This is a genomic window from Streptomyces sp. NPDC006430 (assembly GCF_040612395.1).
Taxonomy (GTDB): Bacteria; Actinomycetota; Actinomycetes; order Streptomycetales; family Streptomycetaceae; genus Streptomyces.
Genome location: NZ_JBEXQA010000012.1, coordinates 92,530 through 150,008 on the forward strand (window position 1 = coordinate 92,530; position 57,479 = coordinate 150,008).

Below are 57,479 nucleotides of genomic sequence, written 5' to 3' on the forward strand. Positions count from 1 at the left end.
CCCCCCAGATGCACCGTTCGGATGCGAGACCCGGGAGCGTCCAACGGGGGGCGGGAGGCGTCAAGGGGGTGTGCGAGGTCGCGCGGTCGCACAACGGGGGTCGTACGCGGCACACCGGTCCGCCCCCGGTGTCGGAAGGACACCGGGGGCGGACGGAGGCTAGGCGCGGACCTTCGCCCGGCCTACTCGACCGGCGCCGCGGGCGCCGGAACCGCCGGTGCCGGTGCCGCCGCCGGCATGCCGGGCAGGCCGAGACCGGTGAACAGGGCGACCATCGTGGCACCCATGTCGTTCACGACGTCGGTGGCCTTGGCCTTGGCGTCGATCGTGCAGTTGCAGGGTCCGGCGGCCTTGGTGACCACGTCGACGGACACCTTGAGGCGGTCGACGGCGGCGGAGACGAGATCCAGGGGGGACCCGGCCTCGGCCTTCACGGCGGCGGCGACCGGGGCCGCGAGCGGAGCGGCGGCCGGGAGGGTGACCGGCTTGGCCACCGCGGCGGGCGGCTTGGCGACCTCGGCCGGCGGCTTGGCCTCGTGCACCGGCGGCTTCACCACGTGCACCGGCGGCTTCGCTTCGTGCACCGGCGGCTTGGCGACCTCAGCCGGCGGCTTGGCCTCGTGCACCGGCGGCTTCACCACGTGCACCGGCGGCTTCGCCTCGTGCACCGGCGGCTTGGCGACCTCAGCCGGCGGCTTGGCGACCTCAGCCGGCGGCTTCGCCGGGGCTTCGGGCGTGGTGGGGGCGGCGGGGGCTGCCGCGGCGAAGGTCTCCTTCACGTCGGCGAGCGCCGCGTTGATCTTCTGCTTGTGCGCGGCCAGCTCCGCGTCCGGGAGCTTCCCGTCCGGCGACTTCAGGACCGCCGCGAGGAGGTCGGAAACGGGCGTGAGGAGCTGGCCCGCGGACCCGAGCGACTGCACCTGCGAGAGCAGGGCCTCGGTGCCGGGAACGGACTTCTTGGCCACGGGCGCCGCCGGCTTGGCCGGGGCGTTGGCCGCCCCTGCCAGGCCGGGGGACGCGGTCAACAGCGTCACGCAGAGGGCGGCGGGGATGGAGTAGCGGGTGATGCGGTGCAAGGGTTCGCTCCTGTTCAGAGACACGGTGATGACGTGGGACGTGGGACATGCCGTGGGACACGGACCTGCCCCCCGTCCACTCACCGCCACCCCGTCACATTCGGCAACCGGAACCCGGTGCACGCCCGGCGGCAAAACCCCCCACATCTGGCGCAATCACGGCTTTCACCTGCGCGAATCGCGTCACCCTCGCGCCGTGCTGCACCCTCGTGACTCCATCACCCTCGGTGAACGACTCTCGGGTGCCGTGACCTCCACCCCGGCCTGCCCCCCTTGGTCAGGCCGGAGTGGAGGAGTGCTCGGCCTGCCGGTCGGCGCGGCTCGGGGCGGACGGGCGGGTCCGAGCGGTCGATCCGACCGGTCCGACCGGCCCCACCGCTCCGGCCGGACGGCTACTGCCGCGCGGGGCGAGCCCGTACACGGCCAGGCCGATGGCCAACAGGAACACCACGCAGGCCGCCTCGAAGGCGAACGCGTACCCGCCGGTCGCAGCCGCCGGGTCCCCGGCGGCCAGCAGCGAGGCCGTCCGGGCGTCGGCGGCGGAGGTGATCAGGGCGAGGCTGATGGTCGGCCCGGCCAGGATGGCCGTGTTGACCACGGCTCCGGCCAGGGCGGACTGCGCTTCCGGGACGCCTGCGACGGCCCCCACCACCGCGGCGGACATCAGGGTGCCGATGCCGGCCGACAGGATGACCAGGCCCACCAGAACGCACGGCGTCGAGCCCGTACGCAATCCCACGCTGCCGATCAGGAAGAGGCCGGCGGCGATGACTGCCAGACCCCCCACCGCCACCGTGCGAGTGCCGTGGCGGGCGACGATCCGGCCCGCCACGAAGCCGACCCCGAGCAGCATCGCGCTGTACGGGATGAAGGCCAACGCGTTCTGGAGCGCCGAATAGCCGCGCACCTGCTGGAAGTAGAGGGCCAGTAGGAAGGCGGTGCTCGCGCCGATCGCCGGGCCGAGCAACGCGCACACCAAGGCGGTCGCACGCTGGCGCGAGGCGAGGAAACCGAGCGGCAGCAGCGGGGCACGGACCCGCCGCTGGGCGGCGACGAAGACGGCGAGCAGGATCGCGCCGAGCGCCAGCGGGGCGAGGACCTGCGGGGCGGCCCAGCCGTGCGGGCCGACCATGACGAAGCCGTAGCCGAGGGTGGAGAGCGCGAAGGTGCCGAGCACCGCGCCCAGGAGGTCCACGGGCACCCGTACGGGCGCGGGCCCGGCCGGCAGTGACCGCGGGGCGAGGGCCAGTACGGCCGTGGCCGCGGCGGCGAGCAGCCCGAAGCTCCACCGCCAGGACGACCAGGCGACGAGCGCCCCGCTGAGCACGATGCCGACGGCGGCACCGAGGCTGGCCAGCAGACCCCAGCGGGCGAGGGCGGCGGCCCTGGCCCTGCCCTCGGGGAAGACGACCCGCAGCAGGGCCATCGCAGCGGGTGCGGCGAGGGCGGCCCCGCAGCCCTGGAGGAAGCGGGCGGCGAGGACGGTGTGGGAGGTGGGGGCCAGCGCCGCGGCGAGGGAGGCCGCGGCGAACAGGGCCGTGCCCCGGGTGAACAGTCGGCGCTGCCCGACCCGGTCGGTGAGCCGTCCGCCCAGCAGCAGCAGCCCGCTGAAGGCCAGGCCGTACGCGGCGCTGTCGAGGATGAGGTCGATCCGGCTCAGGCCGAGTTCCCGCTGCATGGCCGGACCGGCGGCGAAGGTCACCGACACGGAGGCGTTGAGGATGAGCTGCACCGCGCCGAGGATCGCGAACCGCACCCAGGTGTTCCGCGGGGCGGCCAAAGTGGCCTGGGCCTCTGGGAAATCGTCCATGCCGCGAGTCTGGCAGCAGCTGATATCGGCCGGACCTGGCAGACCGTCAGTCCGTCAGGTTGCCGGCCCGACGGTCCGGTGGGCCGGCGGGGCGACGGGCCGGCGCCGCCCGGACTTGCCCGGACCCGCTCAGGACTCCTTCGGCTGTAGCACCACGCGGCTACCGTGCAGTTCGCCATCTTCTATGCGCCGGTGCGTACGGGCCGCCTCCGACAGCGGGGCGCGCTCGATGGAGCGGGCGCGCAGCCTCCCGTTGGCGAGCAGACGGCTGATCGCCCCGGCGGCTTCGGCGAGTTCGGCCGTGGTGGCGTGCGAGATGACGAAGCCGAGGACGGCGCCGTCCTTCATGTAGAGCGGTCCGGCCGGCAGGACGGGCTGGGAGCGGGCGCCGGCGAGGAGCACGATCCGGCCGCGGGGCGCGAGTACCTCGACGGCCGTGGCCAGGTCGTTCGTACCGGAGGTGTCCACGTGCACGTCGATGCCCCGCGGGTCGAACTCGCGGATGCGGGACACCAGGTCGGGGTCCTTGTAGTCGAGGACCGTCTCCGCGCCGAGCGACCGGCAGTACGCGGCGTCGCGCGCGGAGGCGGTGGCGACGACACGGGCGCCGGCCTCCACGGCCATCACGATGAGGGCGCTGCCCACGTTCCCGGCGGCGCCCGCGACGAGCACCGTCTCACCGGGGCGCACCCGGCCGTGGGTGAACAGGGCGAGGTAGGCGGTGGCCGCGGGGTGCACCACGGCGACGGCCTCGACCGGGTCCACTTCAGCGGGCAGCGGGTAGAGGCGGTCGACCGGGACCACGGCCTGCTCGGCGGCGGCGCCCTGGCGGCCCCCGTGGCCGAGGCTGTTGCACCAGACGCGGTCCCCGACGGCGAAGCCGGCAGCGCCCGGGCCCGCCGCCACGACGGTGCCCACGAGGTCCCGGCCGATCACGAACGGGAAGTCGACCGGGGTGCGGAACAGCCCGGACCGCACGAAGGTGTCCACCGGGTTGACGGACACCGCCTCGACCGCGACCAGGACGTCCGTCGGGCCGGGGGTCGGCGGGGCGATCTCCCCGTAGCGGATGTTCTCGGCGGGGCCCAGTTCTTCGATGAAAGCTGCACGCATGAGCCGATCCTCGCAAGGGCACGCGGAGTTCGCGCACCGGGACCCGAAGGCTTCGTCAACTCCCCGCCGGCAGGGGTCCGGACAGGCCAAAGGGCCGCTACGGGGGTGTGAGCGGCCCTTTGGAGAGGGGGGATCGAGCAGGAGCTGGCGACTCCGGCCAATGGGGTGAACCTGTTGTGCGGCAGAGCAGCAGAGCAGTGGAGCAGTAGATCGGCAGCGGGTTCAGAGGGTGCCGTCGGCGATCGCGCGGGTCTCGCGGATCTTCGTACCGAGCGCGGAGAGCAGCTGCTGGAGGATGTCGATGGTGGTCTCGTCGGTCAGGTTTCCGGCCTCGTCGAACCGCTCGTTGGCGCGGAAGATCTGGAGCTCGGGCTTGCCGACGACCCTGGAGTCGGTCCACAGGAACATCTGGCGCAGGGCGAGCTGAGCGCGGACCGTGCCGAAGTTGGTCGGCGCGGCGCCGGCGATCGCGATCGGCTTGCCCGTCAGCGAGGAGTTGAGGGCCGGGCGGCTCGCCCAGTCCAGGGCGTTCTTCAGGACACCGGGGATCCCGTAGTTGTACTCGGGGGTGGCGATGAAGATGCCGTCCGCCTCGGAGATGCGGCGACGGAGGTCGGCCACGGCCGCCGGCGCCGGGTCGATGTCCTGGTCGGTGTCGTAGGGCGGGATGTCGCGCAGGCCCTCGTAGATCTCGATGGCCAGGTCGCCGGGCGTGAACTTCTGGGCGGCGCGCACCAGAGCGCTGTTGTACGAGGCCTCGCGCAGGCTGCCGGAGATGGCCAGGATCTTGAGCTCGGGCATGAACTGTCCTTCCGCAAAGGTGACATGCGCAGCGAATGCCGTGTCCGGCATGCCCCTGCGAGGTGAGCGTCGGTATGGCAGGAGTCTGTCCGCGGGCCACGGGCACCGACAACGGTGGGTGGCCGTATCTGTCAGCTGTCCGTCGGCGGGTTGGGGTGCAGGGCTTGATCCCGGACGGACCCTCCCGTATAACTGAACTGAACAGTACGGTTCATTAATCTTAGAGCGCCCACCCGAAACGACGAGAGAAGGCACCATGACCACCACGATGGGTTCCGCGACCCCGACCACCGCCACGGCCACCGCCACGACCACCGCCACGGCCGTCGCCACCGCGATCCGCTCGGTGGCCGACGTACTCCAGCCGGTCCACACCCTGGAGGGCGAAGGCTTCCCCGTCCGCCGTCCCTTCCCCACGCCGCAGATCCCGCAGCTGGACCCCTTCCTGATGGTCGACCAGGTCGGGCCGGTGGACCTCGGCCCGGGCGAGCCCAAGGGCGCCCCCGACCATCCGCACCGCGGCTTCGAGACCATCGCCTACGTCCTGGAGGGCGACATCGAGTACGCGGACTCCACCGGCAACCGCGGGATCGTACCGCCGGGGGCCGTGCAGTGGCTGACCGCAGGCGCGGGGGTGGTGCACTCCGCGCAGCCCACCGACGCCTTCCGCACGGCCGGGGGCCTCCAGCACAACCTGCAGATCTGGGTGAACCTGCCCGCCTCCCTCAAGGGCCTGCGCCCGCGCACCCAGAACCACGGCGCCTCCGACATCCCGGTGGTCCGCACCCTCGAAGGCTCCTGGTTCAAGGTCATCGCGGGTTCGGCGTTCGGCGTGACCGGCCCCTTCGACACCCAGGTCCCGGTGACCGTCGTCCACGCCTCCATCGCCCCGGGCGCGAGCGCGGACCTTCCCGCGCCGGCCGACCGCAACGCGGCGGTCTACGTCCTGTCGGGCAGCGCCGTGGTGGCCTCGAACGACCTGGCCGACGGCGAGCTGGCCGTGCTCGCGAACGACGGCGCAACGGTCCGCGTCGAGGGCGGCCCGGTCGGCGCCGACCTCCTGTTCCTGGCGGGCGAGCCGATCGGCGAACCGGTCTTCCGCAGCGGCCCGTTCGTGATGAACACCCCGGAGGAGATCGACCGGGCCTTCGACGACTACGCCGAGGGCAGCCTGGGCCGTTACGAGGACTGATCCGGCCCGCCGCAGCCCACGGGCGCTCCCACCCGGGGAGCGCCCGGGCCCAGTTCACGGCGTGCTCCGGTGCCGTGACCGGAACGTTCACCGGGTTGCTGGTCGCGGTGGCCGCTTCGGCAGGTCGTGCGGCGGGGCGATACCAGCACGGTGCGCTACCCGGCGAACGATGATGCTGCCGGCCTCGGCCGGCAGGAACGGCGCCCCCGTCCCCAGCCCGCAGCGCGACGCGAGGCGGACTGCGACACACTGGCGTCGTGATCGATAACGCCTTCGTGGTCGTCTCTGGCCTGCCCGCCAGCGGCAAAAGCACCCTGGCCCGCCGTCTCGCGGCAGAACTGGGCTGGTCGGTCATCGACAAGGACGCGATCCTGGAGTCGCTCTACGACTCACTCGGCGTCGGCGATCAGACCTGGCGCCACCGGTTGAGCCGGGCCAGCGACGACATCCTGTTCACCCTCGCCGCCCGGGCTCGACACGCAGTGCTCGACAACTGGTGGCATCACGACACCGCCCCGGGCCGACTCCACCGGCTCGACGCCCAGATCGTCGAAGTCCACTGCGCCTGCGATCCAGCCCTGGTCGCCGAGCGGTTCAAGACACGCACCCGCCACCCCGGACACCTCGATCAAGACCTCACCGGCGAGGAGATCACCGAACGCGTCGCCACATGGGCGGCCTTGCCAGGCCCGCTCCGGCTGGGCGGACCCCTCCTGACCATCGACACCGGTCAGCCCGTCGACATCACCGCTCTCGCCAAGGAGATCGACGCGCTGCTTCTCGGATAGGAGGCCCGTACCCCGCCTCGGCGAAGGGGCGACACGGGTCCGCTGCACGCGTGGGGCATGCACAAGCTCCTTCCCGGCGGGTCGGTCAGCCGCCGAAGAACGCCGTGAGCGACGCCAGGATGGCCAGGGCCGGCTGGGCGATGTCGGCGCCCGTGGAGAGCAGGGTGCGCAGGCGGTCGATGCGGGTCAGGGCGGCCGGGGCGTCCGGCTCCTCGGCGGCGGCCTCGCGGGCCAGGGCGTGGATGGCGACCGCCGCCTCCTCGCGGTCGGGGTCGGGGACCTCGCGGCTGGTGAGGACGAGCTGGAGCAGACGGGTGAGCTCGTCGCCGCCCGGCGCCGCGGAGTAGGTGTTCTGGAAGTCCCGTATGACGGTGTCCTGCGGGCGGTTGACGAAGGTGGTCTTCTCACCGTGGAAGTAGAAGTTCTCCGACACTCCGGCTCCTGACATGACGACGACGCGGCTGTTGTGGACGGCGAGCCCGGGCTGCACGGGGACGGTCGGACGCAGGGCGGCCCTGATCGCGTCCTGGGCCCGCCGGACGGCGGCGAAGGCTGCGGCGTCACTGGCACGCGCGGGCAGGCCCTCCTCGACTTCGACGGATTCCAGGACCCGGCCGATACCGGCGAACAGCGACCGGAAGTACGCCGTCGAGGTGTGCTCGATCGGAAAGACGATCTTCTCTCCCTCGTGCACGGGACCGTTCAGTGCGTGGAAGAAGACCAGGCAGGGGAGATGCTCGGGCCCGAGGCCGAGTTCGGCGGCGACCTCGTACGCGCCCTGGGCGTCGTACGGCGTCCACCGCAGCCAGCGCACCGCGCCCATGACCCGGTACAGCTCGGGCTCCAGGTGGCGCCGCCAGTACTTCCTGGCCGCTGACCGCCCGGCGGGACGCTCGATGGCGAACACCCGGGTGGCGGGGCCGGACAGGACGTTCAGGTCGTCGAAGTGGGTCCGTACGTACGTGGCCAGCTCGACGTCGGCGTCGGTGTACAGCAGGACGCCCCACAGGCGGGGCCGGCCCGCGGGCGACGTCGCCCGCTCCGCCAGCGGGAGCCAGCGCAGCAGCTCGTCCGCGTTGGAGGGAGCGGCCAGTGCGTAGCTTCCCTTGGCCGGGTGCTCGATGGAGAGCACGACCAGGTCCCCGTCGGTCAGCTCCGTCTGCCCGAGCGGAAGGTGGTCCCCCAGTCGCTCGTCCGTGGCCGCGTCGGTGAGCCATACGTCCATCACGCGGTCCTGGATGTGGAACGCGGCGGACTCCGGCGCCGGGGTGGGCTCCGGGGCCGCGATCCCCAGACGGCGGGCCTCGGTCAGGCAGCGGACCTTCAGGGTGCGGACGTTGATGGCATCGGCGTCGGGGACGGAGAGGACGAAGGTCTCCCCGTGGATCCGCCGGTCGAGGTCGCGCCACCGGTCGGTGCCGGCCCCGGCCGTGAAGTCGCCCCGCTCCAGGCGCCACTCCAGGAGCCAGGCCGAGTTCCCGCTGTACGTTCCGTACCGGACCGAGGCCCAGTCCCCCTCGCGGACAGACACGTACAGCCGCATCGGCCCACGCTCCCTCTCAGGCGCCAACTTCCCCTGTAAAGGCTACTCGTTGACGCCGTACTGGTTCAGGAACATGTCCACCCCGCCCTGGACGAGGCGCTCCGCGAGGTCTGCGCTCAGGGCCGTGCCGTACACCCCGTAGACCAGGTGCGGGGAGAGCACCAGGCCGGAGAGTTGGAGGACCGCCAGCTCCATGTCCGGGATGCGGAGCAGGCCGCGTTCGTCGAGGCGGCCCAGGGCCGCGGCCAGGGCCGCGTGCTGGCGCCCCGGGCCCTCCTCCTGCCAGGTGGCGCCGAGCTCGGGGAAGCGGTGGCGTTCGCCCGCGATGACGTTGCGCAGCGCCAGCACCTCGGGACTGGTCAGGCCGGCGACCCAGGTGCGGCAGGCCTCCAGGAGGTCGGTGCGGACGTCGTCCGACTCGGCGAGCTTGGCCTGGATGACCGACTGGGCCACCTCCAGCGCCTCGTCGAGCGTCTGCCCGATCACGGCGTTGAAGAGGTTCTCCTTGCTGCCGAAGTGGTTGTAGATGGTGACCTTCGAGACGCCGGCCTCGGTGGCGAGCAGGTCGACCCCCGCTCCGAAGCCCTCGCGTAGGAACACCGTGCGCGCCGCCTCCAGGATGGCCTGCCGCTTGCGCGCGGCGCGCGCTCCGGTGGGGACGGGCTGCTGGGCCGCGGCCGTGGTGCTTGCGTTCATGTCGTTCCCTGCTTCCTCGCGGTGCGGTGGCCAGTCTAGAGCCCAACTGAACTGTACCGTTGCGTTCAGTTGAACTGAACTGTATGGTTCATTCACGAGGCCACCGGAACGGCCTCCACCGACAAGGCAGTTGAACCGTCCCCCAGGAGGTCATTTCCATGAGCGGCACCCAGACTCCCCTCTTCCGGTCGCGGGCCCAGATCCAGGTCTCCGCCACCCCGGCCGAGGTCTACGCGGTCGTCAGCGACCTGGCCCGCAGCGGCGAGTGGAGCCCCGAGTGCCTCGGCGGGGAATGGACCACCGGCGCTCCCGGCGCCGTCGGCTCGGTGTTCCGCGGCGAGAACGAGCGCAGCGAGGACGTCGTCTCCTGGGCGCCGGTGGTGCGCGGCAGGTGGACGACCTTCGCCGAGGTCGTCGCCGCCGAGCCCGGCCGGACCTTCCAGTGGGCCATGCACAACAGCTCCGGGGAGAAGCAGGACAGCGTCTGGGGCTTCACCATCGAGCCCGACGGAGCGGCCTCCCTGCTCGTCCACCACTTCCGGATGGGCACCGCCACCGAGGGGATCCGCGGCATCACCGCCGAGATGAGCGAGGCGGAGAAGGCGCAGTTCGTCTCCGAGTGGGGCGAGAAGGTCGCCGGTGACCTGGCCCAGACCCTGGAGCGCATCAAGGTCGTCATCGAGAAGAACGTCTGACCGACCCGACCTCCCGACCCACGCCATCCGTACGTGACATGAGAAAGGTCAGGCCATGATTCTGCAGCGCATCGGAAACAAGGGCATCCGGCTCGGGACGCTCTTCGAGCGGGCGGCCCGCAAGCACCCGACGAACGTGGTGATCCTCGACCACGACCTGGACATCGCCCCGGGGCTCGGACGCCGGGCGACGGTGGCCGAGGTCGCCGACCTGATCGACGACTTCGCCTCGCGGCTCTGGGCCGCCCGGGTCCGCCCCGGCCGCCGGGTCGTCGTCTACAAGTCCGACGGCTTCGACATCACCCTGCTGGCCTGCGCGGTGGCCCGCATCGGCGCCGTGCCGGTACTGCTGTCCCCGAAGCTCGACGGCGAGACCGTCGCCGAGCTCGTACGCCGCACCGACCAGCCCTACCTGCTCACCGACCAGGACAAGCTGGAGACCGAACTGCCCGCCTCGGTCTTCGAGGAGGCCGAGCAGGTCCTGCTCACCTCCGGCAGCTACCAGGACGCCACCGAACTCGCCTCGCTCGCCGGCTCCCCCCGCGTCCCCGCGGTGACCATGCCCCCCGAGCACCCCACGCTGATCACGCACACCTCCGGAACCACCGGGACCCCGAAGCTCGCCGTCCACACCGGCGCCACCCTCCAGGCGCGCTACCGCCCGCAGGCCACGATCACCAAGCCGCTCATACCGGGCCGCGAGACCATCGCCATGCACGTCTCCTTCGTCCACTCGCGGCTCATCACCGCCCTCGCCATCTCCCTCTTCCGCGGCTTCCCGATCGTCGTCCTCGCCGACTCCGACCCCAAGCGGGCCGCCGACCTCTTCGCCCAGCTGCGCCCCGGCATCCTGGAAGCCCACCCCAACTCCTTCATGGAGTGGGAGGAGTTGGCGCACGATCCGCGCGGACCGCTGGCGAACGTGAAGCTCTTCAGCAGCACCTTCGACGCCATCCACCCGCGCACCGTGCAGACGCTGCTCAAGGCCACCAAGCGCAAGGCCGCCGTCTTCGGCCAGCTGTACGGACAGAGCGAGATCGGCCCCGCGGTGGCCCGCTCCTTCTCCAAGCGCCGCGGCCTCGACGCCGACGGCCGCTGCGTGGGGATGCCCTTCCCCGGCATGACCGACGTCCGCGTCGTCAGCCGCAACGGACTGCCGCCCTCGGAGACCAACCCCGGCTTCATCGAGGTCAAGAGCGACGGCCGGATCGTCACCTACCTCGGCGAGCAGGAACGTTACGACAAGCAGGTCAACGACGGCTGGTGGCGCATGGGCGACGTCGGCTACCGCACCAAGTGGGGCTGCGTGCACCTGCTCGACCGCGAGGTCGACCTGATCGAGGGCTTCGGTTCCACCCTCGCCGCCGAGGACACCCTCTTCACCCGCCTCGACGAGCTGGCCGAGGTCATCATCATCCCCGACGAGACCGGCCGGGCCGTCCCCGTCGTCTGCACCAAGGACGACAAGCCGCTCGACCCGCAGGCCTGGAAGGCCGCCGTCGCGGGCCTCCCGCCGATGGCCGAGCCCGTCCAGTGGCGCCAGTCCGAGCTGCCCCAGACGGCCACCACCAAGATCAAGCGGCTGGAACTCGCCCGGCTGCTCACCGCCGGCGCCACGTCCACCGCCGCCGCTTCCACCGCCGCCACCCGAGACGAGGAGAAGGTCTGATGTCGAAGCTCATCATCATCGGTGGAGGAATCGGCGGGCTGGCCACGGCCCTCGCCACCGCCCGCCGCGGACACCACGTCCTCGTCCTGGAACGCGCCCCCGAGTTCGCCGAGATCGGCGCGGGCATCCAGCTCGCCCCCAACGGCCTGCACGCCCTGGACCGCCTCGGCCTCGGAGACGCCGTCCGTGCCACCGCCGTGCAGATGGACGAACTCCGCTTCATGGACGGCGTCACCGGCGAGCACGTGGTCAGCATGGACCTGACCGAGCGCTACCGCGAGCGGTTCGGCAACCCGTACGCCGTCGTCCACCGCGCCGAACTGCACTCCAAGCTGCTGGAGGCCTGCCAGGCCGTCGACACCATCGAACTGCGCAGCGCCGTCACCGCCGTCGGCTACGAGCAGGACGCGAGCGGCGCCTCGGTGCTCCTGGCGGACGGCGGGCGCATCACCGGCGACGCCCTGATCGGCGCCGACGGCATCCACTCCGCGATCCGCGCCCAGCTCGTCGGTGACGGTGCGCCCCGCAACTCCGGGATCACCGTGTACCGCGCCATCATCCCGATGGAGCAGGTCCCCGAGGAGCTGCGCCACCTCACCTCCGTGACCTGGTGGACCGGACCCGGCTGCCACTTCGTGCACTACCCGATCGCCGGTGGCAAGTACCTCAACCTCGCGGCCAGCAGCCACAACGACGCGACCGAGGCACTGGCCGGAGTCCCGGCCACCGCGGGCGACCTCCGCCGCGAGTTCGCCTCGCTCGGTGAGGACGCGCAGCGCCTGCTCGCCCTCGGTGAAGGCTGGAAGTCCTGGGTCCTGGTGGACCGGGACCCGGTGGACACCTGGACCGACGGCCGGGTCGCCCTGCTCGGCGACGCCGCCCACCCGATGCTCCACTACGTGGCGCAGGGCGCCTGCCAGGGCTTGGAGGACGCCGTGGTCCTCGGTGACCTCCTCGACTGCGGCAGCGACGAACTCCCGCAGCGCTTCGAGAAGTTCAACGCCGAGCGGCGCGAGCGCACCGGCCGGATCCAGCTCCTCGCCCGGGAGAGCATCAAGCTCTGGCACACCTCCGGGGCCGCGGCCTCGGCCCGCAACGAGCAGCTCGCGGCCTTCACCGTCGACCAGCTCCACGACTACGTGGCCTGGATGCACGGCGCCCGCACCCTCGACGAGAACACCGCCGCCACCGCCCACGCCTCCCAGAACGGAGAGCAGCGATGAACGAGAACCGGGAGCGGATGCAGGTGGCCATCATCGGCGCCGGCCCGCGCGGCCTCTCCGTCCTGGAGCGCCTGTGCGCCAACGAGCGCAAGAACCCCTCGCACGCGGCCGTCACCGTCCACGTCGTCGACCCCTCGGCGCCGGGAGCCGGCCAGGTCTGGCGGTCCGACCAGTCCCAGCACCTGCTGATGAACACGGTCGCCTCCCAGATCACCATCTACACCGACAACAGCGTCCGGACCGAGGGCCCGATCGAGCCCGGCCCGAGCCTGTACGAGTGGGCCGAGGCCGTCGCCGAGGCCGGCACCGCGGACGAGGCGACCGTCGCCGAGGCCCGCCGCCTGGGCCCCAACACGTACCCGACCCGCGCCTTCTACGGCAGCTACCTGCGCGCCACCTTCGAGCGCGTCGTGCGCAACGCCCCGGGCCACGTCACCGTCGAGGTGCACCGCTCCCGCGCCGTGGCCATGGCCGACACCCACGGCACCCCCGGCGGGCAACAGGGCGTCCGCCTGGAGAACGGCACCCGGCTCAACGCGCTCGACGCGATCGTGATGGCCCAGGGCCACGTACCGGCCCGGCTGACCCCCCGCGAGGCGAAGACGGCGAGCCTCGCCCGGATCCACCACCTCACGTACGTCACGCCCGCCAATCCGGCCGACCTGAACCTGAACGTCGTCAAGCCCGGCGAGAACGTGCTGCTGCGCGGCCTCGGCCTGAACTTCTTCGACCACATGGCGCTCTTCACCGTCGGTCGCGGCGGCACCTTCGTCCGCGCCGAGGACGGCCGCCTGACCTACCGCCCCTCCGGCAACGAGCCCTCCCTGTACGCGAGTTCGCGCCGCGGCATCCCGTACCACGCCCGCGGCGAGAACGAGAAGGGCGCGTACGGCCGCTACCTGCCGCGCCTGCTCACCCCGCAGAGGATCGCCGAGATGCGCCTGCGCTCCGAGGACGGCGAGGGCATCAGCTTCTCCGAGGACCTGTGGCCGCTCATCTCCCGCGAGACGGAGAGCGTGTACTACGGCACCCTCCTGGAGGCGCGCGGCCGGGGCGCCGAGCGCGAGGGCTTCACCAGGCGGTACCTGTCCCTGGAGACGGCGCAGGACCGCAGCTCGCTGCTGGACGTCTACGACATCGAGGACGAACAGCGCTGGGACTGGGAGCAGCTCTCCCGCCCTTACGGCGACCGCGAGTTCACCAGCCGCGAGGACTTCCGGGACTGGCTGGTCGGCTACCTGGCCAAGGACGTCGCGGAGGCCAGGGCCGGCAACCTCAGCGGCCCGCTCAAGGCGGCCCTGGACGTCATGCGCGACCTGCGCAACGAGATCCGCCTCGCCGTCGACCACGGCGGCCTGAGCGGCGACTCGCACCGCGACGACCTCGAAGGCTGGTACACCCCGCTCAACGCCTTCCTCTCCATCGGCCCGCCGGCCTCCCGCATCGAGGAGATGATCGCCCTGATCGACGCCGGGGTACTCGTCCTGACCGGCCCGGGCACCGAGATCCGCGTCGACACCGCCGCCGGCGACCGGGCGACGTTCATCGCCCAGTCCCGCACCGTCCCCGGCCCCGCCGTCCGCGCCACCGTACTGATCGAGGCCCGGCTGCCCGAGCCCGACCTGCGGCGCACCGACGACCCGCTGCTGCGCCACCTGCTCGACACCGAGCAGTGCACCACGTACCGGATCGCCGGCTCGGACGGCAGCAGCTACGAGTCGGGCGGCCTCGCCGTCACCGAGCGCCCGTACCGGCTGCTCGACGCCCGCGGCCGGGCCCACCCCCGCCGGTTCGCGTACGGGGTGCCCACCGAGTCCGTGCACTGGGTCACCGCGGCCGGCATCCGCCCGGGCGTCGACTCGGTCACCCTCGGCGACTCCGACGCGATCGCCCGCTCCGTCCTCGCCCTCCCGGCCGCGACCGTGGTCCCCAGCGGTGTCGCGCCGCTGCCGGCCGAGACCGACCTGACCGGGGTCCTGGTATGAGCGGGGCGGCGCAGGACGCGCTCACCGACGCGGGGCTGCTGTCGCCGGTACGCGCCGGCACCCCCGCCGAGGAGGCCGTGTCCGACCTGGCCTGGCTCCAGGCCATGCTCGACGCCGAAGCCGCCCTGGCCCGGGCGCAGGCCGGGCTCGGCACCCTCCCGAAGGAGGCGGCCGACACCATCACCCGGGCGGCCCGGGCGGAGCACCTGGACCTGCGGGCCCTGGCCCTGGCCGCCCGGGAGACCGCGAACCCGGTGGTCGGCCTGGTGCAGGCGTTGACCCGGGTGGTCGCGGAGCAGGACACCCGGGGGACCGGAGCCGCCGAGTACGTGCACCGCGGCTCCACCAGCCAGGACATCCTCGACACGGGCGCCATGCTGGTGGCCGCCCGGACCCTGACGCTGATCCGGGGCGATCTGGCCCGCACCGCCGACGCCCTGGCCCGTCTGGCGGGGGCGCACCGGGACACGGCCATGGCGGGACGCACGCTGGCCCTCCAAGCCGTCCCCACCACCTTCGGGCTCAAGGCGGCCGGCTGGCGCCACCTGGTCCTCGATGCGGACCTGCGCCTGGCCCGAGTGCTCGACGGCGGGCTGCCGGTCTCGCTCGGCGGCGCGGCCGGCACGCTGGCCGGATACCTGGAGTACGCCCGGATCGACGGTGCGGACCGGCAGCAGGAGCCCGGTGCCTACCTGGACGACCTGGTCGAGGCCTTCGCCGCCGAGACCGGGCTGGCCCGCCCCGCACTTCCCTGGCACGTCCTGCGCACCCCGATCGCCGATCTCGCCGCCGCGCTCGCCTTCACCGCCGGGGCCCTCGGGAAGATCGCGATCGACGTGCAGAACCTGGCCCGCACCGAGGTCGCCGAGGTCGCCGAGCCCGCCGTGGCCGGCCGCGGCGGCTCCTCCGCCATGCCCCACAAACGCAATCCGGTCCTGAGCACCCTGCTGCGCAGCGCCGCCCTCCAGGTCCCCGCGCTCGCCACCGGGCTCGTGCAGTGCCTGGTCGCGGAGGACGAGCGCTCGGCCGGGGCCTGGCACGCCGAATGGCAGCTGCTGCGCGAGTGCCTGCGGCTGGTCGGCGGCGCCGCCCACACCGCGGTGGAACTCGCCGAGGGGCTGACCGCCCGGCCGGACCGGATGCGGGCGAACCTGCTGCTGACCGGCAGCCAGGTGGTTTCCGAGCGGATCGCGGCCGTGCTCGCACCGCAGTTGGGCAAGGCCGCGGCGAAGCAGTTGCTGACCCGGGTCTCCGCGGCGGCCGAGGAGAGTGGGCGCCCCCTGTACGAGCTGCTCGCCGAGGAGCCCGTACTCGCCGGGCAGCGGAGCGCCGACGAGCTGGCGCGGCTGTGCGATCCCGGTGCGTACACCGGCGGTGCGGGTCCTCTGGTGGATCGGGCATTGGCCCGACCGCTCTGAACCATTGAGTTCAACTGAACTGAACTGTATGGTTCATTCAGTTGCCCGCCGAGCAGAAAGCCTGAGAGCCATGACGCGCTGGATCGACGACTGGGACCCCGAGGACGAGGACTTCTGGCAACGCTCCGGCCGGAAGACCGCCCGCCGCAACCTGCTCCTCTCGGTCCTCTCCGAGCACATCGGCTTCTCCGTGTGGAGCATGTGGTCCGTCCTGGTCCTCTTCATGTCGCCGCAGATCGGCCTGGGCTTCACGCCCTCCCAGAAGTTCCTGCTCGTCGTCGTCCCCACCCTGGTCGGCGCCGCACTGCGCCTGCCCTACAGCTACGCCGTCACCCGCTTCGGCGGCCGCAACTGGACGGTCTTCGCCTCCGCGATCCTCCTCGTCCCCGCCCTCGCCGCGCTCTTCTTCGTACAGCGCCCCGGCACCCCGCTCTGGGTGTTCCTGCTGGTCGGCGCGGCCGGCGGCGTCGGCGGCGGCAACTTCGCCTCCTCGATGACCAACATCACCGCCCTCTACCCCCAGCGCCTCCAGGGCTGGGCCCTCGGCATCAACGCCGGCGGCGGGAACCTCGGAGTGGCCGCCGTCCAACTGATCGGCCTGCTCGTCATCGCCACCGCGGGCAGCACCCACCCCGCCTACGTCATCGCCGGCTACCTCCCGCTGATCGCGCTGACCTCGCTCCTCGCCGCCCTGAAGATGGACAACTTCACCGCGGTGCGCAGCGCCCCCGGCGCCCAACGCGAAGCCGCCCGCACCGCGCACACCTGGTGGATCTCCCTCCTCTACATCGGCACCTTCGGCTCGTTCATCGGCTACGGCTTCGCCTTCGGGCTGGTGCTGCAGAGCCAGTTCGGCGCCACCCCGCTCGAATCGGCCCAGTACACCTTCCTCGGACCGCTGCTCGGCTCGCTGTTCCGGCCCGTCGGCGGGCTGCTGTCCGACCGGTGGGGCGGCGCCAAGGTCACCCTCGCGACGTTCTGCGCGATGGCCGCGGGCACCGGAGTGCTGCTCCTCGCCTCGGCGCAGGGCTCGTACGCCCTCTTCATCGCCGGCTTCACCGCCCTGTTCGTCCTGACCGGCATCGGCAACGGCTCGACGTACAAGATGATCCCGGCCGTGTTCGCCCGGCAGGCGGAGGAATCCGTCACCTCCGGCCACGACGCGACGGCCGCCTTCGCCCGGGCCCGCCGGCTCTCCGGAGCGGTGATCGGCATCGCCGGCGCGGTCGGCGCCCTCGGCGGGGTCGCGGTCAACCTGGTCTTCCGCAGCGCCTACGGCGGCGCCTCGAAATCCGGTGAGGGCGCGTTCCTCGCCTTCCTCGGCTTCTACCTCGTGTGCATCCTGGTCACCTGGGCGGTCTACCTCCGCACGCGCCCGGCCACCGAGACCGCCACCGAGCAGCGCACCCTCGCCGAGGCCTCCCGTGGCTGAGACGGCCCGGGCGGCCGGCCCCGACCCGACCGAAGTCGCCACCCACTGCCCGTACTGCGCCCTGCAGTGCGGCACCCGGCTCGCCCGCGAGGAAGGCCGCACGGTCGTGCGGCCGTCGGCGGACTTCCCGGTGAACTGGGGCGGGTTGTGCCAGAAGGGCTGGACGGCGCCCGCGCTGCTCGACACCCCCGGACGGCTCACCCGGCCCCTGGTCCGCGGGGACGACGGCCGGCTCGCCCCCACCACCTGGGAGGCCGCCCTCGACACGATCGCCGCCCGACTGCGGCAGATCCGCACCGTGCACGGGCCCGACGCGGTCGGCGTGTTCGGCGGGGGCGGGCTCACCAACGAAAAGGCCTACCAGCTCGGCAAGTTCGCCCGCGTCGCCCTCGGCACCAGCCAGATCGACTACAACGGCCGGTTCTGCATGTCCTCGGCGGCAGCCGCCGGTTCGGCCGCCTTCGGACTCGACCGCGGGCTGCCGTTCCCCGTCACCGACCTCGGCGACGCCGACGTGATCCTGCTCGCCGGAGCCAACCCGGCCGAGACGATGCCGCCACTGATGCGCCACCTGAACCGGGCACAGCTGATCGTCATCGACCCGCGCCGCACCCCCACGGCCGAGGGAGCCGCCCTGCACCTCCAGCCGACCCCCGGCACGGATCTCGCACTGGCCCTGGGCCTGTTCCACCTCGCGGTCGTCGAGGGCCACGCGGACCGGGGCTACGTGTCCCGGCGGACCACCGGCTTCGACGCCGCCTGGGCACGGGCCGCCGCCTGGTGGCCGGAGCGGGTGGAACGGGTCACCGGCGTCCCGGTCGCCGACATGCGCGAGGCGGTCCGACTGCTGGCCGCCGCGCAGCGGGCGTACGTCCTGACCGGGCGCGGCGCCGAACAGCACAGCAAGGGCACCGACACGGTCGCCGCGTTCATCAACCTCGCCCTCTCCCTCGGCCTGCCCGGCCGCGAGGGCAGCGGCTACGGCTGCCTCACCGGACAGGGCAACGGCCAGGGCGGGCGCGAACACGGCCAGAAGGCCGACCAACTGCCCGGCTACCGCATGCTGACCGACCCCGCCGCACGCGCCCACGTCGCCGCGGTGTGGGGGGTGGAGCCCGACGCACTGCCGGGCCCCGGCCGCAGCGCCTACGAACTCCTCGACGCGCTCGGCACCGACGGCGGACCGCGCGCCCTGTTGGTCTTCGGCTCGAACCCGGTGGTCTCCGCGCCGCACGCGGCCCGGATCGGCGAGCGGCTGGGCTCCCTGGACCTGCTCGTCGTGGCCGACTTCGTCCCGTCCGAGACCGCACGGATCGCGGACGTCGTCCTCCCCGTCACCCAATGGGCCGAGGAGGAGGGCACGATGACCAACCTCGAAGGCCGGGTGCTGCGCCGTCGACGGCTGCTCACCCCGCCCGGCGAGGCGCGCAGCGACCTGGACGTGCTGCACGGCCTCGCGGTACGGCTCGGCCAGCCCGGCGAGCGCTTCGCGACCGCACCGCGCGAGGTCTTCGAGGAACTGCGCCGGGCCTCGCGCGGTGGGCGCGCCGACTACTCCGGGATCAGCTACGACCGGCTCGACGCGGGCGAGGCCCTGCACTGGCCCTGCCCCGAGACCGGCGAAGGCCACGAGCCGCACCCCGGCACCCCGCGGCTGTTCCTCGACGCCTTCGCACACCCGGACGGGCTGGCCCGCTTCGCGGAGGTCGAGCACCGCGACGGCGCCGAAACGCCCGACGCCGCGTTCCCGCTGTACGCCACCACCGGGCGGGTGCTCGCCCAGTACCAGTCCGGCGCACAGACCCGCCGGGTCCCGGAACTGACCGCTGCCGCCCCGGAGGCGTTCGTGGAGGTCCACCCCGACACGGCCGAACGGCACGGGCTGCGCGAGGGCGCGACGGCCCGGGTCAGTTCGGCCCGCGGCAGCACCGTGGCACGGGTTCGACTGGTCCCCTCGCTGCGGACCGACACGGTGTTCCTGCCGTTCCACTTCGCCGGGGCGGGCCGGGCCAACCTGATCACCAGTCCCGCACTCGACCCGCGCAGCAAGATGCCCGAGTTCAAGGTCTGCGCGGTACGGATCGAACCCGCAGCGGCGGTGCAGCGGTGAACGCGGGCGAGGTCCTGGTGATCGGTGCCGGACCCAGCGCACAGAGGTTCGTGGAACGACTGCACCACCACGGCCACCGGGGCGGCGTGAGCGTACTCGGCGCCGAACCGCACGCCCCCTACCACCGGGCGCTGCTGACCTCCGTCCTGGACGGCACCCTGGCGCCCGCCGCCCTCGCCCTTCCCACGCCGCCCGCGGGCACCCGCCTGCACACCGGGGTCACCGTGACCCGGATCGACCGCGCTCGCCGCCTCGCACACGCCGACGACGGCTCCGTACACCCCTACGACACCCTGGTCCTGGCCACTGGAGCCCGGCCGGCCGTCCCCCGGATACCAGGCCTCCCTCGCCTTACCGGCCTCGCCGCCGCCGACGGCGTGGCGGCACTGCGCACCCTCGCCGACGCCGAGCGGTGCGCCGCGGCGGCCCCCGGCTCCGCGGTGGTGCTGGGCGGTGGCCCGCTCGCAGTGGAAGCGGCCACCGCGCTGCGCCGGGCGGGCCACGAAGTGGCCCTCGTCCACCGCGGGCCGCACCCCCTGGACCGACACCTCGACGCCACCGCGGGCGCGCTGCTCGGCCGCCGCCTCCAGGACCTCGGGGTGGAGTTCCACCCCGGCCGCACGGCTGCCCAGTACTGCCCCGGCAAGCTCACCCTCGACGACGGTCTGGTGCTCGCGGCCGACACCCTGCTGCTGTGCACCGGCGCCGTCCCCGAAACCGGGCTCGCCCGCCGGGCCGGACTCACCGTCCGCACCGGCGTGGTCGTGGACGAGCTGCTGCGCACCGACGACCCGCACATCCACGCCATCGGCGACTGCGCCGAGCACCCGGGAGACGCTGCCGGTCACCTCGAACCCGCCTGGGAGCAAGCGGAATCACTGGCTAGGCAGCTCACCGGCGCCCCGGTACTGCACCGCGGCACCCGCCAGATCACCCGGCTGCGGGTGCCCGGCACCGACCTCGTCCGACTGGGGCGGGGCGGACCGGCCCCCGAGGGCGCCGAGGTGGTCGCCTTCGCCGACCCGGCACGCGGCCGGTACGCCCGCCTCACCCTGCACGGGCAGCGGATCACGGACGCCGTCCTGCTCGGGCTGCCGCGGGCGATCGCCGCCGCGAGCCGGCTCTACGAGCGCGACCTACCGGTACCGGCCGGACGGCTGGAATTCCTCCTCGGCATCGCACCGGCCGCACCGGACACCGACGAGCTGCCGGACGACGCGGTGGTCTGCCGCTGCAACAACGTCACCAAGCACGCCCTCACCGAGGCCTGCCGGGCCGGCGCCGCCGACCTGGCACAGGTCGCCGCGGCGACCCGCGCCACCACGGGCTGCGGCGGTTGCACGGACGCGGTACGCACCCTGTGCCACCTGCGCCCGGCGGGCGCAGGGGACGGGGCGGACGGCCCGAGCGGCTCGCCCGACAACGGGGCCGGCACGTCCCAAGACCCGGCCGGGACGGACGAGGAGTCGGCCCGGACGGCCGGGGGCGGCGGTGGCGCGGCCCAGCAGTGGGGCGGCACGCCCCGGAACCCCGTCGGCGCGGCCGACGACCACGGCTGCACGACCGAGGACCAGGGCGGACGCACGCCCGGAAGGAGTGGGGAACGATGATCCGCACACTCGTCGTCGCCGGGTACGGCATGGCCGGGCACCGGCTCGTGGAGGAGCTGCGCTCCCTCGACACCGCCGGGTCCTGGCGGGTCGTCGTGCTGGCGGAGGAACCGCATCCGGCGTACGACCGGGTCGCGCTGTCCTCGTACCTCGACGGCAGGAGCGCCGCGGACCTCGCGCTGGCCGATCCCGGTTTCCTCGACGATCCGCTGCTGGAGCTGCACCTGAGCACCGGGGTGAGATCCGTGGACCGTGCGGCGCACACGGTGACCACCACCTCCGGTGACACGGTCGGCTACGACGCGCTGGTGCTGGCCACCGGGTCGCGGCCGTTCGTCCCGCCGGTGCCGGGGCACGACCTGGCCGGCTGCTTCGGCTACCGCTCGCTCGGCGACCTCGACGCGATCCGGGCCGCCGCCGTGCCGGGCCGGCCCGGCGTGGTCATCGGCGGCGGGCTGCTCGGCCTGGAGGCCGCGAACGCGCTGCGACTGCTCGGCATGGAGCCGCACGTGGTGGAACTCGCCCCGCGGCTGATGCCGTTGCAGGTGGACACGGCGGGCGGCGGGGTCCTCGGGCGGCGGGTGGAGGAGCGGGGGCTGCGGATCCACTGCGGTGTGGCGACGGCGGCGGTCGAGGCGGGAGCGGACGGCCGGGTGGCCTCGGTGGTGCTGGCGGACGGCAGCACCCTCGACGCGTCCGTCGTGGTGTTCTCGGCGGGTGTGCGTCCGCGGGACGAACTCGCGGGCCCGGCGGGCCTGGCCACGGGCGGGCGCGGCGGGTTCCTCGTCGACGAGCTGTGCCGTACGCAGGACGAGCGGATCTGGGCGATCGGCGAGTGCGCGGCCGTGTCGGGACGCTGCCACGGACTGGCCGCACCCGGGTACCGGATGGCGGCCTCGGTGGCCCGGCAGCTCCTGGGCCTGGGCGGAGAGCCGTTCGGGGAGGCGGACCTGTCCACCCGGCTCAAGCTGCTCGGAGTGGAGGTGGCGAGCTTCGGTGACGCTCATGCGAGCGCCGTAGGGGCGGTGGAGTTCAGCCGCCTGGACGGGGCGGCGGGAACCTACGCGAAGCTCGTGCTGGACGCGGACTGCCGCACCCTGCTCGGCGGCATCCTGGTCGGTGACGCCCGGGCCTACGGCGAGCTGCGGCCGTACGTCGGGCGGGCCCTGCCTGCGGCGGGACACCGCCTGCTGGCCGCCGCGGGCTGAGTGCCGGAGTCACGGGAACGCCGCCCTTCGGGTTCCCGGGGACCCGAAGGGCGGCGCGGCCGTACGGCGGTGCGGTGCGTCAGGCGTTTTCGAGGGCGCGGCCCTCGGAGTCGGACGGACCGGAGCCCTGCACGTCGGCTCCGCCGGCCGCGGTGGCCGCGGCCTTCGCGGCCCTGGCCTTGCGCGAGCTGGAGAAGCGGCGCGTGATCGGCGCCTCCACCCAGGCGTACAGCGCCCAGGACAGCAGGACCGCGACCACGATCTGGGCGGCGATCAGCCCGATGCCGGCCGGGGTCGAGAAGAGCCGGTCGCCCAGCAGGTCCCGGGAGTAGGCCAGGACGATGTAGTGGAGCAGGTAGAAGGCGAACGAGATCTCGCCGAGCCAGATCATGAACCGGTTGTTGAAGGGCGTCGGCTTGTTCTCCGCGTCACGCGTGGCGACGGCAGCGATCAGCAGCACGATCGGGACCAGGGTCACCGAGCGCTGCGCGTACAGGTGCTCCACGTTCATGGCGACCCCGTAGCTGACGGCCAGCAGCAGCGCCGACCAGGTCGTGCCTATGTTGCGCCAGCGGCCCGACATCACGGCGCGGGCGACCAGGATGCCGAGGGCGAAGTCGAGCAGTCGGACGGGCGGCAGGACGTACGCGAACCAGTACTGCACGGTCGAAGTGCCGTCCGCGCCGGGCATCTGCATGCCGCCGCCCGGAATGACCGCGTAGGTCAGCGTCGGCGTGAGGAAGATGGCGGCGACGGTGCCGGCGATCCAGAACTTCAGCCGGGACGGCTCGATCTTCTTGATCAGCAGGAACAGCAACGGGAAGGCGAGGTAGAAGATCGCCTCCGCGCCCAGGGACCAGCTGGGCGGGTCCACGCTGAAGTTGGTGGCGAAGTCGGGCACCCACACCTGCACCATGAGCAGGTTGACCACAGCCTGCCAGGGCTTCGTCATGACGGCCGCGAACGTGAGCAGCGCGAGCGCCCACGTGATCACGTAGTTCGGGTAGATCTTGACGAAGCGGCGGCGCCAGAAGGCGCGCATCGTGTCCTTGTCGCGGGCCGACCAGGTCAGTACGAAGCCGCTGAGCACGAAGAAGAACGTGACGCCGAGGGCGCCGGCCTGCGAGGCGTACTTGGCGAACGCGTCGTTCGCCGCGTCGTCCTCGAAGAGCCGGATCCACGGGACGCCGAGGGACGCGTGGAAGAAGAAGACCAGGAGGGCCGCGGGGAAGCGGAGTCCGGTCAGCGAGGGGAGCCGTGGAGGCCTCGAAGGTCTGGAACTGACCGTTCCGTTCATGGGCATGACAACGCTGCTCCTTTGCGAGTGACGGGAAGGACAGGAGGACTGCGCGTACGCGGGTCCGGACCGCGTCGAAGACGACGGCCGCGGCCCGGACCCGGAAGGTGGTTCAGTCGCGGATGACGGTCTTGGTGCGCATCAGGAACTCGCCGAGGTAGCCGTCGTGCGGAACGCCGGGCCGGATCCAGTAGGTCGGGTGGTCGCCCAGGTAGACGTTGCTGATGGTGGGTTCCTGGAGCAGCGCGTCGATCAGCGCCTCGTCCTCGGTGAAGGCGGTCAGCACCAGCGAGTTGCGCAGCGGCCCGATCCCGTCGGCGGGCGACCACGGGGCCACCCACACGCAGGGGAAGGGAAGTTCGATGCCGGCCTGCTCCGCGTCCGGTCGGTCCAACTGGTGCACGGCGGGGCGCAGCACGGCGCTTCCGTCGCCGAGCTCTTCCACGATGCCGTCTCCCCCGAGGTGCGCCGTGGTCCCGGCCGCCTTGGCGAGCAGGAACCCCTCGATCGCGCGGGCCCCCTCCACCGGCTGCACCGCCAGGACAGCCTTCTCGTCCTCCGGGGGCAGGCTGGGAATCGTGGCCAGGCGATCGGCGATGGCCCGCGCGAGCGGCGCCGGGTCGCCGTCGACGAGCACGGTGGTGGCGTTGATGCAGGCCACACCGCCCTGGTGGCTGATGGAGTCCACGATGGTGTCGAGGTGGTCGCGCCAGTCGACACCGGCCGGGACCAGCATCTTGGAGCGGCCCGGTCCCTGCGGCAGCACGTTGGTGCCCGCGTACTTGCGGACGACGTCGTCGCCGCCGTAGACGAGGCCGTAGTCGGCGCTGCGCAGGATCTCGTCCGCCGCCTCGTAGTCCGTGGGCAGCAGCACGACCTGGTCGGTGCCGAAGCCCGCGGCCCGCAGCGCGGAGATCAGCCGGTGCGGGGTGAACGGCTCGCGACGCGAGGGCCGCACCGCGACCCGGTAGCCGAGGGCGAGGGCCTCGACCCACAACGAGTGCGGGCCGGGGTGGTTGCCCGCCGCGTGCACCGCGAACACGTCGCCGCGGCGGGTCCACACGGCGCTTCCCGTACGGGTCTGCTCGGCGCGCCAGTCGTCCACGGCTCCGGTCGGCCGGGCCTGGTACGCGGCGAACCGGGACTGCTCGGTGGCCTCGATGATGGCGGCGGTCGCGGCCCGCACCACGGCGAGGGGCACGCCGGACACCCGGGCGACCGTGTGCTCGTACTCGGCGAAGGACAGCCCGTCGATGACCTCCTCGGCGAAGATCTTCCCGGCGCGGGCCAGCGCCGCCGTCCGCTCGTCGGCCGGCATCGAGTCGGCCTTGCGCAGGGCGTCCATGGCGCGTGACACGAACAGCTTCGGAACCAGGCTGAGTTCGGCGACGGGGGCGCCCGTCACATCGGTGACGGTGGTGCGCTTGCGCGCGCGGAACGGTCCGGCGGGCCCGAGCGCGTCGAGCGTGATCAGGCCGGCATTCATTAATAGACCCCTTCGATGACGGTCTCGTTGTCGAACTCCTGGACCGGCGCGATGTCCGCCACGGAATCCCCGAGCTGCCAGACGCCTTCGGGGGCGGGCACCCGGGTCGCGTAGTCGCGTTCGAGGTTGTTCGGCATGAACAGGCTCTTGCTGATGTGGTGCATGACGACCTGGCCGCGCTCGCCGTACGGGACGGTCTCGCGGGTCTCGGGATCGACCACGTCGAAGATCATGTGGGGGGAGAACGGGTCGTAGACGCACGGGTCGTCGTCGGACAGGCCCGGGCGCTCGCTGGCGTTGCCCAGGATCATCGTGGAGCCGTAGCCGCTGTACAGGTGGGCCTTGGGGAAGACCTCCGTGCGGTACAGGTAGCGGGTGTCGGCGTCCATCTGGGTGCCGACCCAGTTGATCGCCTTGACCTTCTCGTCGATGAGCTTGGCGAGGTCCTCGCGGCGCGCGAGGCGCTCCAGGATCGGCGGCGTGCACATCAGGACGCCGATGTCCTGGGTCTGGAGCAGGAAGGCGACCTGGTCGACGATGTGCTCGGCGTACGCGCCGGCCTCGGCGCCCTTGCCGTCGGAGATGAGCTTCTTGACCCATCGCGGGTCGAGGTCGACCGTGAAAGCGAGGCCGCCGCGGAAGGCGGTCTGCCGCTTGATCACGTCACCGACCATGTGGGGTCCGGTCGGCGCGACGACCAGCCAGTTCACGTTCTGCGGGACACCGTGGCGGTCCAGCTGGGCGCTGCTCCAGGTGAGCAGCCGGTCCAGCCACTCCTGGAGCAGCACGATGCGCTTGGGGGCGCCGGTGGTGCCGCCGCTCTCGTAGACGCCCACGACGTCGGGGTTCTCCCCGTAGCCGCGGGGGATGAGGTCCTCGGCCCGGACGTGGCGCAGTTCGTTGGCGAGGTTGGGGAACCTGTTCAGGTCGGCGAATCCGCCGATGTCCTTCACGGGATCGAATCCGAGAGTTCCTGCGCGTTCCAGCCAGAACGGCGAACCCGTTTCCGGGGAGAAATGCCACCGCAGGGCGGCGCGCAGGAATTCGTCGGGGTCCGGCTGGGTGTCGAGTGGAAATTCCAGCAAGGGATCAACGATGGACACAATGCTCCTTCCGGGTACGGAGTAACGCCGTACTCTTCGCATCGTGCTCCGGGCCCGAGGAGCCGGTCCACGTCATTCGGGTGAGTCCGTCAACTGTCTGTGTCAGGTCAGCTGAATCCCGATGGTCCGATTCACGCCACCGAGTGCGGGAGTTCGTCGAGCACGATGTCGAAGTGGGTTCGGTAGGCGGCGAGAACGGCCTCGTCGCCCTCCAGCTTTTCGATCGTGCGGGCCCCGTCCTCGATCCTGACCAGGCGCTTTCCCTTGAGCGTGACCCGGCCGCCTTCGAGGGGCAACGAGCAGAACAGCTCCTGGAGGAACGGCGAGTCCGGGCAGCTGCGCCACCACCACAGCGTGGGCCCGAAGTCGTCGAGGCGGCAGGGGCGGTCGTCGATCCGGTAGAGCGCGGCACCGTCCAGGGACACGTCGAAACCGCCGGCGTCCGCCGCACCGACGCGGTACTCCCCGTGCGGGTCCTGCTGCACGTCAGAGGTGTCGAAGCACAGCGGGTGGCGGCTGTTGCGACCGAATCCGGCGTCCACCAACCAGGTCTCGTCCAGGGTCACCCGCAGCGCCAGGTGGCACATCGCCGGACCCAAGCCGTCCGGCCGGTACACCCGGCCCGGCAGGACCTCGACCCGGTACCCGAGCGCTTCCAGCAGGACCGCGAAGGCCGAGTTCACCTCGTAGCAGCCGCCGCCGCGCCGCTGTCGCACGATCTTGTCGACGGCCTGCTCGCCGAGGTGGATCTCGCGGTCGAGGTGGTAGTCGATGTTTTCGAAGGGAACCGAGAGGACATGCCGCTCCTGAAGGTGGCGCAGACCTTCCAGATCGGCTTTCTCGGGCCTAGTCGCGCCAATCCGATCGAGGTATTCGGCCACTCCTGCTTCGTCCAGCATCTCATTCTCCTCGGCGGTTCGAACCCGGCAGCGTACGCCGAATGAAAATACACGGCCACCCGTTCTCCCCAACGCGATCTGACGGACCATGCGGCACCTGACAAAGTGCGCTGTCACTTGTTGCAGGGTTCTTGCGCGGTTACCAGCATCGGATGGTCCAGAGTCATCCGACGCGGCGCATTCGGTCCGAATGGGCACTGTGGAGTCGGCGTGACTGACCGCTGTCGATGACGATGGAGAACCCACGGCAATGTCCACCTCAGCCGCCCACCGCCCTTCGCCGGAAAACGATGCCGCAGCCGCAGCCGGATCGGTGCTCGCGCACACCAGCGCCGGCCTGATCGCCGGGGAGCGCTCCGGGCGGCTGTCCGTCTTCCGCGGCGTCCCCTACGCCGCCCCGCCGGTCGGCGACCTGCGCTTCGCCTCGCCCCGGCCGCCCGTCCCGTGGAGCGGGGTGCGCGACGCCCGCGCCTTCGCGCCCGAGTCCCTCCAGCCGATCATCCCCGGCAGCGGCGAGGACTCCCTGTACGCCAACGTCTGGACGCCCGCCCCGGCCGGCGCCACGGACGCCGCCGACGGCGCTGCGGACGACATCGCGGACCGCGCCAAGCCGGTGCTGGTCTACATCCACGGCGGCGGCTGGATGGTCGGCGGCGGCAGCCTGCCCGTCTACGACGGGGCCCGCCTCGCCGACCGCGGCGACCTCGTCGTCGTCACCTTCAACTACCGTCTCGGCGCCCTCGGTTTCGGCCTCCACGAGGAGTTCACGGACCCGGACACCGGCGACTTCGCCAACTGGGGCCTCCAGGACCAGGCGGCGCTGCTGCGCTGGGTCCACGAGAACGCGGCGGCCTTCGGCGGCGACCCCGGCAACATCACGGTCGCCGGCACCTCCGCCGGCGGGGCGAGCGCCTGGCAGCTCGCGCTCCTGCCCGAGCTGCGCGGCATCATCCGCAAGATCGTCCCCATCAGCGCGTGCCACGTGTGGGAGCCCGCCACCTCGCTGTCCCCCGCCGACTCCCGCCAGGCGTACGCGTCCCTCGCGCGCCGGCTCGGCACGACGGTACCGGGCCTGCGGGAGGTGCCCGCCACCGCCCTGATGGACGCCTGGGAGGAACTGTTCGGCGGGCTGCCCGGCGAGCGCGAGGTCGGCAGCGGTCGCGAGTTCCGCGGCCCGGTCGTCGACGGCCGCTGGATGAGCGCCTTCGACTACGAACTACCCACCCCCGACGTGCCGGTGCTGGCCGTCCACACCCGGACCGAGGGCTCGTTCTACACCGGCCCCTGCCCCCCGCAGCCCACCCCCACCCCGCGGCCCACCGACGAGGCCGAGCTGCGCGAAGCCGTGCGCGGCGTCCTGGAGAAGGGGATGGACAAGGTCCCGTACGAGCTGACCGACGCCTGCATAGCCGCCTACCGCGAGGTGGCCGAGGCCGACGGGCTGCCGCAGGACCCGCTGTCGCTGTGGACCGAGATCTGGGGCGACGCGCTGTTCCGCTACCAGATCGTGCGGCTCTCCGAGCGGCACGCCCGGCACGGCCGCACGCCCCAGTACGTCATGGAGTTCGCGTACCCCGTGCGGGCCCCCCACCACGGCACCCCGCACGAGGCGACCTCACCCTTCCTGTTCGGCACGTACGCCGACCCCGCGGCCGTCTCCGCCACCTACCCGGTGCCGCAGACCACCCCGCTGTTCCACGACGGACCGCACGAGCGCGCCGTCTCCGACACCTTCATGGACCTGGTGGCCGCCTTCGCCCGCGACGACGTGCCCACCGGTCCCGGTGCACCCGCGTGGCCGGTCTTCGATCCCGAGCACCCCAGCACGCTGGTCCTCGGTGGTGAGCGGGTCGCGGAGATCGCCACCACGTCGAAGCTGCGGCAGCTGCGGTTCTGGGACGAGTCCGGCTGGGTCCCGCGCACCTGACCTGCCCCGCCGCCCCGCCACCTCCCGCAGGGCGGCACCCGCCCCCAGAGACACGAATGAGGTTCTCGTCATGGCAACACTCGAAACGTCCGCCGAGACCGCCGCACCGGCGGAAACGGCGGAGGAACGCACCTCCCTGAAGAGCTGGTTCGCCGTCATCTCCGTCGCCGTCGGCATCTTCACCCTCGTCACCGCCGAGCAGCTGCCCATCGGCCTGCTCACCTCGGTCGGCGGCGCCCTGCACGTCTCCGAGGGCACGGCCGGCCTCATGGTGACGGTGCCCGGTCTCGTCGCCGCGCTGTCCGCACCGCTGATCCCGGTGGTCGTCGGCCGCATGGACCGCCGCTTCCTGCTCGTCGGCCTGATGACCGTGATGGCGGTCGCCAACCTGGTCACCGTCCTCGCGCCCAACTTCGGCGTCCTGCTCGCGTCCCGCGTGCTGGTCGGCGTCACCATCGGCGGTTTCTGGGCCGTCGCGGGCGGGCTCGCCTTCCGGCTGGTGCAGCCGGCAGCGATCCCCCGGGCCACCGCGCTCATCTTCGGCGGCGTCGCCGCCGCCAACGTCCTCGGCGTACCGACCGGCACCCTGATCGGCGGTCTGGCCGGCTGGCGCACCGCCTTCGCCACGCTCGGTGTCCTGGCCTTCGCGGTCCTCGTCGCCCTGCTGGCGCTGCTGCCCTCGCTGCCCGCCACCCGGCCGGTCAGCGTGCGCGAGCTGTTCGGCCAGTTCGCCAACCGCGGCGTGCGGGCCGGCATCATCGCCACCGCCCTCATCGTCACCGGTCACCTGGCCGCGTACACCTACGTCAGCCCGATGCTCCAGCAGGTCTCCGGCATCGACGAGGACCTGATCAGCGTGCTGCTGCTGGGCTTCGGCGTCGCCGGCATCATCGGCAACTTCGTCGCCGGCGCGGCCGTCGCGAAGAACCTGGGCCGCACCATGGCCGTCATCATCGTCGCGCTGGCCGCCGCCATGCTGCTCTTCCCCCTCCTCGGCAAGAGCCAGGCCGGCGGCATCGCCCTACTGGTCCTGTGGGGCCTGGCCTTCGGCGGTGTCTCCGTCAGCCTCCAGACCTGGATGCTCACGTCCGCACCCGACGCCATGGAGGCCGCCTCGGCCCTGTGGGTGTCCGTCTTCAACCTGGCCATCGCGCTCGGCGCGCTGGTCGGCGGTCTGATCGTCGACCAGGTAGAGCTGATCACCGTGGCCTGGCTGGGCGGCGTCGTGGTGCTGCTCACCGCGTGCACGCTCCCGAGCCTGCGCAACGCCGGCAAGGCCGGCAAGACCGCCCAATGAGCACCCCGTTAGAGAAGGGAACGTCCTCCGTGACCACCACCGTCGTGACCACCGACGACCTCGCCGCGCTCGGAGCACAGCTGCGCGGACCGCTGCTGCTGCCCGGAACCGATGCGTACAAGGAGGAGACGCTCGGCTTCAACCGGATCCTGCCGGACAGCCGGCCCGCCGCCGTGGTCGTGGTCGACGGCACCGCCGACATCCTCGCCTGCGTGCGCTTCGCCGCCCGGCACGGCATCGCGGTCGCGGTCCAGGCCACCGGGCACGGCGTCTCCCGGCCCGCCGACGGCGCCCTGCTGATCAACACCCGCAACCTCGACGGCGTACGGATCGACCCCCGGACCCGCACCGCGCGCATCGAGCCCGGCGTCCAGTGGAGCCGGGTCATCGAGGAGGCCGCGGCCTTCGGTCTGGCCCCGCTCAACGGCGCCTCCCCCGGCGTCGGCGTGGTCTCGTACACCCTCGGCGGCGGCCTCGGCCCGCTCGGCCGCTCGTACGGATACTGCGCCGACCACGTGAAGAGCATCGACCTCGTCACCGCGGACGGCGAACTGCGGCTGGTGTCCCCCGAGGAGCACCCGGACCTGTTCTGGGCGCTGCGCGGCGGCAAGGGCAACTTCGGCGTGGTCACCTCCCTCGAAATCGGCCTCTTCCCCGTCGCACGGCTCTACGGCGGCGGGCTGTTCCTGCCCGGCGAACACATCGACGAGATCCTGCGCACCTGGCGCGACTGGACGCGGACGGTCCCCGACCGGATGCAGTCCTCCCTCGCCGTGATGCGCTTCCCCGACATCGACGTCCTGCCGGAGCCGGTCCGGGGCCGCTTCCTCGCGCACGTCCGGATCGCCTTCAACGGCCCGGTCGAGGAGGGCGAGGAGCTGGTGCGCCCGCTCCGGGAGATCGTCCCGGCCGTCCTCGACACCGTCGCGGACATGCCGTACACGCGGGTCGCGGACATCAACATGGACCCGACCGTGCCGGCCGTCTACTACGAGCGTTCCACCCGGATCCGGGAGCTCGACGACGCGGCGATCGACACCCTGCTGCCGCTGATCAAGGAGGGCGTGGACGGCGTGCGCCCCGGCGTCGAGCTGCGCCACCTGGGCGGGGCGCTCGGTCGGGAGCCGGAACACGCCAACGCCCTGCCGCACCGCGAGACGGCGTACACGCTGTTCGCCGGTGCGCCCGTGTGGCCCGAACACATCCAGGACGTACGGGAGTTCCAGGAGCGGCTGATCGAGACGATGGCCCCCTGGCGCATCGGCGGCCCGTTCCTCAGCTTCATCAGCGCCCTGGAGAGCACGCCCGAGCACCTGCGGTCGGCGTACGACGAGGAGACGTACGCCCGGCTCGTCGCGGTCAAGGACGCGTACGACCCGCAGAACCTGTTCCGGGTGAACCACAACATCCCGCCGACCGGGTGGCCGTCCCGATGAGAGAGGGCCCGATGACACAGACGACCGAGGAGACGACGAAGACCATGCTCAGCGATGCGATGGTGGACGCCTACCTGGAGCGCATCGGCGCGCGTCGGCCCGAGAAGGCCGACCTCCACGCGCTGCGGCACCTCCAGGAGCGCCACGTGCTGTCGGTGCCCTTCGAGAACATCGATTACCACGTCGAAGGCGCCGAACTGAGCCTGGAGCGGGACTTCCTCCACGACAAGATCGTCACCCGGAGGCGCGGCGGCGGCTGCTACGAGCTGAACCCGTCCTTCGGGCACCTGCTGGAGGCGCTCGGCTTCTCCGTGGAGATCCTCGCCGGCCAGGTCTTCCTCGGCGGCGACTTCGGCGCCCCGCTGTGCCACCTGGCGCTGCGCGTGCGCGTGGACGACCGGGACTGGCTGGTCGACGTGGGCTTCGGCAAGGGCAGCCGGTTCCCGCTGGACGCCGGCTCGGCAGAGGTCCAGAAGGACCCGCACGGTGACTTCCAGGTGGTCCGCTCCGAAGAGGGCTTCGTCCAGATCCACTTGAACGGGGACATCCAGTACCGGCTCGACGAGCGGCCGGTGCGGATCGAGGACTTCTACCCGACCCTGTGGTGGTACCGCACGGCGCCGGACTCGGTGTTCCTGCACAACCTCATCGCCACGATCCAGAACGAGACCGGCCGGGTCACGATCAACGGCCGGGAGATGATGCGCACGGACCAGGACGGCACCACGACGACCGTGCTCGCGGACGACGCGGCCCTGCGCGCGGCGTACGAGGAGCACTTCGGCATCGCCATCGACCCCACCGCCATGCCGAAGCAGCCGGACATCGACCCGGCCGTCCGCATCATCATGCAGATCGACTGATTCCTTTTCCTTTGATATTCCGGCCCCGTGCCGCACGTCATCCCGTGCGGCACGGGGCCATTTCTTTCCTAATCGGCCACATCGACCGCATCGAGCCGACCTGACGGATCGACACCTGGTCCATACCTCCCGCGAATGCGCGGCCCCATCATAGGAAATGAAGCCGCCGCGTCAGTCGCCGGCCCGGTATTCCCATCCAATTCAATTCCTTGGGAGAGACTCACATGCGTAAGAGCACCCGTATCAAGGTCGGCGTTCTCGCCGGTGTCGCCGCGCTGGCCACCGCCACGGCCGTCACGGGTCCGGCGTCCGCGGCCGTCGAGGGCGGCAGCACCTGCTACACCCTGCCGGGCAGCTGGAAGGTCGTGGACGACAACACCCACGAGACCTTCCTCGGCAGCTACTACGGCAGCTCCTCCGCCACCGCCGGCGTCGTCAACTTCACCTCGCCGAACAACACCACCACCGCCTCGCACGGCGAGTGGAGGCAGACCGGCTGCGGCACCTACTCCGACACCGACGTCGCCTTCCTGATCGGCGCGGACGGCAAGGCCTCTTCCACCATCACCTTCAAGGCCAACATCACGGTGACGGGCCGGAACACCGCCAACTTCGACTTCGCCTTCACGATCAACGGCCTGGACGGTTCGTACGTCACCAGCGGCGCCTCCACCGGCAAGGCCACCCGCATCGCCGTCCAGCCCCGCTGACCCCCGCTGCACCCCTTCCCCTCCAGCGGCCCCCGTACGGGCCCGGCGATCCCCCCGCCGGGCCCGTACGGTCTTTTCGGCGCGCGGCGTCCGACGCGGCGGCGGGCCCGCACGACGCAGCGGGGCCCGTGGCACGCGCACCGGCTGGGTGCGCGCCACGGGCCCCGCGGCGGTGACGGGTGGACCAGGATCAGGAGGCGGCCCCGGACGGCGCCGCCGACGGCGCCGGCAGCGCCGCGACGACCACGGCGACCTCGTCGTCCGTCAGCTCGATCTCGAACTCCTTGTCCAGCAGCTCGCGGACCTCATCGTCCACCACGTCCCGAACCTCGACGGTGCCGTCCGCGCGGGTCAGCGTGAGCGTGCGGTGGTTCAGGTTGAGCCGCCGGTCCTCCGCGATCCGCTCCAGGAAGACCCGTCCGGTGAACGGCGAGCTGGAGTGCGTGGAGATGAAGTAGTTCGCCACCACGCAGTCGATGTGGTGGTGCCCCTCCGTGGCGTACCAGTACAGGGGGAACCAGTCGTCCTCCCGCTTCAACGAGAGCACCCACTCCTTGTCCGTGCCCTGCACCCGAGCCAGCCGGTACACCCAGCCGGCCTGGTCCGAAACGGTCCCGTCGCCGACCAGGATCGGCTCCAGCGGGCCCTCGTCGCCGAAGCCGACATCGGCGAGGTACGTCTGATCGCCGACGGCCACGCTCAGGACCAGGTGGGTCCGGGGCAGCGGCTTGGGGGCGTCCAGGAGGGGCCGCGCGTACAGGCGCGTGACCTCGTACCCGAGGCGCTCCAGCAGGACGGCGAAGAGCATGTTGTGCTCGTAGCAGTACCCGCCGCGCCTGCTGCGCAGGAGCTTGTCCTGCATGGCGTCCACGTCGAGGTCGATGCCCCGGCCCAGCAGGATGTCGAGGTTCTCGAACGGGATCGTCAGGGCGTGCGCCCGGTGCAGCCGGCGCAGGGTCTCCGCGTCCGGCTCCAGCGGCCCGGTGACGCCCAGGCGGGTGAGGTACGCCTGGACGTCGAGGCGGTCGGCCTGCCACTGGGCGGCGCTGCCGATGGGCTTCACGTTCAGCCCTTCTTCTCGCTGTCGAGCATGGCCATGCCCTCGGCGTCGAAGCGCGTACCGGCGACCTCGTCGGCGGGGACGGCGCGCTCGATCTCGGCGACGTCCTCGGCGGTCAGGTCGAGGGAGAGGGCGCCGAGCGCCTCGGTGAGCTGGTCGCGGCGGCGGGAGCCGACGACGGGGACGATGTCGACGCCCTGGGCCATGGCCCAGCCGATCGCGAGCTGCGAGGTGGTGACGCCCTTGGCCTCGGCCACCTTGCCCAGGGCCGCGACCAGCTGGAGGTTGCGGTCGAGGTTCTCGCCGCTGAAGCGCGGGAAGTTGCTGCGGCCGTCGTCGGAGGCGGTGGCGCGCTGGTGGTTCCAACGGCCGGACAGCAGGCCGCGGGCGAGCACGCCGTACGCGGTGATGGCGGTGCCGAGCTCGCGCGCGGTCGGCAGGATCTCGTCCTCGATGGAGCGGGAGAGCAGCGAGTACTCGATCTGGAGGTCGGAGATGGGGTGCACGGCGGAGGCCCGGCGCAGGGTCTCGGCACCGATCTCGGAAAGGCCGATGTGCCGGACGTGGCCGGCATCCACCATCTCCTTGATGGCGCCGATGGTCTCCTCGATCGGCACCGAGGGGTCGAGGCGCGCGGGGCGGTAGACGTCCACGTAGTCGGTCCCGAGCCGCTGCAGGGTCTGGGCGAGGGAGTTCTTCACGGCCTCGGGGCGGCAGTCGACGCCGAGGATGCCGCCGGACGGGTCGCGCAGGACACCGAACTTGACGCTCAGGGTGAGCTGCTCGCGGTCGTGGCTCTGCAGCACCTCCCGCAGGAGGAGCTCGTTGTGGCCGCTGCCGTAGAAGTCGCCGGTGTCGAGGAGGGTGATCCCGGCGTCGATGGCGGCGTGCGCGGTGGCGACGCCCTCGGCCCGGTCGGCGGGGCCGTAGAAGTCGGACATGGACATCAGGCCAAGGCCGAGAGCGGAAACCTCAGGGCCGGCCGAACCAAGTGATCGCAGCTGAGTCATATACCCCAGCATTGAACAGCCGTCTGTGGCGCAAAAGTCATTCCGTGGCGCTCTGTCAGGTCGTGAACGGCCGAATATCGACGGGGAATTGCCTTTACAACCGACGCCCCTCGTCCAGATCATGGAATGCATGACAGAAACCATGCGCACGGTCCGCCAGGACTCCCTGGGCGGCATTGAAGTCCTGAACTTGACGGATTCTCCGCTCCCGATTATCGGCGCCACCGAAATTCTGGTAAAGACCCACGCCGCCGGCGTGAACCCCATCGACTGGAAAATCCGTGCATTCGGACTGTGGATGAGCCCGCCCTTCGGCGTCGGCTGGGACGTCTCCGGTGTCGTGGTGGCGGTCGCCCCCGGCGAGAACCGCTTCAAGGTCGGCGACGAGGTCTTCGGCCTCCCGTCGTTCCCGCACGAGGCCGCCGGGTACTCGGAGTACGTCGCCGCGCCCGCACGGCACTTCGCGCGCAAGCCGGCCCACCTCGACCACGTCTCCACGGCCGCCCTGCCGCTGGCCGGTTCGACCGCCTGGCAGGCCCTGGTGGACGGCGCGGACATCCAGCCGGGCCAGCGGGTGCTGGTCCACGCGGCGGCCGGCGGCGTGGGCCACCTGGCCGTCCAGATCGCCAAGGCCCGTGGCGCGTACGTCATCGGCACGGCGAGCGCGGCCAAGCACGAGCTGCTGCGCGAGCTGGGCGCCGACGAGCTGATCGACTACACGGCGCAGGACTTCGGCGACGCCGTCCGGGACGTGGACGTGGTCCTGGACCTGATCGGCGGCGACTACGAGGACCGCTCCCTGCGCACCCTGCGCCCGGGCGGCCTCTACATCGGCGTGACCAACCCCCTCGCCCTTGAGGAGATCACGGCGAAGGCCACCGCCGCGGGCGTCCGTGCCATCACGGTCAACGTGGCCCCCGACCACGTGGTCCTGGAGGAACTGGCCGCCCTCGCGGACGCCGGCCAGCTCCGCCCGCTGATCGCCGAGACCTTCCCCCTCCAGGACGTCCGCAAGGCCCACGAACTGGGCGAGTCCAACCACACGACCGGCAAGATCGTCCTCACGGTCTGACCGGTCCGCAGCACCTGCTTCGCACACGGGGCGGTGGGGGCACGGATTCCCGTGCCCCCACCGCCCCGGCCGTTCCAGGGTCCCCCGCGGTCAGCCGATCGTCAGCGCGTCGAGGTACGAGCGGACGTTGCGGCGGGTCTCGGGGGCGCTCCCGCTCAGGCTCCGGACCCGAAGTCGTACGCCTCGTGCAGCCAGGCCACCTTGTCGTACATGTCGTCGTCCGACAGCGAGGCCAGCATCGTGTTCCGCTCGATCCGCGCGTCGCCCGCCGCGTGGTAGAGCTGGCGGCCCATCTCGCGCGCCACCAGCTGCACCCGCCCGGTGCGCTCGCGCCGCGCCGCGTTGTACTTCTCCAGCCGCTGCTCGAAATCGGCCGGGCAGCCGTCCAGCAGTCCGCTCAGCATCACCGCGTCCTCGACGGCCTGGCAGGCACCCTGGGCGGCGTACTGGAGCATCGGGTGCGCGGCGTCACCGAGGAGCGCGACCCGGCCCTCGGTCCAGCGGTCGATCGGGTCGCGGTCGCACAGCACCCAGGCCTTCCAGTCCCGGCCCAGCTCCAGCAGCCTCCGTGCTGCACCCGAGAGTTCGGGGAAGGAGTTCAGCACGTGGTCGTCCTCGGCGGGCACGCCCGCCACGGCCTCCGTCGCACCGTCGTCCCGGGTCGCGGCCAGGTTGAAGTGCTCGCCGCCCGCGATCGGGTAGTGGACGAAGTGCCACTTGGGGCCGGCCCACAGGGTGACGGTGTTCCACCGCAGTTCCTCGGGCACCTCCTCCATCGGGATCACCGCCCGGTAGATGGTGTGACCGGAGACCCGCGGGGCCCCGTCGCCGACCATCTGCTGCCGGATGGCGGAGTGCAGGCCGTCGGCGCCGATCAGGGCGTCCCCGGTGATGCGTCGGCCGTCGGCGAGGACGGCGCAGACCGCGCCCGCCTTCTGCTCGTACGCGACCACGTGGTGGCGGCCCAGCAGCTCGACGCCGGGGTGGCGGCGTGCGGCTTCGAGCAGCGGCAGGTACAGGTCCACGCGGTGGACCACGGCGTACGGGTTGCCGAAGCGGCCCCGGTACTTCTCCTTCACCGGCATCGCGGCGACCTTCTCGCCGGTCGTGCCGTCCATGAAGCGCAGTTCGTCGATGAAGACGGCACGGTCGCGGACCGCCTGGCCCACGCCCAGCAGGTCGAGCGCGTGGAAGGCGTTCGGGCCGAGCTGGATGCCGGCGCCGACCTCCGTGAAGACGTCCCTGCGCTCCAGGACGGTGACCTGGTGTCCACGCTTCGCGAGCCCGAGCGCCGCGGCGAGGCCACCGATGCCACCGCCGGCGATGAGTATGTCGGCCATGGGTGTCTCACATCCCTTTCGTTGTCAGTGACTGTTGGTGCTCGATCGGTGGGCCGGGAAGAGCCGTTCCAGTTCGGCGTGGAAACCGGGGAAGGTCTTGCCGACACAGGTCGGGTCGTCGAGCGTGATGCCGGGGACGCACAGGCCCAACACCGAGAACGCCATGGCGATCCGGTGGTCCCGGCGGCAGGCGATCCGGGCCGCCGCGGGGCGGCCCGGGTGAACGGTGAGCCGGTCCGGTCCGGATTCGGTGCGGAGCCCGAGGGCCCGCAGGTTCTCCTCGACCGCGTCGATCCGGTCGGACTCCTTGAGCCGTGCGTGACCGATGCCGTGCACGGTGATGGGCGCGTCGGCGAGCGGGGCCACCGCGGCCAGGGTCATGAAGGTGTCGGAGATGTCGCCCATGTCGATGGCGAAACCGCCGCGCAGCGGCCCGGTGCCGGTGACGGTGGTCGCCCCGTCGGTGATCTCCACCCGGGCGCCGGCCCGGCGCAGCACCTCCACGAAGCCGAGGTCGCCCTGGACGCTGCCCCGGCCGAGGCCGGGGACGGTGACGCTGGTCCCGGTGACGGCCGCCGCCGCGAAGACGTACGAGGCGGTGGAGGCGTCGGGTTCCACGTCGAGTTCGGCGGCCCGGTAGCCGCCGGGCAGCACCTGGATCGCACCGCCCTCGAACTCGTCGACGTACGCGCCGAAGTGGCGCATCAGCTCCTGGGTCATGGTGATGTACGGGCGGCTGACCAGCCCCTCGCCGCGTACGGTCAACGGCTGCCGCATGAGCGGCCCGGCCATCAGCAGCCCGGTGAGGTACTGACTGCTGAGCGAGGCGTCCACGGTCAGCTCGCCACCGGTCAGGCCGCGGGCGGCGACGGTCAGCGGCAGTCCCCCGACGGGCTCGGTCACCCGGGCGTCCGCGCCGAGCCGGCCGAGCGCGTCGGCCAGGGGCCGCAGCGGACGGGCCCGCAGCTGGTCGGTGCCGTCGAAGGTGAACTCGCCCGCGCCGGTGGCGGCGAACGGCGGCAGGAACCGGGCGGCGGTACCCGCGTCCTCGCACCACACCGTGCCGCCCGCGGTCGGGGCGCGCCCGGTGCCGGTGACCTTCCAGCCGTCGTCGCCCTCTTCCACCCGGACCCCGAAGCCGGTCAGGGCCTCCCGGAAGGCGATCGTGTCCTCGCTGACCAGCGGGGCCCGCAGCAACGAGACGCCGTCGGCCGCGGCGGCCAGGAGCAACGCGCGGTTCGTGATGCTCTTGGAACCGGGGATGCGGGCGGTCAGTACGGGCCCGGTCACGCGCGCTCCCGCTGTCCGGCCCGGGCCAGGCTGGCCCGGGCGGTGGCGGCGACCCGCTCGGCGGTGAAGCCGTGCTGTTCGTGGAGCGCGGGGTGGGGGGCGCCGGCGCCGAACTGGTCGAGTCTGACCGGGATTCCGGCGTCGCCGAGCAGTTCGTACCAGCCGAGTGCCGATCCGGCCTCCACCGACACCCGGGCCCGGACGCTTCGCGGCAGCACGTGCTCGCGGTACTCCGGGCCCTGCTCCTGGAAACACTCCAGGCAGGGCATCGACACCACGCGGGCGGCGATGCCCTCGCGCGCCAGGAGGGTGCGGGCGTCGAGGGCGACGTGCACTTCGCCGCCGGTGCCGATCAGCACCACCTCGGGGGTGCCGCCCTCGGCCTCGGCCAGGACGTAGCCGCCGCGGGCGGCGTCCTCGGCGGGTTGGACGTACCGGGTCAGGGTGGTGTGCCCGCAGGACGGTCCGGGGCGGTCGCGGTGGGATCGGCCCGGCTGGCCGGGGTCGTGCCGCAGCAGCCGCTGGAAGAGCAGGTGGGCGGCCGGCGCCGGACTCATGGCGGTAGCCGGGTGACCGTGACCCGCGGCCTCGACGGCGTCGACGGCCGGGGCGCGCGCGGGGTCCACGGCGCGCCGGTCGAAGTCGCCCGGCTCGAAGGGACGGGGGGATGTCTGCATGGGACTGGTCACCGCTCTCTCAGGGCTCCTCTGCTCGGCCGCTCTGCGGGGGTCGACCGGTCGGCGGGGGTCGACCGGTCGGCGGGCGTCGACCGGGGGCCGATCACTCGCTGGTCTTGCGGTCGAGCACGAGGTCGTGGCCGACGATGTACGCGGCCGCGTCGGAGGCGAGCCAGACCACGGTGTCGGCGATCTCCTCGACGCTGGCTCCCCGGCCGAGGGGGCAGGGGCTGATGGCGTTGATGCGGATGGAGCGGCCGATGTACTCGCGGGCCGCGGTCCGGGTCAGGGCGCTGACGGCGGCCGTTGACGCGGCGTACGCGCCGAGGCCGGGGAGCATGCCCTGGGAGCCGATGTTGCTGGCGGTGTTGACGATGACGCCGCCGCCGGCCGTCTCCATGTGGGCGATCTCGTGCTTCATGGAGAGCCAGACACCGGTGAGGTTGGCGGTCAGCGTGTGGGCCCAGACCGTCTCGTCGATGTCGGCGACGGGCTGGTGCGGGCCCAGCTCCGTGGTGTTGTTGAAGGCCACGTTCAGGGCGCCGTGGCGGCGTACGGTCTCGGCGACGACATACCCGGCGCCGGCCTCGGCGCCGGCCGCCGTGTCCGATACGTCGGCGACCACGCTGTCGGCCCGCCCGCCCGCGTCGCGGATCAGTTTGACCGTTCCTTCGAGCGTCTCCAGGTGGCGGCCCGCGACCACCACCAGCGCGCCGAGCCGGGCGAAGGCAACCGCCGCTGCCCGGCCGATGCCTTCGCCTCCTCCGGTGACGAGGACGACCTGGCCGTCGAACCGTTCAGACATCAGCGTTCTCCTGATTCTCCGCATCGGATTTACCGGGAAGGCGCTCTGTGGAACGCCACCAACCAACCGTCACCCTGCAAGAAAGCAGACCCCGCGGGGCAGTGCCCCCGGCTCACTTCGTCAGGTCATGTGGGCATCTGACGTAATGCCCTTCCCAGCTTTGACACCACTGTTCTTCCGACCGATGCTGCACGCCGGCCCAGCGGCGGAAAAGGGAGAACAATGCTGACGCTTTCGTGGACCCGTCCGGTCGTCAATGCAGGTCAAGGCAGGTGTCCGACCCCCACGAGGGAGAGTCTCTGGCAGGCACTGCTCCACAAGGCGGAGTTCCCCACCGGCTATGTTCCGGCCATTACGGAATGCCGGATCATCGCGCGCTACACGGATGGTTTTCTCCGGGAAATTCGGCGCGGCGAGCTGACCTTCCTCCAACGGGTCACCCCGCAGGAGAGCGCCGGCCGGATTACCTACCGACATCTGAACGACACCGACATCGCGGAGATACGCAATGAGATCGGAGAGGACGAGGACGGCCGGCTCACCCTCACGCTGAGCATCACCCTGACCGACCGACCGGTGGCCGCGATCCTGGCGCAGAACACCTACCTGCGCGACCTGGACAGCGATTTCCACGGCACGCTGGACGCGATGACGGAGGTCCTGCACCGGGTCATGACGAGGAGTGCCTGAGGGTGGCGCACGACGACGGCCCCCCAGTCCCCGTGAGGGGCGGTGAGGGGCCGTGAGGGGCCGTACGCGTTCTTCCGTCAGACCCCCGGGGCCGACTCCTGCCGGATCAGGTCGAGCCCCGGCAGCCCGGGCAGCGTGTGGACGCCCTCGACCGTCGCCTCCACGTCGAACACCGTGTACTGCACCGGCGCCCGCCCGATCAGCTCGGCCGCCCGTGGGGCCAGTGGCCGCGCCGCCGCCTCCGCCGACTCCCACAGCAGCACCGCGCCCCAGCGCTCCGTCTGAGGGTCCGCGATCCAGAACTTCAGCCGCAGCCCCTCCACCGAGGCGAACCGGTCGACCGCCTCGTCGCGCAGGTACGCCCGTAGCGAGGCGATGCTGTGCCCAGAGCCCTTCAGGTCCCACCAGGCCACGGTCGCCTTCATACGAGCTGCTCGGACAGCAGTCCGGACAGGGCCTCGCTGACGATGCGGATGCCGTCCTCGGTGAGCACCGACTCGGCGTGGAACTGCATCGACCGGAAACCCGGCCCGCGCAGCGCGTGGACCTCCCTGGTGCCCGGCTCACGACACACCTCGACCGTGCCGACCCCGGGAACCTCGACCGTGTCCGAGGCGCTCTGCGCGGCGAAGGTGTTGTAGAAGCCGACGCGTTCACGCCGCCCGAACAGCTCGATCTCCCGCTGCACGCCCTGGTTGGGCTGGTCCCGGCGCTTGAGCGGGAAGCCGAGTTTGGTGCTGAGCACCTGGTGGCTGAGGCAGACCGCGAGGAACGGCCGCCGCTCGGCGAGGAGGGTGTCCACCGCGGACCGCAGGTGCGCGATCTTCGGGTGGTCCACGTCCCGCGGATCGCCCGGCCCCGGGCCCATGACGACCAGGTCGTACGGCGCGAAGCTGTAGGGCTCGTCGAACCGGCAGACCGTGACGTCGGCCTCCATGGCGCGCAGTTGGTGCTCGATCATCGCGGTGAAGGTGTCCTCCGCGTCGACCACCAGCACCTTGCGGCCCACCAGCAGCGGCACCGGCCGGGTGCGGGACGCGTCGTCGTCCAACCAGAACCCGGCGATCGTCGCATTGCGCCGGCTCAGGGCCGCCCGGACCTCCGGGTGGTCGCCGAAGCGGCGCGGCCCCGCCTGTTCGAACATCGCGAGCAGGCCGGCGGCCTTCGCCCGGGTCTCGGCGACCTCGGAGAGCGGGTCCGAGTGGCGCACGAGGGTGGCGCCGACGCTGATGCGCATCCGGCCGCCGCCGTCGATGTCGGCGGTGCGGATCAAAATGGCCGAGTCCAGCGTGCGCTCGCTGTTCTCGTCCTGGCCCATGAGCGCCAGCACGCCGCTGTAGTAGCCGCGGCCCTGGGGCTCGTACTTCTTAATCACGCGGCCCGCGCTCTCCAGCGGGGATCCGGTGACCGTCGGCGCGAACAGGGTCTCGTGCAGGATCTCCCGGGGGTCGCGGGAGGTGCGGCCCTCGATGAAGTACTCGGTGTGGGCGAGGCGGGCCATCTCCTTGAGGTACGGCCCGACGACCCGGCCACCGGAGTCGCAGATCCGGGCCATCATCTTGAGTTCCTCGTCGACGACCATGTACAGCTCGTCGGCCTCCTTGCGGTCGGCCAGGAAGTCCATGACGCCGGACAGTTCGGGCCCTTCGGCGGGGAACCGGTAGGTGCCGCTGATGGGGTTCATCACGGCCCGGCCGCCCGAGACGCTCACATGGCGCTCGGGAGAGGCCCCGACGAGCGTGCGGTCGCCGGTGTGCACGATGAACGTCCAGTAGGCGCCGGTCTCCCGCTCCAGCAGCCGGCGGAAGAAGCGCAGCGCCGCGGCGACGGAGAACTCGCTGATGTCGGCCACGAAGGACCGTTTCATCACGAAGTTGGCGCCGGCGCCGGTGCCGATCTCGTCCGCGATGACGCGGCGCACGGTTTCGGCGTACGTGTCGTCGTCGATGTCGAAGTCGCCGCCCGTCGCGAGGTGGACGGGGGCGTCGGGGAACTCGGCCAGGACGGTGGCGAGCGGCACCTGCGCCTGCTCCTCGATCACCATGGCGAGCAGCGGGGTGCCGTCGTCGGGCGCCTCGAAACCGCGCTCGGCGAGCTGCCGGTACGGGACCAGGGCGAGCACGTCCTGGCGGGCGCCGGCGCCGGACTCGACGTCTGGGAGCGGGATGTCGGCCAGGGTGGCGGACTCCTTGAACTCGCCGAGGAAGAGGTCGAGTTGCCGGGTGACGGTGGTCTCGGGGCGGTGGATCAGCGCGAAGGCCGGCGGCCGGTCGGCCAGGATCCGGCCCAGCAGGTCCCGGGTCATGCGGATTCCCTTTCCGCGTACGCGGCCACCCGGTCCGGGAGGGCCGTGAGGAGTTCCTTGGTGGTGGTCAGGCGGGCGCAGCGGCCGGCGGCGTACTCCAACGCCATCCGGTGGTCGTCCCAGCTGAAGTCGGCGATGGCGTCGGCGACCAGGAAGGGCTGGATGTCGTTGGTGAACGCATCGACGGCGGTCATCAGGACGCCCACGTGGGCGTACACACCGCAGATGATCAGCTGGTCGCGGCCCTGTGCGCGCATCCGCTCCAGCAGGTCGGTCTTGAAGAAGGCGCTGTAGCGCCACTTGGTGAGCATCCAGTCGCCCTCCGCGGGCGCCACCGGCTCCACGACCTGACGGTGCTCCGGGCTGGGCTGCATGCCCGGGCCCCAGAAGTCCTTGAGCAGTCCGCGCTCTTCGGGGGTCATGCCGCCCGGCTGCGCCGTGTACGCGACCGGGATGCCGAGCTCCGCGGCGCGCACGCGCAGCTCACCGGCGTTGCGGGACAGGTCGACCACGGGCTGCTCGCCCGCGGGGAAGGCGGCCAGGAAGTACTTCTGCAGATCGTGCACCAGCAGGACGGCGCGGTCCGGATCGACCTCCCAGTCGACGGCGGAGGCGGGCAGGTCGGCCGCCGACGGCATCGGATAGGGGCTGATCGCAGGTATGCCTGCCATGCGTTTCTCCCTCTCGTTCATGCTCTCGTTCACGGTTCGCTGACTGGTTGCACCGGTCTCAGGCACCGAGCGCCGCACCGCCGTCCACGGTGAGGTCGTGCATCGTGATGTGGGCGGCCTTGTCGGAGAGCAGGAAGACGACCGCCTCGGCGACGTCCTCGGGACGCGCCAGCTTGCCCAGCGGAATGCCGACGCGGTACGAGTCGGGGACCCCCTCGATGGACGCCCGCGCGCTGCTCTCGTCCTGCCACATGGAGTTGAGCATCGGGGTGTCCGTGGAGCCGGGCGCCACGAGGTTCGCGCGGATGCCGAACTTGGCGACCTCCAGCCCCAGGCACTTGGTGAACATGGTCGCGGCGGCCTTGGAGGCGGCGTACGCGGACATCTCGGTACGGGCGGTGCCCGCGGCGTTGGAGGCGATCGTGACGATCGCGCCCCGGCGGCGCGGCACCATGCGGTTGACGACGGCTCGGGAGACGAAGAAGACGCCCGTGGTGTTCACCGCGAACGTCGTGCTCCACTCCTGGTCGGTCAGCGTGCGCGCCTCGGCGAGCCGCAGCACGCCGGCCGCGTTGACGAGGAAGTCGAGCGGACCGACGAACGCCTCGACGTCGTCGACCAGTGCTTCGACATCGGCGCTGGAGGTGACGTCGGCCGGGAACGGATCGACCCGACCGCCCTCCTCGACGACGGACTTGGTGACATCGCGCAGGCGGTCCGCGTCCCGGTCGACCGCGGCCACCCTGACGCCCCTGGACGCCAGGGCACGGACGATGGCCTCGCCGATACCGCCGGCCGCTCCGGTGACCAGAGCGATCTTTCCTTCCATGATGGAGTAACCCCCTCTATTTCTTCGGTCTCAGCCGCGCCAGGCTGAGGCGACTTCAATGGCCTGGTCAGAATTGAGGCGCGGGTCGCAGAACGAGGTGTACTTCTCCCCCAGCTCGTCCACGTGGTATTCGTCGGAGACACATTCGTGAACCTGGTCCGGGGTCGTTTCCAGGTGGAGTCCGGCAGCCACTCCACCGTTGTCGACAACGGCCTTCTGAAATTCCTCGACCTCGCGCACGACGGTCTCGACAAAGCGAGTCTTGATGCCACCGGGCAAGCTGACGGTATTTCCGTGCATCGGATCGCACATCCACAGCACCGGGTGCCCGGCCTCCCGGACCGCGCGGACCAGCTCCGGCAGCTTCTCGGCAGCCGTGCCCTGGCCCATCCGGGAAATGAGTGTGAGCCGACCCGGCTCCCGCCGCGGGTCGAGCTTCCCGCACAACGCCACCAGCCCGGCCGCAGACATCTTCGGGCCGACCTTGGTGGCGACCGGGTTGGCCACGGCAGCGAAGAGCTCGACGTGGGCGCCGTCCAGCTCACGGGTGCGCTCGCCGATCCACGGCCAGTGCGTCGAGGTCAACAGCAGCGAGCCGTCGGGCTGGGTGCGCAGCATCGGACCCTCGTAGTCGAGCAGCAGCGCCTCGTGACTGGTCCACACCGGAGCCTCGGCCGCGCAGGGGCGTCCCTCGCCGTGCCAGCCGAGGGAGGCCATGGCACCGGCCGCCGCCCGATAGCCGGCGACCAGCCGCTTCGGGTCGGGACGCCGCAGCTCGGGGTCGGGCTCCGGACTGTTGACCATGTGCCCGCGGTACACGGGGAGCTCGATGCCCGCCACGATCTCGGTCGGGTTGGAACGGGGCTTGCCGAACTGGCCCGCCAGCCGGCCCACCCGTATTACGGGCTTGAGCGAACGCGTCTTCATGACACCGGCCAGCACGTCGAGGAGCGCCGCCTTGCGCGCCACGTAGCCAGGAGTGCACTCAGCGGGGTCCTCCGCACAGTCCCCGCTCTGGACGACCTGCACCTCGCCACTGGCAGCCGCAGCGAGCAGGGCGCGAAGGGCCTCGACGTCCTCCCGGCGCACGAGTGCGGGCGAGTCCGCCAGTTCGGCCCTGGCATTCCCCAGGGCTTCTTCATCCGGCCAAACGGGCTGTTGGCCCGCGGGCAACGATTTCCAGCGTGCAACACCGTACATGTGGCACCTCCCAGTGCTGAACCTGCCGTGACATCAGATGCAACAAGAAGTCTGTGAAACAGGGAATCGGGTGAACCACCAGAGATTCACCACTTCGTCAAGTGGGCGCATATTCGGTCAGGTCGAAAGAGAGATTTTTAAATTGACCTGACGCAGTATCCGGGCCGGTTCGGCCGGTCGGGCGTCGAACCCTTTAAAGTCCGCACCCGTGAGGCGGCTCAGGGCTGTCATAGGGCCCGCACTTGACACACCATCGACGTTTCATTTCACGCGGATGTCACGTGGTCCTAAGGTCGGGTTCGTGGTTAGTCAAGGAGCTGGAGCGCTGCTGAAGCAACTGGTGTCCGAGGGGGTCTCGCCATGGCTGAGCGCGCAGGACCCCGCGGAGTTCGACGCCAGAGTCCGGTATCCGACCCTGGGAGCCCACTTCCACAACGCCCTCGCGCCGGCGGGCAGCAACCCGGTCCTGCTGCGGCGGGCCTGCGATCTCCTGCGGCCCGTGTTCGAGGTCAGCAAGGGCACGGTGGGCCAGGTCTCCGTACCCGTCTCTCCGCGCTGGGCCCATGACGCGAAGGCGCTGGGCACGGCGGTCCGCGCAGTGCACCGGACGGTGGCCCGCCCCAATGCCCTCGTCCGCATCCCCATGACCCGGGCGGGTCTGGAGGCGCTGTCCGACTGTCTCGCGGACGGGATCGGCGTGCACGCCGCAATGGTCTTCTCCGACGAACGGTACGCCGAGGTGCTCGACGCCTACGTCGCCGGACTGGAGCGGTCCCTCCTGTGCGGCCGGCCGCTGGGCGACGCCCCGATGGTTGCCTCGTTCCCCGTGGGCGTGTTCGACGCGGCGGTCGACGCCCGGCTGGACGAGCTGGGCGTCGACCGCCGCCACGAGGTGCGCGGCGCCGCGGGCCTGGCGGTCGCCCGCAGGATGTACCGGCTGCGCGAGCAGCGGTTGTCCGGGGACTGGTGGCGGGTGCTGCGGGCCAACGGCGCGCCACAACCGCGGCTGCTGTGGGGGACCGGCGCCGACGGCGGCGTGGGCGCCCTGGTGGGCTGGAACACCGCGCTGGCACTGTCGGTGGACACCGCGGAGGCCGCCGTCAACAAGCCGGGGCTGACCGGCGACACCCTGCTGAACACGGACGGGGAGGCGAGGTGCGCCCTGCGCGCCCTGGAGCAGCTCGGCGTCCCCGCCCATCAGGTGGCAGCTGCGCTGGAGACGGCGGAGCTCGCCCGCCTCCGGCGCAGCTGGGGGGTCACGACCGAATCCGGTCTCGCTGCCTCTCCGGGAACCGGGTATGCGTCAGCGCCAACAGCGGAGCAGCCTTGACGGCCGTCTCCTCGTACTCCGCGGCCGGGTCGGACAGGGCCACCACCGCTCCGCCCACCCCGTAGGTGACCCGGTCGGCGGTGACCGTTGCGGTGCGGATCACGATGCTCAGATCCGCGGCGCCGGAGAGCGAGAAGTAGCCGATGGCCCCCGAGTACACCCCGCGCGGGCCCGCTTCCAGCCGGTCGATGATCTGCATCGTCCGGATCTTGGGAGCACCGGTCATCGAACCGCCGGGGAAGGCCGCGCGCACGCAGTCCACGGCCGTCAACTCCGGTCGCAGGCGCGCCCGTACGGTGCTCACCAGCTGGTGGACGGTGGCGTAGGTCTCGACCCGGAAGAGTTCCTCGGCCTCGACCGAACCGGGAACCGCACACCGGCCGAGGTCGTTGCGGACCAGGTCGACGATCATGAGGTTCTCGGAGCGGTCCTTCTCGTCGCTCAGCAGGTCCGCGATCAGCGCCGCCTCCTGCTGGGGGGTGGCACCGCGCGGCCGGGTGCCCTTGATGGGCGAGGACTCGACGAGGCCGTCACGGGAGACGCGCAGGAACCGCTCGGGCGAGGTACTGAGCACGGACTGCTCGCCGAACTGGAGGAGCGCGGCGAACGGCGCCGGGCTGGTGCGGCGCAGCGTGCGGTACGCGGCCCACGGGTCGAGGCCAACCTCGGCCTCGGCCATGTTGGTCAGGCAGACCTCGTACGTCTCACCGGCGGCTATCTCCTCCAGGCAGGTGTCGATGAGGTCCAGGTAGGCGCCCCGGTCGTGGCGCAGCCGGATCTCCCCGCTCGGGGCGGCCGGCCGGGGGGCCGGCAGGCGCAGGCCCGCGATCTGCCGGAGCCGCTCCGCGGTGCCGATCAGCCAGGCCTCCGCCTCGGCGGCGGACTCCTCGCCGCTCCCCTCCACCAGGGCGAGCACGTAAGTGGTGTTCTCCACGTGGTCGAAGACGAGGGCCCGGTCGGCGAAGACCATGGTGGCGTCGGCCACCGGCGAGCGGTGCACGAGGTCGCCGCCGCATTCGGCCTTCAGCTCGTAGCCGAGGTAGCCGACCCAGCCGAGGGCGAAGTCGAAGGGCAGCTCGGGGATTTCGGTGTGCAGGGAGTGCAGGTCGCGGTCGATCCACTCCAGGAAGGGAGCGGCGACCAGCTCGCTCGCACCGCCCGCCGACTCGACGGTGAGGCAGCCGCTCCACACGTCGGCCGTGGCGACGCGGGCGAGCGGCCCGGTGGCGTCGCCCATGACCGAGAACCGGCCGCGGTCGCCGCCGGGCAGGCTGCTGTCCAGCCAGTAGGCGTGGTCGTTGCCGCGGAAGAGCTGGTCGTAGGCGGTCTCGGGGAACCAGCGGGTGGGCAGCCGGTGGGCGAGCAGCCGCAGCCTGCGGACCGGGACCTCAGCCGGGACCTCGGCCGCAGCGGCCTTCGGCGCGGGGGCGGGCGCGGCGACGGGGGACGGCTCGGGTGCGAGGGCCGGGCGGCGCGCGGCGCCCACCCGGTGCGCGCGGGTCAGCTCGGCGAAGTTTGCCAGCAGCTCGATTCCGTACCGACTGCAAATCGACTCGGGATGGAACTGCACGCCCCACATCGGGCGGGTCCGGTGCCGCAGCCCCATCAGGATGCCGTCGGGCGTCCACGCGGTGGCTTCGAGCTCTTCGGGCAGGTCCGTCACGGCGAGGGAGTGGTAGCGGACCACCTCCATCGGGGACGGCAGCCCGGCGAACAGGCCGGTGCCGTCGTGCAGGACGGGCGAGGTGCGGCCGTGCCGGGGCTCAGGCGCGCGGTCGACCGTGGCGCCGTGCACGTATCCGATCCCCTGGTGGCCGAGGCAGATGCCCAGCAGCGGCAGGTGGGAGTGCTCGACGATCTCGGCGCAGATGCCGAAGTCAGCCGCCCGGCGCGGGGTGCCGGGGCCAGGTGAAACCACGACGTTGTCGAACGCGTCGAGTTGTGCGATCTTCCAGCGCGGGTCGTCATTTCGAACGACTTCCGGCTCCCGCCCATTCACCTCGGCGAGATAGTGGAAGAGGTTATAAGTAAACGAGTCGTAATTGTCAACAAGCAGCGTACGCACGATGAATATCCCCCCCGTCTCAATCAGGCCGAAAATGGCTTGATTTCGAGCAGCATGTGCTCGACCATGTCCTCTCCGTACTCCCCCTCGCGCACCCGGCAGCTCGCCACGGTGTGCAGCGCGCGCCCGCTGCTGTCGGCGATCTCGTGCAGCATGGCCAGGTCACCGCGGTCGCTGAAGTGGAGGAGTACGCGGCCACCCGGCGTGGTCCAGTGCACGGCCTGCTCCAGGTACCGGCGGTGAGCCTGGTACCCGGTGTCCACGTACGCCCGCTCGTGCACCGATTTGTACTCGTAACTCTCGGGCCCCATCACGTAGTTGGAGCTCCAGAAGACGAGGTCGAAGCGCTCTTCCTCGCGCAACCCGGAGAACAGGTCGCTGTGCAGGGCCTGCAGACGGTGTCCCACCCCGTGCCGCTCCGCGTTGACGGAGGCGTTCTCCACGGCGGAGGGGCTGATGTCCGCCGCCACGACCCGCTCGTATCCGGCCAGGGCGGCCGTCACGGCTATCACACCGGTGCCGCACCCTATCTCCAGGAACGAACCCGAACGCGGTTGCGCCGGGGGCTGGTTGAGGCCCAGGAGTTGCAGGGCCACACTGGTGGAGGGGGAATAGACCGGCGCGAACACCTCGTCGAAGAGGTCCCACTCGCGACCGCCGAGCGTGAAGACCCGCGGCCGGTCCTGCCGGGTCAGGGACAGCCGGCTGCGGAGCAGCGACCGTTCGTAGCTCTGGAGCTGAGACAGCTGAGACAGCTGAGACATGCGAACTCCTCAAGGAAGACATCGGACCGTCGTCGTTGCGGTGGGTGGCGGCGGTGGTGGCGGCAGCACCGGAACGCTCGGCGATCAGCCTGCCCTTGAGTGAGCCTCGACCAGAAGGTGTCCACATGACAGCATCACTCATGGAGAGTGGTGATCCGATCACCCTCCGCGTCTCTGAGCTGGATCGCTTGTCGAGTGTTTCTTGACCTGTTCTTGCCCCAAGAGATACTTTCAGGCAGGCCAGGGATTGCTTGTACCTCGTTGGTGCAAACGTGAACGGCTTTTATGGGGGTCGGGGGAGAAGTCGTGGCTGACCACGCTTACGAAATGCTGGAACTGCTGAACAGAGAGGCGCCCGCGGCTGCCTTCGACGACGTGGTCCGAAAAGCACGTGAGTCCGGCCTGTCGGGGGACGCCCTGGCCCAACTGACCAGGGCGAGGGACCAGAGCCTGGGCATCCGGGCGCTGTTCGTCCGCCGCCAGCAGCGCGAGGCCGGACTCGCCGCCCTGGTGGACACCGCCCGCGACCTGACGCTTCCGTACGACCTCGACGAGCTGCTGAAGGTGATCACCCGCCGGGCCCGACTGCTGCTCGGGCTCGACATGGCCTGGGTGAGCTTCGACGACCTGGAGGCCCAGTGCTCCCGGGTCCGGTCGGCCGACGGCCACGCCTCCGCGCTCACCATCGGCTTCGCCATCCCGCTGACCGGCGGGGGCGTCGGCAAGCGCGCCGCCGACGGTTCGGCCCCGTTCTGGTCGGCCGACTACATGAACGACAAGACCTTCCAGCACAGTTCCGTGATCGACGAGGTGGTGCAGGCCGAGGGCCTGCACGCCGTCATGGCCGTGCCGCTGCGGCACGGCGGAACCACCCTGGGAGCCCTGTACGTCGCGGACCGCCACATCCGGCACTTCACACCGGACGAGGTCTCGCTGATGAGTTCACTCGCCGACCTCGCAACGGTTGCGATCGAAAAGGCCCGGCTGTTGGAGCAGACCCGGTACGAGGTCGTGGAGCTGGAGCAGGACACCTCCCGCGCACTGGACTCCTCCACCACCGCCCGCCAGCTCCGCGAGACCCACGGCCGGCTGCTCGACCTGGTGCTCCAGGGCGGCGGCCTCGGCAACCTGGCCGCCGAAGCGGTCAAGGACCTCGACGGCACGCTCCTCGTACGCGACGCCGCGGGGCGCGACCTCGCCTGCCCCGGCGGAGAACCTCCCGCGCTCAACGAGGCCGAGATCCGCACCGTCCTGTTGGACGCACACACCGACCGGCAGCCGCGCAGCACGGCCGACGGAGTGTGGGTCGCCTCGGTCGCTGCCGGCGACGAGATGCTGGGCACCCTCATCCTGGTCCCCGAGGAGCCCGCCACCGACCACCAGGTCCAACTCCTCGCGCTCACTGCCCAGGTCACCGCCGTGGTGCTGCTGATGGAGCAGGGGATGGCGGCTGCCGAGGGCCACATGCGCGACGAGTTCTTCCACGACCTGCTGCGGGGCACCTCGTTGTCCCCGGTGCAGATCGCGGAGCAGAGCCGCCGCCTCGCGCTCAACCTCGACGAACCCCACGTCATCGTGATCGCCCGGCCCGAGGGGGGAGTTCAGGGCCGCGTCGTCGCCTGGGCCGCCTCGTACGCCAACCGCCACCACGGCCTCAAGAGCGTGGACGGCGACGTCGTGGTGCTACTGCTGCCCGGCAACGACGCCGGGGCCATCGCCCGTACGGCATCGAAGGAACTCACCGAGGTGCTCGGCAGACCGGTCACGGCCGGCTCCGCCGGTCCCGTCGACAGACCGACCGGGATCGTCCACATGTACCAGGAGGCCCGGCGCTGCCTGGACGCGGTCGCGGCGCTCACCGGCGCCGGCAGCACCGCGTCCCCCGACGAACTGGGCTTCCTCGGCGTACTGCTCTCCGAGAAGCCGAACATCGCCGGGTTCATCCACGACACCATCGGCCCCGTCCTGGACTACGACGACCAGCAGTACACCGAGCTGATCCGCACCATGGAGGCGTACTTCGCCTCCGCCAACAGCCCCTCACGGGCCGCCGAGTCCCTGCACGTACATCCCAACACCGTCTCCCGCAGGCTGGAGCGCATCACCGAGATCCTCGGCGAGGACTGGCAGAAGCCGGCCCAGGCCCTCCAGGTGCAGCTGGCCCTCCAGCTCCAGCGGACCCGGCAGGCACTGAACAAGGACGTCCGCGGCGGCCGGCCCCGGCAGGCCATCGGCCACCGACTGCCGGCTGACGGTCACCGGCTGACGCCCGACGGCCGCCCCTAACGATCACCGGTGCGCTCGGTCAGCACCCTGACCGCATGCGCCGCGGAGGCCAGGGTGGTGTGCCGGTGCCAGCCGCCGAAGGAACGGCCACCGAAGTCGGTGAGCCCCACCTTCTGCGAGACGTTCGCGAAGTCCGCCTCGACGTTCTGTGCCCGCTTCGCGAGCCTCAGCAGCGCACCCGGAGGGGCCTGCGTCATATCGCTGATCCAGCACCGGTCGGGCCAGCCGCGCGGGTCGCTCCACTCCCCGAACAGCAGCAGCGGCTGCGGAGCCTGCGCGAGTTCCACCCGTACGCCGACCACCAGCGTGGTGCGCGGCTGCAGGATCGTCGGGTCCAGCCAGGTCACCGGGCGCCGCAGCGTACGGGCCATCAACAGCAGTTGGTGGGCGGCGAGTTCGCGGTTCCCGCTGCTGGGCAGGACCGGGTCCACGCAGCGCACCCGCAGGGAGCCGCGGGCCGAGGCCACGAAGGGCATACCGGCGCGACCGAACCGGTGCGCCACCGCAGCGGGATCGACGTCGGGCAGGTCGAACACCACCGGGCGGCGGGTCTGACCGACCCAGTCCCGCAGCTCCTCCACGGCTCCGGCGGCGCATTCGAGCGGGCTGGTGGCCAGTTCCGACTCATGGACGTTGGGCGAGAGGGGACCGACGCTGTCACGCCACTTCTGGGTGAGCGCGAGGCGCCAGTTCACCGGACAGCTCTGCTCCTCGCCGACCGACCAGACCCCGAACGCCACCTGGCTGTTGACCATCTGCCCCCGTTCGGGTACGAACCGGCGGGCGACCCCGACCGACTCCGTACCGGCCTTGGAGATGACCACCGGTTGGACCACCCAGGCGCGGGGCCGCAGCGCACGTTCCAGATACCGGGCGAGGGCCGCTCGTACCGGACCCCAGTCCCAGGTGGAGGAGACCACGAAGTGGTGCAGGCTCTGCTCGGCCGCCCGGTCGCCGACGTGCGCAGCGATGTTGCGTATCGACTTGCGCCCCTCGGCCTTCAACAGGCCGCGCAGGTACACCTCTCCCTTGCGGCGCTGGTCACTGCGCGGCAACGAGGCGAACAGCTCGGCGCAGAGCTCGTCCACGACCAGGTCCGGCACGAACCGGCTGTTCAGGGTCTCCAAGCGTTCGAGACTGGGTGCGCTCATGATGGATCCATCCCTTCCCCCGGCTTTCTTTTCCCTCTCCTCAACCCTGCGGTTGCGGGAGGGGGAGAACCAGGTGGACCCGTCACACACATTCGGCCCGGCGTGCACAGCGGGCCATCAGCCCCGAACGGACCAGAGCGCCCAAGTGATCATGTGACGAAATGCCGTGGAGGGTCTTGGCCTGGTCAGGAACGACTCGAAGACCCGTCGAGCTCTGCCGGAGCCGCACTGGACCACTCGTCCCCTACGCACCACCACCCCCCTTTCGCCCCGGCACGGTGACCCGGCCACCCTCACGACCGCTCCGCACGGTGGTCCGCCCACCACCTCCCGGACGAAGTCCCCGCTCAAGGACCGGCCGGTTGGGCGGGCCGGGTAGGCCGGGCAGGCCGCAGGTGCCGCACCGGGCGTCGGAGCGCCCCGCTAGGGTTTCCGCATGGGGACCTGGATCGCGCCGAGTGCCATCGAGAGAGAGCTGTACGAGTCCAAGAGCGCCGGCGACTGGGGTCGATATCTCGACGTGCTCGCCCGCGCCGAACTGTTCCTGCCGCAACCCCGCGCCCAGGTGGACGCCGAACCCACACAGGCCCGCTTCTACCCCGTGGGTCACGCTCTCCCCGTCTACACCCGCGGAATGCTCCCCCTACCCACCGCCGAGACCGTCTTCGTACGCCAGAGCCTCGCCTGGTTCGCCAACGCCTGGGACCACCGCGACCCCGCCTACCTCGCCGTGAACCCCGGCAGCCCCGCCGAGGCCTACCTCACCACCGGTCCCGCCGACCGCGCTCGCTGGCGCGCCCACTGGGACGCCGCCACCACCTGGGGCCTGGCCCCCGGAGCCGTCCACGCCCTGCACTCCGGTGGGCCCCTGCACGGACCGGTCGCCCACGGACTCGCCGTCGGAGCCCATCTGGCCGTCAGCAACGGGGAGTTCTGGAACGCCCTCGCCTACCACGGCAGCGGTTACACCCGCGAGCGCGAACGGCTGCGCAAGTCCTGGGGCATCACCACCCGCGAGGAGTGGCTCGACGTCCTGCACCGCATGCTGAACGCCGAGATCGTCAGCCCCGTCTGGGAGTTCGTGCTGCGCGTGCGCCGCATCCTCGCCTCCGACTTCGCCGGACCCGTCGACGTCGAACACTGGCGGCACGCGGCCGAGGCCAGCCTGCGCCGCACCGCCGAACGGGCCGCCGAGCCCCAGCTCACCCCCGACGGGGTCACGGTCGCGCAGCCGCGGCCCGCCGCCGAGGTCGAGGGCGAGATCGCCGGCGTGCAGCGCCTCATCGGCCGCATCGCCCGCTACGAGCAGCGCTTCCGGGCCGACGGACTACTGCCCGAAGGGGGCTACGTGCGCTCCGTCGAGGGCTGGGACATCGGCCGGGCCTCCCAGATGGCCCGCTGGGGACTCGGTGCCCGCTTGGGCACCATCGAGGAGGCCGAGCGCGCCGTGCTCCGCGCCGGTGAGGCAGCCTGCTCCGGGTACCGCTCCTGGGAGGAGTTCTCCGCCGGCTACCTGCTCGGACGGTGCCTGCACTTCGACGAGGAGGAGTTCGGCGAGTGGTACACGAGCTCGCTGGCCACCCACCTGACCCTGACCACCGAGCCGGCCAGCCCCTGGCTCAACATTCCCTGGAAGTAGGGGGAAGCGGCAGGAGGGATGCGCAAGGAGGTGCGAGGCCGACTTCGGCCAGTCCCGGTGAAACCTTGGACGGTCCCGGAGCTCCCCAACTAGCGTTCCCCGCATGACCCTTGTCCTGAACGACACGGTACGCAAGCTGCTCGACTCCCCGCACCCGGCGGTGCTGTCCACCCTCAACCCCGACGGCAGTCCGCAGAGTTCGGTGGTCTGGGTGACCCGGGACGGCGGCGAACTGCTGGTCTCCACCGAGCGGGGCCGCCGCAAGGAGCGGAACATCGCCCGCGACGCGCGCGTGGGGCTGACCGTCTTCGACACCGCCAACCCCTTCCTCTACGTCGAGATCCGCGGTACGGCCGCCCTCGCCGAGGACGCCGGACGTACGGTCGCCGCCCGCATCGCCGAGGAGTACCTGGGCCCGGAGGGCGGCAGGGACTTCGCGAAGTCCCTGGCGGACAGTTCCCGCGTGGTCGTCCGCATCACCCCCACCAAGGTGCTCGGCAACGCCGCCAAGGCCGGCTAGTGCCGTGCCGGGCGTCGCGGGCCGGTGAACCCTTCCGCTCACAGCGCTAGGGAAGCTGCGGCCGGACCTGCTCCCAGGCGTCCACGGCCTCCGCGAGGAGGCCGTGGTCCGGGAGGTGCGGCCGTACGAGGGCCATCCAGGGCAGCAGGAGCTTGATGCGCCGCAGGTGTTGGATGCGGGATCGCGGCAGGTCGCGCCAGGAGGCGGCCTCCGCAGCCGCTCGTGCCGGCGTCAGGTCGATCAGGGCCAGCGCCTCCCGACACAGGGCGGCCGGGTCGCCGCCCCGGCCCGGGCCGAACTGCTGGATCAGGTAGCCCCGTACGGCGGCCAGCTCCACGGCACGGTCCAGGGCGTGCGAGCCCTCCCACTCGGCCTTGCGGCGGGTCGCGGCCAGCGCCACCCCGCCCCAGCGCAGCCGCGTCTCGTCGGGCAGCCGGTCCTCCTGCATCCGACTCACGGCCAGGGCCCGCAGGGCCAGCGGATGCGGCTCGTCGAGCAGCGGCGGGTCGGTGGCCCTTCCCCGGCCGGGAGGCTACCCCCTACCGGTGCCCGACCGGGTGGGGTGCCGGGTCGCGCCGCGGGCCGTGCCGCGGGTGGCGCCCGGGCGTCACGCCGCGGGACCCTCCAGGACCAGGCGGACCTCCGTGACCTCGTAGCCGGCGCGGTCGAATGCCGCAGCCATCGGGGCGTTGACGGTGTCCGTGGTCGCGGTGATGCGCTCGGCGCCCCCGTCCGCGTGGAAGCGGGTGATCTCCGCCAGGATCTCGTCGATCAGGCCCCGGCCGCGCTGCTCCGGTACGACGCCCAGGTAACCGACGTTGCGGTGGTACGGGGTCGCCGACGGGACGGCCACTCCGGCGAGGGTGCCGTCCGGCAGGTCGGCGAGGCGCCACCAGGAGCGCTCGCCGGGGCAGTCGAGGTAGAACTCGACGTCCTCGCGGGCCAGCTGCTCGGCGTCCATCGAGCGGAGCTCGTTCTGCGTGTGCAGGTCCAGGCTGCCTGCGGACAGGCGGGCGAAGGCGTCCAGGAACTCCTCGTCCGTGCCCTCCCGGAAGACCAGCCGCCCGCCGGGCTCGGCAACCCCGGCGGCCGGGGTCCACTCGTAGCGGAGCCGCTCGATCTCGCTCGTCAGCCCGGCCTCGTACGCGGCCTCCCGGCGCCAGGCGACGGCCTCGACCAGCTCCGGGTCGGTCCGCCAGTGGCTGGGCAGCGAGATGTTGTAGAGCGGCAGGTTCCCGAAGGCCTCGTGCCCCGCGGCCAGCAGGCCGGCGGCGACCGCGGCCGGGTCGGCCACGCCGGCGCGGACCTGGAGACAGTCGAGCGCGAGGGGCCGCTCGCTGTCGGCGCGGCCCCACCACAGGGCGCGGGCCCAGACCTCGCCGTTCCCG

At 71.7% G+C, this 57,479-nt stretch carries 48 protein-coding genes (1 of these 48 running past the window's edge); 22 read left to right on the forward strand and 26 right to left on the reverse strand.

Translation table 11 applies throughout. The features are described from left to right. Positions 1-182 precede the first annotated feature (182 nt). From ABZZ20_RS19580 to ABZZ20_RS19595, 4 genes are all read right to left on the reverse strand, one after another. Entirely contained in the window at positions 183-1,076 is an 894-nt protein-coding gene (locus tag ABZZ20_RS19580; protein ID WP_356871093.1) for a hypothetical protein, read from the reverse strand. Between the two features lie 277 nt (positions 1,077-1,353). Beyond that, a complete protein-coding gene (locus ABZZ20_RS19585; RefSeq protein ID WP_356871095.1) occupies positions 1,354-2,886 on the reverse strand; it encodes an MFS transporter in 1,533 nt (510 codons plus the stop codon). 129 nt (positions 2,887-3,015) lie between these two features. Further along, positions 3,016-3,999 carry an NADPH:quinone reductase gene (locus ABZZ20_RS19590; protein WP_356871097.1) on the reverse strand — a complete coding sequence of 328 codons (984 nt, stop codon included), beginning with the start codon at positions 3,997-3,999 and terminating at the stop codon, positions 3,016-3,018. Positions 4,000-4,221: 222 nt separating this feature from the next. Continuing rightward, complete coding sequence (locus ABZZ20_RS19595; RefSeq protein ID WP_356871099.1) at positions 4,222-4,800, reverse strand: NADPH-dependent FMN reductase; 579 nt, start codon at positions 4,798-4,800, stop codon at positions 4,222-4,224. Between the two features lie 256 nt (positions 4,801-5,056). On the opposite strand from ABZZ20_RS19595, the gene ABZZ20_RS19600 reads away from it, so the two are divergent. Beyond that, complete coding sequence (locus tag ABZZ20_RS19600) at positions 5,057-5,992, forward strand: pirin family protein (protein ID WP_356871101.1); 936 nt, start codon at positions 5,057-5,059, stop codon at positions 5,990-5,992. Between the two features lie 257 nt (positions 5,993-6,249). Further along, positions 6,250-6,780, forward strand: coding sequence for an ATP-binding protein (locus ABZZ20_RS19605; protein ID WP_356871103.1), 531 nt, complete (start codon positions 6,250-6,252; stop codon positions 6,778-6,780). Between the two features lie 85 nt (positions 6,781-6,865). Here ABZZ20_RS19605 and ABZZ20_RS19610 read toward each other — a convergent pair whose 3' ends face one another. Together ABZZ20_RS19610 and ABZZ20_RS19615 are read right to left on the reverse strand one after the other, a co-directional pair. Then, complete coding sequence (locus tag ABZZ20_RS19610; protein WP_356871105.1) at positions 6,866-8,323, reverse strand: hypothetical protein; 1,458 nt, start codon at positions 8,321-8,323, stop codon at positions 6,866-6,868. Between the two features lie 42 nt (positions 8,324-8,365). Then, entirely contained in the window at positions 8,366-9,019 is a 654-nt protein-coding gene (locus ABZZ20_RS19615; protein WP_356871107.1) for a TetR/AcrR family transcriptional regulator, read from the reverse strand. A 158-nt stretch (positions 9,020-9,177) separates the two neighbouring features. On the opposite strand from ABZZ20_RS19615, the gene ABZZ20_RS19620 reads away from it, so the two are divergent. From ABZZ20_RS19620 to ABZZ20_RS19660, 9 genes are all read left to right on the forward strand, one after another. Further along, positions 9,178-9,714 carry an SRPBCC family protein gene (locus tag ABZZ20_RS19620; protein ID WP_356871109.1) on the forward strand — a complete coding sequence of 179 codons (537 nt, stop codon included), beginning with the start codon at positions 9,178-9,180 and terminating at the stop codon, positions 9,712-9,714. Between the two features lie 55 nt (positions 9,715-9,769). Further along, the gene (locus ABZZ20_RS19625; protein ID WP_356871111.1) at positions 9,770-11,383 is read left to right on the forward strand and encodes an AMP-binding protein; all 1,614 of its coding nucleotides are present in this window, start codon (positions 9,770-9,772) and stop codon (positions 11,381-11,383) included. After that, positions 11,383-12,606 carry an FAD-dependent oxidoreductase gene (locus ABZZ20_RS19630; protein ID WP_356871113.1) on the forward strand — a complete coding sequence of 408 codons (1,224 nt, stop codon included), beginning with the start codon at positions 11,383-11,385 and terminating at the stop codon, positions 12,604-12,606. The genes ABZZ20_RS19625 and ABZZ20_RS19630 overlap by 1 nt, the downstream gene beginning before the upstream one ends. Next, positions 12,603-14,591 carry an FAD/NAD(P)-binding protein gene (locus ABZZ20_RS19635; RefSeq protein WP_356871115.1) on the forward strand — a complete coding sequence of 663 codons (1,989 nt, stop codon included), beginning with the start codon at positions 12,603-12,605 and terminating at the stop codon, positions 14,589-14,591. Before ABZZ20_RS19630 ends, ABZZ20_RS19635 begins: the two co-directional genes overlap by 4 nt. After that, on the forward strand, positions 14,588-16,009 hold the full coding sequence (gene pcaB, locus ABZZ20_RS19640) for a 3-carboxy-cis,cis-muconate cycloisomerase (protein ID WP_356871117.1): 1,422 nt from the start codon (positions 14,588-14,590) through the stop codon (positions 16,007-16,009). The genes ABZZ20_RS19635 and pcaB overlap by 4 nt, the downstream gene beginning before the upstream one ends. A 70-nt stretch (positions 16,010-16,079) precedes the next feature. Next, positions 16,080-17,441 carry a nitrate/nitrite transporter gene (locus ABZZ20_RS19645; protein ID WP_356871119.1) on the forward strand — a complete coding sequence of 454 codons (1,362 nt, stop codon included), beginning with the start codon at positions 16,080-16,082 and terminating at the stop codon, positions 17,439-17,441. Next, on the forward strand, positions 17,434-19,551 hold the full coding sequence (locus tag ABZZ20_RS19650; protein ID WP_356871121.1) for a molybdopterin oxidoreductase family protein: 2,118 nt from the start codon (positions 17,434-17,436) through the stop codon (positions 19,549-19,551). Before ABZZ20_RS19645 ends, ABZZ20_RS19650 begins: the two co-directional genes overlap by 8 nt. Beyond that, entirely contained in the window at positions 19,548-21,161 is a 1,614-nt protein-coding gene (locus ABZZ20_RS19655; RefSeq protein WP_356871123.1) for an FAD-dependent oxidoreductase, read from the forward strand. Before ABZZ20_RS19650 ends, ABZZ20_RS19655 begins: the two co-directional genes overlap by 4 nt. Next, positions 21,158-22,369 carry an FAD-dependent oxidoreductase gene (locus tag ABZZ20_RS19660; protein WP_356871125.1) on the forward strand — a complete coding sequence of 404 codons (1,212 nt, stop codon included), beginning with the start codon at positions 21,158-21,160 and terminating at the stop codon, positions 22,367-22,369. Before ABZZ20_RS19655 ends, ABZZ20_RS19660 begins: the two co-directional genes overlap by 4 nt. Positions 22,370-22,448: 79 nt before the next feature. On the opposite strand, the gene ABZZ20_RS19665 is transcribed toward ABZZ20_RS19660, so the two are convergent. The 4 genes from ABZZ20_RS19665 to ABZZ20_RS19680 form a co-directional block, all read right to left on the reverse strand. After that, positions 22,449-23,672, reverse strand: coding sequence for an acyltransferase (locus tag ABZZ20_RS19665; RefSeq protein WP_356871127.1), 1,224 nt, complete (start codon positions 23,670-23,672; stop codon positions 22,449-22,451). 106 nt (positions 23,673-23,778) lie between these two features. Further along, positions 23,779-25,152 carry an aldehyde dehydrogenase family protein gene (locus tag ABZZ20_RS19670; RefSeq protein WP_356871129.1) on the reverse strand — a complete coding sequence of 458 codons (1,374 nt, stop codon included), beginning with the start codon at positions 25,150-25,152 and terminating at the stop codon, positions 23,779-23,781. Next, complete coding sequence (locus tag ABZZ20_RS19675; RefSeq protein ID WP_356871131.1) at positions 25,152-26,255, reverse strand: AMP-binding protein; 1,104 nt, start codon at positions 26,253-26,255, stop codon at positions 25,152-25,154. The genes ABZZ20_RS19670 and ABZZ20_RS19675 overlap by 1 nt, the downstream gene beginning before the upstream one ends. 131 nt (positions 26,256-26,386) lie before the next feature. Further along, positions 26,387-27,154 carry an arylamine N-acetyltransferase gene (locus ABZZ20_RS19680; RefSeq protein ID WP_356871133.1) on the reverse strand — a complete coding sequence of 256 codons (768 nt, stop codon included), beginning with the start codon at positions 27,152-27,154 and terminating at the stop codon, positions 26,387-26,389. A gap of 250 nt (positions 27,155-27,404) precedes the next feature. Here ABZZ20_RS19680 and ABZZ20_RS19685 point away from each other — a divergent pair, with 250 nt between their 5' ends. The 5 genes from ABZZ20_RS19685 to ABZZ20_RS19705 all read left to right on the forward strand — a co-directional run bounded on the left by ABZZ20_RS19685 (position 27,405) and on the right by ABZZ20_RS19705 (position 33,387). Next, positions 27,405-29,081, forward strand: coding sequence for a carboxylesterase family protein (locus tag ABZZ20_RS19685; protein ID WP_356871135.1), 1,677 nt, complete (start codon positions 27,405-27,407; stop codon positions 29,079-29,081). A gap of 70 nt (positions 29,082-29,151) precedes the next feature. After that, positions 29,152-30,378 carry an MFS transporter gene (locus ABZZ20_RS19690; RefSeq protein ID WP_356871137.1) on the forward strand — a complete coding sequence of 409 codons (1,227 nt, stop codon included), beginning with the start codon at positions 29,152-29,154 and terminating at the stop codon, positions 30,376-30,378. A 29-nt stretch (positions 30,379-30,407) separates the two neighbouring features. Then, positions 30,408-31,814: an FAD-binding oxidoreductase gene (locus ABZZ20_RS19695; protein ID WP_356871139.1), complete on the forward strand. Its 1,407-nt coding sequence runs from the start codon at positions 30,408-30,410 to the stop codon at positions 31,812-31,814. An 11-nt stretch (positions 31,815-31,825) separates the two neighbouring features. Continuing rightward, a complete protein-coding gene (locus tag ABZZ20_RS19700) occupies positions 31,826-32,677 on the forward strand; it encodes an arylamine N-acetyltransferase (RefSeq protein ID WP_356871141.1) in 852 nt (283 codons plus the stop codon). A gap of 224 nt (positions 32,678-32,901) precedes the next feature. Next, a complete protein-coding gene (locus ABZZ20_RS19705) occupies positions 32,902-33,387 on the forward strand; it encodes a hypothetical protein (protein WP_356871143.1) in 486 nt (161 codons plus the stop codon). Positions 33,388-33,577: 190 nt separating this feature from the next. On the opposite strand, the gene ABZZ20_RS19710 is transcribed toward ABZZ20_RS19705, so the two are convergent. Further along, entirely contained in the window at positions 33,578-34,450 is an 873-nt protein-coding gene (locus tag ABZZ20_RS19710; RefSeq protein ID WP_356871145.1) for an arylamine N-acetyltransferase, read from the reverse strand. Positions 34,451-34,452: 2 nt separating this feature from the next. Further along, on the reverse strand, positions 34,453-35,457 hold the full coding sequence (locus tag ABZZ20_RS19715) for an aldo/keto reductase (RefSeq protein ID WP_356871147.1): 1,005 nt from the start codon (positions 35,455-35,457) through the stop codon (positions 34,453-34,455). Between the two features lie 130 nt (positions 35,458-35,587). Between ABZZ20_RS19715 and ABZZ20_RS19720 the strand changes: the two genes are divergently transcribed. After that, positions 35,588-36,529: an NADP-dependent oxidoreductase gene (locus ABZZ20_RS19720; protein ID WP_356871149.1), complete on the forward strand. Its 942-nt coding sequence runs from the start codon at positions 35,588-35,590 to the stop codon at positions 36,527-36,529. A 155-nt stretch (positions 36,530-36,684) separates the two neighbouring features. Here ABZZ20_RS19720 and ABZZ20_RS19725 read toward each other — a convergent pair whose 3' ends face one another. The 4 genes from ABZZ20_RS19725 to ABZZ20_RS19740 form a co-directional block, all read right to left on the reverse strand. Then, a complete protein-coding gene (locus tag ABZZ20_RS19725; RefSeq protein ID WP_356871151.1) occupies positions 36,685-37,869 on the reverse strand; it encodes a 3-hydroxybenzoate 6-monooxygenase in 1,185 nt (394 codons plus the stop codon). A gap of 24 nt (positions 37,870-37,893) precedes the next feature. Further along, positions 37,894-39,159 carry a 3-phosphoshikimate 1-carboxyvinyltransferase gene (gene aroA / locus ABZZ20_RS19730; protein ID WP_356871153.1) on the reverse strand — a complete coding sequence of 422 codons (1,266 nt, stop codon included), beginning with the start codon at positions 39,157-39,159 and terminating at the stop codon, positions 37,894-37,896. Further along, positions 39,156-39,836 (reverse strand): transketolase C-terminal domain-containing protein, encoded by a 681-nt coding sequence (locus ABZZ20_RS19735; protein WP_356871155.1) that lies wholly within the window; start codon positions 39,834-39,836, stop codon positions 39,156-39,158. The genes aroA and ABZZ20_RS19735 overlap by 4 nt, the downstream gene beginning before the upstream one ends. A 103-nt stretch (positions 39,837-39,939) precedes the next feature. After that, entirely contained in the window at positions 39,940-40,641 is a 702-nt protein-coding gene (locus tag ABZZ20_RS19740; RefSeq protein WP_356871157.1) for an SDR family oxidoreductase, read from the reverse strand. 222 nt (positions 40,642-40,863) lie between these two features. Here ABZZ20_RS19740 and ABZZ20_RS19745 point away from each other — a divergent pair, with 222 nt between their 5' ends. Continuing rightward, positions 40,864-41,331, forward strand: coding sequence for an AtaL-like protein (locus ABZZ20_RS19745; RefSeq protein WP_356871159.1), 468 nt, complete (start codon positions 40,864-40,866; stop codon positions 41,329-41,331). Between the two features lie 77 nt (positions 41,332-41,408). Here the strand turns inward: ABZZ20_RS19745 and ABZZ20_RS19750 are convergent, their stop codons facing one another. Genes ABZZ20_RS19750 through ABZZ20_RS19770 form a run of 5 tightly spaced genes read right to left on the reverse strand, consistent with a single transcriptional unit; the run spans position 41,409 to position 46,336 of the window. Continuing rightward, entirely contained in the window at positions 41,409-41,756 is a 348-nt protein-coding gene (locus ABZZ20_RS19750) for a hypothetical protein (protein WP_356871161.1), read from the reverse strand. Then, a complete protein-coding gene (locus tag ABZZ20_RS19755; RefSeq protein WP_356871163.1) occupies positions 41,753-43,636 on the reverse strand; it encodes an anthranilate synthase family protein in 1,884 nt (627 codons plus the stop codon). The genes ABZZ20_RS19750 and ABZZ20_RS19755 overlap by 4 nt, the downstream gene beginning before the upstream one ends. After that, the gene (locus ABZZ20_RS19760) at positions 43,633-44,307 is read right to left on the reverse strand and encodes an isochorismatase family protein (RefSeq protein WP_356871164.1); all 675 of its coding nucleotides are present in this window, start codon (positions 44,305-44,307) and stop codon (positions 43,633-43,635) included. The genes ABZZ20_RS19755 and ABZZ20_RS19760 overlap by 4 nt, the downstream gene beginning before the upstream one ends. Positions 44,308-44,365: 58 nt before the next feature. Continuing rightward, positions 44,366-45,136, reverse strand: coding sequence for a 2,3-dihydro-2,3-dihydroxybenzoate dehydrogenase (locus ABZZ20_RS19765; protein WP_356871166.1), 771 nt, complete (start codon positions 45,134-45,136; stop codon positions 44,366-44,368). Positions 45,137-45,166: 30 nt separating this feature from the next. Continuing rightward, positions 45,167-46,336, reverse strand: coding sequence for a 3-deoxy-7-phosphoheptulonate synthase (locus tag ABZZ20_RS19770; RefSeq protein WP_356871167.1), 1,170 nt, complete (start codon positions 46,334-46,336; stop codon positions 45,167-45,169). Positions 46,337-46,637: 301 nt separating this feature from the next. Between ABZZ20_RS19770 and ABZZ20_RS19775 the strand changes: the two genes are divergently transcribed. Beyond that, positions 46,638-47,666, forward strand: a complete 1,029-nt coding sequence (locus ABZZ20_RS19775) for a transaldolase family protein (RefSeq protein WP_356871168.1) — start codon at positions 46,638-46,640, stop codon at positions 47,664-47,666. Here the strand turns inward: ABZZ20_RS19775 and pabB are convergent. Together pabB and ABZZ20_RS19785 are read right to left on the reverse strand one after the other, a co-directional pair. Continuing rightward, on the reverse strand, positions 47,593-49,731 hold the full coding sequence (pabB, locus tag ABZZ20_RS19780; RefSeq protein ID WP_356871170.1) for an aminodeoxychorismate synthase component I: 2,139 nt from the start codon (positions 49,729-49,731) through the stop codon (positions 47,593-47,595). The two genes, ABZZ20_RS19775 and pabB, sit on opposite strands and share 74 nt — an antisense overlap. 23 nt (positions 49,732-49,754) lie before the next feature. Continuing rightward, entirely contained in the window at positions 49,755-50,495 is a 741-nt protein-coding gene (locus tag ABZZ20_RS19785; RefSeq protein WP_356871172.1) for a class I SAM-dependent methyltransferase, read from the reverse strand. A 306-nt stretch (positions 50,496-50,801) separates the two neighbouring features. Between ABZZ20_RS19785 and ABZZ20_RS19790 the strand changes: the two genes are divergently transcribed. Continuing rightward, positions 50,802-52,781, forward strand: a complete 1,980-nt coding sequence (locus ABZZ20_RS19790) for a helix-turn-helix domain-containing protein (RefSeq protein ID WP_356871174.1) — start codon at positions 50,802-50,804, stop codon at positions 52,779-52,781. Here the strand turns inward: ABZZ20_RS19790 and ABZZ20_RS19795 are convergent. After that, entirely contained in the window at positions 52,778-53,932 is a 1,155-nt protein-coding gene (locus ABZZ20_RS19795) for a transposase (protein ID WP_356871176.1), read from the reverse strand. The genes ABZZ20_RS19790 and ABZZ20_RS19795 overlap by 4 nt on opposite strands. A 436-nt stretch (positions 53,933-54,368) precedes the next feature. Here ABZZ20_RS19795 and ABZZ20_RS19800 point away from each other — a divergent pair, with 436 nt between their 5' ends. Continuing rightward, positions 54,369-55,571 carry a DUF1266 domain-containing protein gene (locus ABZZ20_RS19800; RefSeq protein ID WP_356871178.1) on the forward strand — a complete coding sequence of 401 codons (1,203 nt, stop codon included), beginning with the start codon at positions 54,369-54,371 and terminating at the stop codon, positions 55,569-55,571. Positions 55,572-55,674: 103 nt separating this feature from the next. After that, positions 55,675-56,091: a PPOX class F420-dependent oxidoreductase gene (locus tag ABZZ20_RS19805; RefSeq protein ID WP_356871180.1), complete on the forward strand. Its 417-nt coding sequence runs from the start codon at positions 55,675-55,677 to the stop codon at positions 56,089-56,091. A gap of 46 nt (positions 56,092-56,137) precedes the next feature. Here the strand turns inward: ABZZ20_RS19805 and ABZZ20_RS19810 are convergent, their stop codons facing one another. Next, complete coding sequence (locus ABZZ20_RS19810) at positions 56,138-56,548, reverse strand: hypothetical protein (RefSeq protein ID WP_356871182.1); 411 nt, start codon at positions 56,546-56,548, stop codon at positions 56,138-56,140. 150 nt (positions 56,549-56,698) lie between these two features. Next, positions 56,699-57,479: the 3' portion of a GNAT family protein gene (locus tag ABZZ20_RS19815; protein WP_356871184.1), read on the reverse strand. 155 nt of this gene lie beyond the right edge of the window; only the last 781 of its 936 coding nucleotides appear in the window; its start codon lies beyond the right edge, outside the window — the gene reads right to left on this strand; its stop codon occupies positions 56,699-56,701.

Coding starts and splice junctions, on each gene's coding strand:
- ABZZ20_RS19770 (WP_356871167.1), bottom strand. CDS start 46,336: ATGTACGGTGTTGCACGCTGGAAATCGTTGCCCGCGGGCCAACAGCCC.
- ABZZ20_RS19590 (WP_356871097.1), bottom strand. CDS start 3,999: ATGCGTGCAGCTTTCATCGAAGAACTGGGCCCCGCCGAGAACATCCGC.
- ABZZ20_RS19755 (WP_356871163.1), bottom strand. CDS start 43,636: ATGACCCGGGACCTGCTGGGCCGGATCCTGGCCGACCGGCCGCCGGCC.
- ABZZ20_RS19700 (WP_356871141.1), top strand. CDS start 31,826: ATGACACAGACGACCGAGGAGACGACGAAGACCATGCTCAGCGATGCG.
- ABZZ20_RS19745 (WP_356871159.1), top strand. CDS start 40,864: ATGCTGACGCTTTCGTGGACCCGTCCGGTCGTCAATGCAGGTCAAGGC.
- ABZZ20_RS19765 (WP_356871166.1), bottom strand. CDS start 45,136: ATGGAAGGAAAGATCGCTCTGGTCACCGGAGCGGCCGGCGGTATCGGC.
- ABZZ20_RS19660 (WP_356871125.1), top strand. CDS start 21,158: ATGATCCGCACACTCGTCGTCGCCGGGTACGGCATGGCCGGGCACCGG.
- pcaB (WP_356871117.1), top strand. CDS start 14,588: ATGAGCGGGGCGGCGCAGGACGCGCTCACCGACGCGGGGCTGCTGTCG.
- ABZZ20_RS19635 (WP_356871115.1), top strand. CDS start 12,603: ATGAACGAGAACCGGGAGCGGATGCAGGTGGCCATCATCGGCGCCGGC.
- ABZZ20_RS19725 (WP_356871151.1), bottom strand. CDS start 37,869: ATGGCCGACATACTCATCGCCGGCGGTGGCATCGGTGGCCTCGCCGCG.
- ABZZ20_RS19665 (WP_356871127.1), bottom strand. CDS start 23,672: ATGCCCATGAACGGAACGGTCAGTTCCAGACCTTCGAGGCCTCCACGG.
- ABZZ20_RS19785 (WP_356871172.1), bottom strand. CDS start 50,495: ATGTCTCAGCTGTCTCAGCTGTCTCAGCTCCAGAGCTACGAACGGTCG.
- ABZZ20_RS19680 (WP_356871133.1), bottom strand. CDS start 27,154: ATGCTGGACGAAGCAGGAGTGGCCGAATACCTCGATCGGATTGGCGCG.
- ABZZ20_RS19750 (WP_356871161.1), bottom strand. CDS start 41,756: ATGAAGGCGACCGTGGCCTGGTGGGACCTGAAGGGCTCTGGGCACAGC.
- ABZZ20_RS19740 (WP_356871157.1), bottom strand. CDS start 40,641: ATGTCTGAACGGTTCGACGGCCAGGTCGTCCTCGTCACCGGAGGAGGC.
- ABZZ20_RS19690 (WP_356871137.1), top strand. CDS start 29,152: ATGGCAACACTCGAAACGTCCGCCGAGACCGCCGCACCGGCGGAAACG.
- ABZZ20_RS19715 (WP_356871147.1), bottom strand. CDS start 35,457: ATGACTCAGCTGCGATCACTTGGTTCGGCCGGCCCTGAGGTTTCCGCT.
- ABZZ20_RS19800 (WP_356871178.1), top strand. CDS start 54,369: ATGGGGACCTGGATCGCGCCGAGTGCCATCGAGAGAGAGCTGTACGAG.
- ABZZ20_RS19670 (WP_356871129.1), bottom strand. CDS start 25,152: ATGAATGCCGGCCTGATCACGCTCGACGCGCTCGGGCCCGCCGGACCG.
- ABZZ20_RS19645 (WP_356871119.1), top strand. CDS start 16,080: ATGACGCGCTGGATCGACGACTGGGACCCCGAGGACGAGGACTTCTGG.
- ABZZ20_RS19610 (WP_356871105.1), bottom strand. CDS start 8,323: ATGCGGCTGTACGTGTCTGTCCGCGAGGGGGACTGGGCCTCGGTCCGG.
- ABZZ20_RS19685 (WP_356871135.1), top strand. CDS start 27,405: ATGTCCACCTCAGCCGCCCACCGCCCTTCGCCGGAAAACGATGCCGCA.
- ABZZ20_RS19720 (WP_356871149.1), top strand. CDS start 35,588: ATGACAGAAACCATGCGCACGGTCCGCCAGGACTCCCTGGGCGGCATT.
- ABZZ20_RS19795 (WP_356871176.1), bottom strand. CDS start 53,932: ATGAGCGCACCCAGTCTCGAACGCTTGGAGACCCTGAACAGCCGGTTC.
- ABZZ20_RS19615 (WP_356871107.1), bottom strand. CDS start 9,019: ATGAACGCAAGCACCACGGCCGCGGCCCAGCAGCCCGTCCCCACCGGA.
- ABZZ20_RS19805 (WP_356871180.1), top strand. CDS start 55,675: ATGACCCTTGTCCTGAACGACACGGTACGCAAGCTGCTCGACTCCCCG.
- ABZZ20_RS19585 (WP_356871095.1), bottom strand. CDS start 2,886: ATGGACGATTTCCCAGAGGCCCAGGCCACTTTGGCCGCCCCGCGGAAC.
- ABZZ20_RS19760 (WP_356871164.1), bottom strand. CDS start 44,307: ATGGCAGGCATACCTGCGATCAGCCCCTATCCGATGCCGTCGGCGGCC.
- ABZZ20_RS19625 (WP_356871111.1), top strand. CDS start 9,770: ATGATTCTGCAGCGCATCGGAAACAAGGGCATCCGGCTCGGGACGCTC.
- ABZZ20_RS19630 (WP_356871113.1), top strand. CDS start 11,383: ATGTCGAAGCTCATCATCATCGGTGGAGGAATCGGCGGGCTGGCCACG.
- ABZZ20_RS19735 (WP_356871155.1), bottom strand. CDS start 39,836: ATGCAGACATCCCCCCGTCCCTTCGAGCCGGGCGACTTCGACCGGCGC.
- ABZZ20_RS19600 (WP_356871101.1), top strand. CDS start 5,057: ATGACCACCACGATGGGTTCCGCGACCCCGACCACCGCCACGGCCACC.
- ABZZ20_RS19620 (WP_356871109.1), top strand. CDS start 9,178: ATGAGCGGCACCCAGACTCCCCTCTTCCGGTCGCGGGCCCAGATCCAG.
- ABZZ20_RS19705 (WP_356871143.1), top strand. CDS start 32,902: ATGCGTAAGAGCACCCGTATCAAGGTCGGCGTTCTCGCCGGTGTCGCC.
- ABZZ20_RS19595 (WP_356871099.1), bottom strand. CDS start 4,800: ATGCCCGAGCTCAAGATCCTGGCCATCTCCGGCAGCCTGCGCGAGGCC.